Here is a 57,671-nt window from a genome sequence, read left to right on the forward strand (position 1 = left end):
CTCGAGGACTCCGACCCGGTAGCCCTTCTCGGTAAGGCGCAGCGCGCTGACTGAGCCGCCGAATCCTGAACCGACGACGATGACGTCGTAGTCGAACCGGTCGTCGTCCCCGGTGGGAAGGGTGGAGTGCTGCTCGTGGGTCATCAAGTGCCCCCTGGCGGTCGGGTGGAGGGGTGGTTGTCACACGCTCACGTGTCTGTAATGTGAACTAAGACACTTGGCAATGTGACATTGGCTATTGTAATGTTCGACCCTACTGACCAGTAGATGTGGTCTATGTAACACACCAAGCGGAGGCGGGCACAAGCCCCCAACCTCCCACCCCACGCCACCCCCCACGTCGAGCACGGGACCAGGAGGAAGCCCATGGCCGACGAGACTCTCACCGAATCCCCCAACGGCGGCACTGCGTGGCGCAAATTCGCCTACGTCGCCCTGCCCGGACTAGTCGCAGCGGGGGTCCTTGGCGCGGCCACCACCCAAGGACTGCTCGCCGCCTCCTTCGCGGTGTCCGGAGACAACTTCAAGATCTCCGCATCCCACCTGGAAGGCACCGGGTTCGCCCAGTACGGGGACGTCGCAACCTCGGTCGACAAGACCTCCCGCCCAGTAGGACTCTCCATCATCGAAGAAGCCGAACTCTCCGACATGTGCATGTCGGCACTGCTCGACCTGCCCATCGGAAAAGCGACACTCCTCATCCGCGCCGGGGAGAAAACCCCCGTCACCGCGACCAACATGGTCGTCGACGTCGAACAGCTCAACGGCAACGCCCACTTCTCCGCTATCGAGATCGGCCGCGACGCCAGCACCCTGAACAAGGTGTCCGGTCCCCAAGGCGACTCCGGAGCCTTCGCCCTGCAATCCGACACCGTGACCATCAACGACCTCACCATGGTCTCCTGGGCGGTCAGCTCCGGAACCCTGCGGCTGTCTGGACTCAAACTCAACGTGAAGCCCGGCACCCACGAATGCTTCTGATCCGATGACTCAGCATGCACGGACCTCCCACCGCGCGGTGGGGCCGTTCGCAAGGTGGCGCCGCTCCCGACCGCTGTGGGGAGGACTCCTGACGATCCTCGCCGGGGCCGAGATCGTAGCGGCGCCCCTCGCCCCCCTGCCGTTCCTCGTCTACCAGGGAATCGCGGGAATCTCCGGCTACCTCATCGGAGCCGCGCTGGTCGCACTCGGTGTCCTGGCTTGGCTGCACCCCGCGCAACGCGCCTTCTACGGCATCGTGGCGGTCCTCCTCTCCCTGGCCTCCTTCCTCACCTCCAATTTCGGCGGCTTCGTCATCGGCATGCTGCTCGGCATCATCGGCGGTGCACTCATCTTCGCGTGGGAGCCCCACCGTCCCCCCAAACGCCGCCAGCGCGACCGGACCGACACCGAGACAGCCCCCGCGGAGTCCTCTCCTACCGCAGAGACAGAACCAGCTGACGACGAAGACCACGACGAAGACCGCGAACCCGACACCACCACGCCCGACCGCGGCGGGCAGCGCGGCAGCACCACACACGCGCTCGTCGCCGCCCCGCTCGCCCTCACCCTCGTCCTCGCCTCCGCCCCCGCCGACTGGTGGTGGCCGTGGGACCAATGGTTCAACCGCGGAGGAAACGAACAAAGCGAGCCGCAAGACACCCCCGGAACGCCAACCCCCGCCCCCTCGGCGCAGCCAGCAGACCCGCCGGAACCGGGCACAGAGCCCGCCGAGGAAGACCCGGAGAACCCCGAGCCCGGCGACGAAGCGGCCGACGGCGAGGACGACGAGGAGACGGACGACGAAGAGTCCGAACCCGACACCGAATGCGAGATCCGGACTGGCCCCGTCGACGAGGAGGTCACCGAAGAAGAATTCCTTGACGCGGTCGAAGCCTGCCAGCACGCCGCAGAGACCGGAGACCTCCCCGAGGTCCAGACGCTGCAAGCCGACGACCGCTTCCCCGCCTCCCCAACCACCAGCGGCCTCACCGCGGACCGCATCATCATGAGCGGCTCCTACTTTGCCGGAGTCGTGGAATACCCCACGTCCGCCGGCACGGACCGCTACCTCAAACTCGGGATGAGCCGCGCCGACTTCGACAACGCCGTGCTGTGGTGGATGGACGGGGAGGAGAAGGTCTCTATCGACCTGCCCGACATGACCATGCAGGGCGATGTCGTCATGTACGTCACCCGCATGAAAGTGCGGATCCTCGGCATCCCCCTGGTCTTCACCCCTGACTTTCCGCCCCCGCTGCTCTTGCCCTTCATGATCGTCACCGACGTCGACGTGTCCCGCCCAGTCGCGCACAGCAACGTGCTCACCGTGGACAACATCGAAGTCCGCGCCGGGTCGTGATGCCCAGCGCGGCATTCGGAGCCCGCCTCACCAGGCTGCGGCCGGCGGGCAGGCGGGCCTGCCCAGCGGGAACCGCCAGGCAGGCCGCCCGCGCCCTCAACGGGCCAGGTGCACCGACTCCGGGAGCAACTGGCTGGGCGCTCCCACGTAGGAGACGTACAGGGCGTCCCGGGCGCGCGTGCACGCCGTGAAGAGCAGGTGGCGTTCCTCCTGGTAGACCTGCTCCATGGCCACCGGGTCCCCTTCGGCGGCGCTGATGGCGGCCTTGGGCGGCAGCAGCGGTTCGCTCAGCCCCACCAGGGCCACGTAACGGAACTCCTGCCCCTTCAGCCCGTGCAGCGTGCCCACCCGCACCGCATCCACGTCGGCGGAAGAGTTCAGCGGGGCGGTCGCGATCCCGTTCGCATGGAGTTCTTTCGTGATGATGCGCACCACCCACTGGTTGCGTCCGGCGACCGCGATCGACTCGGGCTGGGCGCCCGCCGCCAACTGCGCCTGGAGCCACTCGCTCAGCGCGGTCCACTCCTCCGCGCGGCTCGCGCAGCCCTGCACCACCGGTTCGGGTCCGTGCAGCACGGAGGCGTACCCTTCGGCGGCCGGGCCTGTGCTGCGGCCCAAAATCGGCAGTGCCCAGTCGAGGATCTCCTGGCTGACCCGGTAGCTGGTCCGCAGCCGGTGGCCGCGGCCTCGGACATTGATGCCCAGCGACGCCAGCGAGACCCGGGTGTCGACGAGCCGCTGCGCCGGATCACCGAGGAGGAACAGGTCGTCGGGCCCCTCGGGGACCGCGGCGCGCAGCAGCCGCCAGTGCGCCGGGTGCAGGTCTTGGGATTCGGTGACGACGATGTGCCGGTAACGCGGCCCTTGGGTGCGCAGCGCCCGTGCTGCTTCGTGCGCCACCTGGGGATAGGACCATTCCCCTGCGGCGCGCATGGCCCCGGTGTACCGCTGGATCGCCTCCCAGACGTGGGGCCGGAACTCAGGTGCCAGGTGCAGCATCCGTCCGTTGCGCTCGCAGCGGATGTAGTCGGCCAGCGAGGTGAGGTCCTGGGCCAGGATCACCTGCTGCCATTCGTCGACGAGGAAACGGCCGGAGAACGGCAGGCCGTCGATCCGCGCTGCGGTGCGCCACCGCTCCGCGAGCTCCTCATCGCTGAGGATCTCCGGCGGGATGCCCGTGCTCTCGCTCAGCACCCCGCGGGCCAGGCTGTCCACGGTGACGACCTCGATCCGGCGGCGTACATCCGGAGCGGACACCAACCGGTCCAACTGGGCGCTGAGCGTCTGCGCGAGGGTGCGGCTTCCCGTGGTGAGCAGCACGCTCGGCCGGGCTGCCGGGCCATACTCCACCGCGTCCCGCTCAGCCAGGTACGCGGCACGGTGCAGGGCGAGCACGGTCTTCCCCGTGCCGGGGCCGCCGGTGGCCTGGGCCGAACCGGCGAAATGTGCGGTGGCCAGGCGCTGGTGGTCCGGGTCGAGGCTCAGCCGCCACTCCGCGAAAGGCAGTGCGAGAGCGTCGGCCAGGTCTGCGGGGCCGCGCACCGGAGCCGCGGCCTCGGCGGGCTCGGGCGGCGCAGGCATTTCCACGAGGTCCAGTTCCAGACCGCCAGGAGCCCGGTAGGTGCGGGCATAGGAGATTGCTTCGTCGTGGCGGCGGACCCCCACCAGGCAGTAGGAGCCTTCCTGGGAGGGGGCGACGATACCGGACCAGTCCGGGCTGATCTGCAGTACCCGCACTCGCGGGTCGGAGGCGTCCGTGACAGCCTGCAGGCGCCCGCTGTCACCGGCCAGGTAGGACCGCACCGCGGTCAGGACCGTGTGCTGGACCCCGCTGTCCAAGCGGGAGAAGTCGTTGAGGAACGTCGGGGCGATCGCGAGTTGCGGCACGGGCTGTTTCCCTCCGGTCACCGTGTTTGACGTGGGACATCGCGTGAGGAGAAGACGGGCGGCCACCGCTTCTTCTGGGAATCTGCGCTTCGGGGAATTTCGGCAAACCACCGCGAAGCATGAGAAAACGGGAGCGGGAACACGGCCTCTTACCTTGGTAAAACACCAGGTCAGAGCGGTTAATTCCAGGATTTTCGAATGTATGTCCGAAGATTTTTCGCGGGCGGAGTGCGACCTGCGGGTTTGCGCGGCGCTCTAGTGACCTCAAACACAGTTATGGACTGTCCATAACCGCGGAGTCCGAGGTGTGCTGCCCGCCGAACGCCGCGCAAACCCGCAGACTGCCCTGCACGTCCGCTTCCCGATACCGGCCGTCCCACACCACAAGGAGCGCTGCTCACACCCGGTGCCCACCCGGTGTGGGCGGCCGTCCGTCTCCCGCAGCAGACCGCCGCACCGCTGCAAGCCCCACCCCGCGCCGCGGCCGAAACCGCCCCGTATTTTCGGTCGCGCCCAGACCCGGGCCTCACCCGCGCGATGTCGCGGACCGGATCAGTCGTCGTCCTCGATCACATAGGGGTGCAGAGCAGGGTTCTCCACGTCCGGATACGGGACGAACCAGGAGTGGGCGTCCTGCGCGAGGAACCCCAAAGGGTCGGCAGCAGAGTCCTCCGGGTCCGCGGTGTCCAAGTCCTCCAGGTAGAGCCATTCATGGTCGTGGTGTCGGTAGGCGTGGCTTTCGAACACCGCGAACATCGCGGTGACCTCGTCCGGATCCACCGCGGCAAACGACACCAGCAGTTCTTTAGCGTTCTCCACGAGCAAATACAGCGCCAACGACTCAGCAGTGGACGCGGGGGGCACCCACGGCGAAGCGGTCAACCGGGAGTAGACCACGGACGCGGTGATGAGGAACTTCTTCGCGAAGCTGAGGTCGTAGTGGTGCCGATAGCGGACCGGGAGGTCGTGGAGAACGAACAGGCCTTCGGAGTCGTCAGCCGTCCAGTGCGCCTCGTCCTTGTCGAGGGACTCCGCCTCCTCGTCCAACGTCATGATGTCCAGGAGCAGCTCCTCAGTCAGCACGGACGCCCGATCGATGAGAGCGCCCGCGGCGAGGAACCGGCTGTCCGGATCCTCGGTGGGGGGACCGAAGGATTCGAGCTCGAACGCACGCAACCGGGAACTGAGGGCCAGGAGGCGGCGGCGCTGCGCGGTGACATCCTCAATCGGCAGACCGACCCTGGTAGCCACCGGCTCCTCCTCGGGCCGCCCCTCCAAAGCTTCGGCGAGTTCGGCGTCGCTGACCGTGACTTCGCACTTGCCCACTTGCCAGTCGGCGAGCAGCTCGGTGCGTTCCAGGATCTCGTGGAGCAGAGCTTCCGCGCCGTTCTCCGCGAAACTCAACGCGGGAGCGTCCACCAGCAGTTCGACCACCGCCCCGGTGGAACTGACTTTCAACCGGTGGTCGTAGGGGGTGATCTCCACTCCTTCAGGACCCTCCACCGTCGCCACTCGGTCAAGCCACTCGGAGAGCAGCGCGGCGGCTCCCTGCTGCTGGAGGCCGTCGAGCCCGGTCGCACCGACAGGAAGTGTCAGCTCGGCGGTGATGCGGTATTCCAAAGAAGGCTCCCAACGCGGCTCGATAGACGGAATTAGAGCATGGCCCAAGACCCGCCGCGTACGGTCCCGTACTCTGCTCGGGTCCTCACCAGCCCGCTGACCGGAACGGAGCATATTGACTCTTTCCCCTATCCACAGGGGAGGGGATTTCTCACCCGCGCAAGTTCCGTGAGCGCAGTGCTCCGGAAAGACTTATACCGCTCAACACCCACCAGAAAGCCCGACCCGACACAGAACCGCACCGCGAACCCCGGGCCCGAGCGGGCCCGCCGTGCGGAGAACTGCACCCGAAACCGGTGATGGCCAGGCCTCCCCGCCAGTGCTCGTGGAACGCATCCGCGCCGACCCGGCTGCCGCTGGCTTGCTCGACATCCTCCCAGCGTGGGAACCGAGGGGCTTTCCTCCGGGTGCCCGCGGATACGGGAGCACCCGGAGGAGGTGCAGCATTTACGGTCAGCTCGACGCCACCTCGGGCAGGGCGTCCTGTGATTCCGCCACAACCCCGACACGGCGCAGCAGCGTCGCCGCATGCCGTCCCAGCGGGGTGAGCACACAGCACTCGCCCAGGTCCAGGTCGTAGCGGAAACGCACCAGGCTCAGCGACTCCAGCAACCGAGTCGCGGCTGCAGCGTCACCCTGCCGCTTCTCACCGCAGAGAATGCGGCGGGGGAGCATGCCTCCCTCGGCGGCGTCCAGCCGGTCCAGCCACTGCGCGGGAAGCGGACAGCCCGCCGGAGCGTGGGAAACAGAGTGCTCCCACAGCAGCGGAAGCAGCTCCACCCCCGCCCGCCACACCCGTGCGGCATCGTCGGGCAGGAGCGGATAGGCCGGTCCAGGCAGGACCCACGCATGCTCCCGCACCACCTCGCCAGGGATCCGTTCCCGCTGGTCCACCACCACTTCCAGCATCCGAGCGGTGACTAAGAGGTCCAGCAGCGCGGCTTCCTCGCCCAGCGAAGGTACGCTGCGCCGCCGGGATTCGTCCCGGACCCGCACCCACGAGCCCAGGCTCACGTACGTGTAGCGGCGGTGCCCTTGAGGTGCGGGAAGCGGAATGCGCGACAGGCGCCGCTGGTCGCCCAACCACCCCAAGAATTCTTGGATCCGCAGCACCAGAGGCGCCCCACGGACCGCCCACACCAGTTCCCGAACGTCCATCTCAGCCTCCCCGGACAGTCGAGATGCGTGCCGCGTAGGCAAGGAGAACCACCCGGTGGGTGACGCGGCGAAAGTCACCCTAGGAAGCCCAGCCCTGCGGCAACAGCCCTCACCAGGAACCTGTGGATAACTCCGGGGTCGGCGGCGAGACCGCCCGTCTTGCAGCACGTCCCGGCTCTCCGCGGCGCCCGGGCCTGCCGTGGCAGCGGCACCCCGGCCCGGATCACCGGAGGGGAAGGAACGGGCTGGGATCGCCGTGCCAGCTCACATACAGCGCCTCACGCGCCCGAGTGCAGGCCACGTACAGCAGACTGCGCTGCGCGGCCAGATCGGAGCGGTGCTGGTTTTCATCCAGGTCCGGACTGGTGACGTGGTCCATCAACGGCAGCGCGGTCGCGGTCACCCCGGTCACCGCGACCGCGCGGAACTCCAGACCTTTCACCCCGTGCATGGTGGTGACCCGGACCGCGTCCGCGGAGTCGTCCACGGTGTGCTGCTGCGGGTTGAACCGTGCGGCGGGGATGCCGTGGCGGCGCAGCGCGCTCACCACCTCCGTGACCCCGCGGCGGGTGCGTGCCGTCACACAGATATCCCCGGGAGCGATCCCCTTGGCCAGCCACGAACGGACCTGGCGGGCGAGCGCCACCAGTTCAGCGGCGGCATCCGGCGCCCCGTAGAGCACAGGCGGGGCACCCTGCAGCAGCGACCGGGTCACCCCGGCCGGCTCCGCGGCATCCATGCCCAGCCCGGCATCCTCCCCCTGCATGATCTGCTCAGCCCAGGTCAGGATCTCAGTGGTGGTGCGGTAGTTCATCCGCAACGGGTACGAGCGGCCCACCACGTTGATCCCCAACTGGCGGAAAGACACGGTGTTGTCGTAGATGCGCTGTCGGTTGTCCCCGGCGATGAACATGTCGTTGGGGCCGGGCGCGACCGCGGCCCGCAACGTCCGCCACTGCGCTGGGTGCAGGTCCTGGCCCTCGTCGACGACAACGTTGGTGTACGGCTTCTCCGTGCGTGCGTTGAGGATCCGGGTCGCCTCCGCGTGCAGTTCCAGGGCCGACAGCTGCTTGGTCCGCCGCATCAACGCACGTGCTGTCGCGATGGCGTGCCACACTTCCCGCCGCTCGTCCACGGTCAGCGGCCGGGACCGGCCGCGCCGGGCATCCGGGTCCAGGTAGCCGTCGACGGTGGTGATGTCCTGGGCCATCACGACATGCCGGTACTCCTGGAACACGAAATCAGCCGACCAGGGCAGGGAGTGCTTGCTGACCACGTTGGCGAACAGGCCGCGCGTATCCGACTCCGGGCGCAGGCTGACTTCGGGCCACTCTTCGCGGACGATATCCAGCGCGAGCTTGTCCGCGGTGATGACGTCCACGTCGGCGCGCAGCTCCTCGTCGAGGAGCAGGGCCAGATCCCGCCGCACCGCTTCCACCAGGGCGTTGGTGAAGCTGGTCAGGAGGATCCGGCCGCCCAGCGGCAGGTGTTCCGCCAGGTATTTGACGCGGTGCAAGGCCACCACCGTCTTCCCGGTGCCAGGGCCGCCGTGGACCAGGACCGGGCCGTTGAACACCGGCCGGTAGGCCAGGGTGCGCTGGGTGGGGTGGAGGAAGACCCGCCACGCGTCGAATTCGCGGCCCAGCACCTCTTCAATGTCGGCATCGTCGTCGACCAGCATCACCCGGTGCCGGGTGTTGCGGATAGCGGTGTCGTAGTCGTCCGAGGCAACGGAGCCGCCCGAGAGCGCACGGCGCGGCTGCACCACTTCGCGCATCACCTGGTCGACGGGCATGCCGTCCAGCAGGTGGAGCAGCACCTCGTACTGGTCCTGCGGGATCGCCGGGCTCCAGTCGACGAGTTCCTCACGCGAGGTGAGGGTGCGGCAGAACGCGATGGTTTCGGAGTCCACGCCGAGCTGGCGCAGGGCCTCGTCACTGATGTCGGAGAACAGGGCGGGCCGCGTCGGCGCCGGGGGAGTAGCCGGAGCTGCGGTGTGCTGGGCGAGCGCGGTGGCGTTGCGCCGCTCCAGCGTGCCCATCACCCTGTTGACGTCGTGGCGCTGGTCGGCCGCCCACTGCTCGGCGTTCTCCCGGGGCAGCAGGTGGACCAGCAGGAAGGTCTCTCCGGATTCGGGAGCGAGGAGGACCCCGGTCCACGAGTCGCTGATCCGGAAGGTGCGGATACGGGGATCCTGTCCTTCCGGAAGTTCCCGGATCCGCAGATCCGGGTGGGACAACAGCGCGGGCAGAGGCAGTTCCCGGAACTTGCGGGTGATCGCGGCCAGCCGTTCTCGGGTGGGGCGGTCTAAGCGGTCGTACTGTGGAAGGCACGTCGCGTCGATGGCGAGCCGCGGCATGAGCCTCCCTCCTTACACCCGTGTGCGTCAGTGCGGTGGGGACACCACGGTGATCGTTCCCACCCGAGTACTTTTCTGATCATTAGCAGCAGAGAGTGACAGAAACTGGCAATCGTCTCGGTGAGGACGAAGGGAACTCGGGGCGCTGCAGGGCGGGGACGGGGCACACCGCCAGAGGAGCGGAACATCGGGGCTTTTCTGCGCATCACACCGGTCGTGACTACGGTGGAACAGCAACGCACGACCGACAACGGAGGAATCGCGGTGCGACGCGGCTGGGTGGTGGCGGGGGCCATGCTGCTCCTGTGCGCAGCACTAGCCGCACCGATCGGGTGGCTGCACCTGACCACCGCGGCTGACCGCTACACCCTCGGGGAGGCCCCGGAGCGTCCAGTGGCCTTGGTGCTGGGAGCTGGGGTGACCCCGGAAGGGGAGCCCACCCGGCTGTTGGAGCGCCGGCTGGAGACAGCCGCGGAACTCTACCGCTCAGGCCGGGTCGAAGCTCTGCTGGTGAGCGGGGACAACAGCCAGGAGCACTACAACGAGACCGAGGTGATGTACGACTACCTGGTCGCTGCCGGAGTGCCCGCGGTGAAGATCGCGCGCGACTACGCCGGGTTCAGCACCTGGGAGTCGTGTGTGCGGGCGCGCGCAGTGTTCGGCGTGGAGTCGGTCACTGTCGTCACACAGACCTTCCATCTGCCTCGTGCGGTGGCGCTGTGCCGGGCAGCAGGGCTCGAAGTGGTCGGTGTCGGCGATCCAGCGTGGGAGGATCGTGCCCCGGCCATGCTGTACGGGTACGCGCGGGAGGTTCCTGCTTCCGTCAAAGCGCTGTTCGACATGGCGGTGCAGCCGGAGCCAACGTTCCTCGGGCCCCAGGAGACCGCGGTGGAGGAGGCGCTGGCCGCAGAACGGTCCGACGAGGCGGGATAGTCCAGCCACGCCTGGGCCGGCACCACTGCCGTCGCTCCGGGCTAGGTGCGGGCGAGCTCCCGGAGCGCGGCGCGCACTGAGCCGTGCGCGGCGTGCAGGGCGTGGGCCGCAGTGGGAACGTCCACGCCGGTGAGCAGGCAGACCAGGGCGATCCGCGTGTCTCCGTCGGCGCGGTGGAGCGCTTCAGCGCAGTCCTCTTCGGACAGGCCGGTGGCCTCGGTGAGGATGGTGACCATCCGTCCCCGCAGTTTGGCGTTGGTGGCTACCACTCCGACCATCAGGTTGGAATAGGTGTAGCCGAGGCGGACCATGACCGCGGTGGAGAAAGCGTTGAGGATGAGCTTCTGCGCGGTTCCCGCTTTCATCCGGGTGGAGCCGGCGATGACTTCGGCGCCGGTCGCTACGCCGATGTGCACGTCCACGTCAGCGGCGAGCGCGGAGTGGGGGTCCGCGGTGACCAGGACGGTGCGGGCCCCTGCTTCGCGGGCACGGTCCAGAGCCCCGGCCACGTAGGGGGTGCGGCCGCTCGCTGTCAGGCCTATGGCGAGGTCAGCAGAGGTCACCGTGGCGGCGTCGGCGCGCCCGCTGGAGAAGTCGTCTTCGATGCCTTCGCAGGCGTGGATCAGCGCGGAGGGGCCGCCAGCATGGTGGGCGACCACCCGGTCCCGGGCGATGCCGAAGGTGGGGGGAAGTTCGGCAGCGTCCATGGTGGCAAGGCGGCCCGAGGTGCCGGCCCCGAAGTAGTGGATCCGTCCGCCGTGGCGGAGCACTGACACCCCGAGGTCGACAGCCTTGGCGAGTTCGGGGAGAACCTCCGCTACGGCACGGGGCACGGTCGCATCCTCGGCATTGATCAACCGCAGGATGTCCGCGGTCGGCAGCAGGTCGATGTCTTTGGTGCTGCTGTTGCGCGCCTCTGTGGGGGCGCGCACGATCTCTACCGGTGCGGTGTGCATGTCAATCTCCTTCGCCAGTGGCGACCGTGCTTCGGTCGCCGCCTACCGCTGTCTCATGTCCGTGCTGGTGGGGCCCTCCGCGGTGGAGTACGCGCGCTTAGGACCGGCGCCGCTCCTCTCTGGAGATGCGGAGGCCACGCACCGCCTCGTAGGTGGCTTCCAGCGCTTCCCGGGTGTCGGCGTAGCGCAGTTGGGCAAGGCCGACGAACACGCAGTCGATCACCGTCAACTGGGCGAGACGGCTGGCAGTCGCTCCGGAGCGGAACGTGGTCTCGCGGGCTGCGGTGGTGAGGATGTGGTCGCTGACCTCGCTGATGGGTGAGCGCGGGAAGTTCGTGATGGCGATGGTGGAGGCGCCTTTGCGGCGGGCTTCTGCGAGTGCCCCGACGGTGTCGCTGGTGGAGCCGCTGTGGGAGATGCCGACGGCCACATCCCCGGGGCGCAGCACCGCGGCACTGGTCAGCATGGCGTGGGCGTCGGTCCAGGCGTGGGAGATCATGCCGATCCGGTGCAGCTTCTGCTGGAAGTCAGAAGCGACGAAGGCGCTGGCGCCGACACCGTAGATGTCGATACGGCGGGCTCCGTCGAGGAGCTCGATAACGCGCTGCAGGGTTTCTATGTCGAGTTGGGAGCCGGTGTCTTCTACGGCGCGCGCATCAGCGTAGGCGATTTTCTGGACCACGGTGACGAGCGTGTCGTCCGGGTTGATGTCGCCGGTGAGCTCTTGGACGCTGCCGCGCGCCCCCCGGGCCTGGCCTGCCTCGGATGCCAGGCGGAGCCGCAGTTCCCGGTAGCCGGCGAAGTCGATGGTGCGGCAGAACCGGATGACGGTGGCTTCCGAGGTGTCGCAGTCCCGAGCGAGCTGGGTGATGGAAGAGTTGGCCACCCCTTCGGGATCGTCGATGATCCGCTGGGCAACGCGTTGTTCGGCGGGCGCCAGGGAGGGCAACAACGAGCGGATCTTCAGCACCGTGCTGGGTGTGGCGCCGCCCTCCTTGGGCGGGAGAACACCGTCGTTGTCGCTTCTCTTCGCCATCTGATTCATGTTGGAAAGTTTCTTTCTTTCGAAAGCTCCCGTCAACGGGCGGAAGGGAGCAAAGGCCAATTTTGGTTGCTACATAAGTGTGATCCGGAGTTCGCCCCGGTGGTATCCCAGGCGACGGACCATCGGAGTCGCCTCTACCCGAGGTCGTCCGTCTCAGTGCGAAGAAATCGGGTGGCAGTGACCGGGAGAAAGAAGCGTACGTCCCCGCGGCGGGCGCTGTGACAGATCCCTCGTTGCTGCTCCAAGAAGTGACCACATTCGACCGGCACTGAAAGTGTGTGGTGTATCACTGAGCGTCGCTGGAGGTGGGGCGGGTGTCTATAAGGTGCGGAACATGAACGAAGAAGTCGTCCTCGGGGTGGACGCGGGTGGCACCCACACTCGCTGCCTCCTGGTCGGCCTCGACGGCACCATCCGCGGCCGCGGCCGTGCCGGAGGGGCCAATCAGCGCTCCAGCGCGGACCCCGCGGTGTCCTTCATCAACGCGGTGTCCGCGTCACTCCGCGAGGCCGGGCCGGTCAGCGTGGCAGCAGCGGTATTCGGGGTAGCCGGTGCCGGGGCAGCGGGCCTGGCCACCACGGAGCAGACCGTGCTGCGGGCCTGGCGGACGCTCGGACTCCCCGGACGCCCCGAGGTCGGCGACGACATCGTCGTGGCGTTCGCCGCCGGTACCGCGGAGCCCAGCGGCGCAGTCCTCATCGCCGGGACTGGAGCGGTCGCCGCCACCATCCGGGACGGCCGGATCGAACGCCGCTGCGACGGATACGGCTGGCTGCTGGGCGATGAAGGATCAGCCGTGTGGCTGGGCATCGCCGGCCTGCGCGCGGCACTCGCCGCCTTGGACGGGCGCGGCCGCGCCACGGTCCTCACTGAGCGCCTGGCCGCCGCGCTCCACGTCCCCGCCGGGAGCCGGCAGGCGCTCATCGGAGCCGCCTACTCCATGCTCCCTGCAGAACTCGGCTCGTTAGCCCCCCGAGTGTGCGCCGCGGCTGAAGAAGGAGACGCCGCTGCCGTGGAGATCGTCTCCACCGCGGCTTCCCGGCTGCTGGAAAGCCTGGCCGCGGTCCTCGCCCCGCCGGTGCAGACCCCGGTAGTGCTGGCCGGTTCAGTGCTGCGCGAAGGCCCCGTGGCCGAACGGGTGCGCACCGCGCTCCGCGAACGCTACGGGGTGCGGCCGGTGACTGCGGCCCCGGGCGAGTACGGTGCCGCGGCGCTGGCCCTGCGGCGGACCGGACGTTCCGCCCAGCTCCACGCCCAGTTGCTTGCCCAGGCGCGCTATGCCCCGTCCCCTCCTGCTGGGGGACGGTGACTGGTGCTCCCGGAGCGGTCTTCCTACGGAAACCCCGCGAGAAAAAACCCGTCGGAGGGGGATGCGCACCCCCGGGAAATCGCTAGGGTCAGATGCATGTCGTACAACAACGAGGAGCAGCTCGACCCGGCTGGTTCGACCCAGAAGTTCCAGCGTTTCGTCGCCGAGAACAGAGAGGAGGAGACCGAACCCCGACGGCCGATCCTGCCGTACGTCTTCGTCGGTCTCAGCGTCATTCTGGCAATCGGCATCATCCTCACCGTGGTTTTGACATGGTCATGACCACATGTCGCCCGGCGTCCGCCGTCCCTGGTGGACGCCGGGCGACGAACGGGACGAATCCGTTCGCGGCGATCCGCAGGGCCTGCTAAAGTTACCGACGTCGGAACGCACAAACCGGCGCATCCGGCACGCGCCATTAGCTCAACTGGCAGAGCAGCTGACTCTTAATCAGCGGGTTCGGGGTTCGAGTCCCTGATGGCGCACCACGAAACCCCGGTATCGCGAGCACCGCGGTACCGGGGTGCTGGCTTTTCTGCGCGGTATGCACCCTGCACCGGATCTCCCAGGACCCCCAGGGCAGGCGCCCCTGCTGCTCGTGCTTCTCGTTGTGCGGGCAACCAATGCCGACAACGCTCGCCCTTGCTATGGCCCGCTCCCTGTCCGCTGGGCTGCTCACGGCCCGGCACGGTCGCGATTCCGTATCGATCCGCGGGCACAGCCCTCCCGGGAAGCCCGAGGCCGGGCCATGCGCGCACACCCGCATCCTCTATCGTCCTGTCATCAGATGTGTGTTCTAGACAACATTTCCCCCGGGAGCTCTGCATGGCGCGATCGTCCAGGACTACCCCCGCTTCCCCGTGGCGGATCACCGCGCCGCTCGTGGTGTCCTCCTTCGCCTACGCCACCGCACAGAACACCATCGTTCCGGTGATCCCGCAGGTGCAGGAAGCCACGGGCAGCAGCGCCAGCCAGGTGGCCTGGATGATCACCGGGTTCTTCGTCTCCTCGGCCGGACTCACCGTGCTGACGGGACGCCTTGGCGACCTCTTCGGCCGCAAACGGGTGCTCTGCGCGATCCTCGCTATCTTCGGCGGCGGGGCCGCGATCGCGGCACTCGGTAACTCGCTCGCCCCCATCATCGCGGGCAGAGTCGTCATGGGCGTGGGCGGCGGCGTGTTCCCGCTCGCCTATGCGATCCTCAGCGCACACCTGCCCCGGGATCGTGCCGCGTTCGGCATGGGACTCATCAGCTCCATGTTCGGGGTGGGTGGCGCGCTCGGCCTGCCGCTAGGCGGGCTCGTCGCGGGACACTTCGGCCACAAAGGCCTGTTCTGGGCTACTGCCGCGGTCGCCCTGCTCGCCCTGGCTACCGTGGCGGGCGCCATCCCCTCAGACCGCGGAGAACGGACCGGTACCGTCGACTGGCTGGGAGCGATCCTGCTCACCCTTGCGCTGGGCGGGCCGCTCACCGCTGTCAGCCGGGCCGAAGAATGGGGCTGGGCTGCGCCGTGGACCCTGGGCCTGCTCGCCCTGGGCGCCGTGGCGTTCGCGGTGTTCCTCGTCGTGGAACGCAAGGTCTCCCACCCGCTTGTGGACCTCGACGTGATGCGCCGCCGCAACGTCTGGGCAGCCAACCTGGTCACCCTGCTGGCGACCACTGGCCACGGAGTCATGTTCTTCCTCGTCCCGCAGATCGTGCAGTTGCCGAAGAGCAGCGGAGTGGGACTGGGGGTGGACGTGGACCACTCCGGGCTCTTCCTGCTCCCCGGCGCGGTGCTGCTCATCTTCGCGGGGCCGCTCACCGGGCGGCTGGTCGCCCGGTTCGGCACGCGGCTGCCGCTGGCTCTCGGGGTGGCGCTTGGGTGCGCTGGGCTGGTCATCCTGGCCGCAGGGAGCAGCCAGCCCGTGGCGCTGCTCACCGGCGGAGCGGTCCTCGGCTTGGCGGGCGGCGTCACCTACGCGACGCTTCCCATGCTCATCGCCGACTCCGTGCCCCTCACCGACCTGGGGAGCGCCAACGGAGTCAACACCATCGTGCGCCACGTGTCCATGGCGGTCTCCGCCCAACTGGCGGCGGCCCTCGTGGTCTCCAGCATCCCCGCAAGCTCCCCGTACCCGCAGTGGTGGGCGTTCACAGCCAACTACGGCGCGGCCGCGGTCCTGGCTGCCCTGGCCCTCATCCCCATCGGTCTACTGCGTCCGCGGCAGACCGCCGCGCCCGATCCGGTGGGGGAGCATGATGCGGCGGCACCGACCACTCCTCAGATCAGGTAGAGTTTTCTCAGAGCCCAGGAAACCTGGGCGGGCGCCATTAGCTCAACTGGCAGAGCAGCTGACTCTTAATCAGCGGGTTCGGGGTTCGAGTCCCTGATGGCGCACCATGGAAACCCCGGTGGGACACGCCTTCAGTGGTGGTCCGCCGGGGTTGTGCTTTGTCGGTGAAACACTGTCGTCTCCCGTAGACCACTCGCATACGGGTATGCCAGCCGCACCGGGCGCCTCCTGGCCACGATGGCCTGCGAGGCATGCCGGCGCTGACCTGGCTGGGCAGAATCCGCAGCGCTCCGTCGCCCTCCGCCTACCCAGTGCACAATTCGTGAAATAAGTAGCAAACCGCCACCACTGGTGCGAATATAGAGCGGTATTTGTCGCATCTATCAGTGATCCTCATCACGAAGGCCGCGGGGAGTGGCACAGAGAGGGGCCGCGGTGGGCAACGGTCGGAACACGGCGGAGTCACGCAGCAAAGCGCTGCACGCTCTGGTAGCACAGGGAACCCTCTCCGCGGAGCAGGCCGAAGCAGTGGCGCAGGCGCTACAGGAAGCGGAAGAACCCGACACGCCAGTCCGCTGGGCCGAAATCATCGGCTTCATCGGCGGAGGCCTGGTCTTCGTCGGCATGGTCAGCCTGCTGTACACCTGGGTCGACCTGGAAAAGCTAGGCCAGGCCGTCCTGCTGCTCACCGTGGCAGCCCTCGCGGCCGGCGGCGGCCTCTTCGCGACAGGCGGACGATTCCGCAACCGGGCTGCGCTTCCCCCCACCCGCCGCCGAGTGGGCGGCACCCTATTCGTCATCGCCGCGCTCGCCGTACCCACAGCCTTGACCGTGGCGCTCGAGCCCGTCAACCCCACGACCGCCGCCGCTCTCGGCCTCCTCTACCTGGCACTCGCCGTGCTCGCCTACACGGCAGCACCCACCGCGGTGGGCCTGCTCGTCGCCGGAGGCACCAGCCTGTGGGCCCTGTGGACGATCCTGGCGAAGTTCGACCTGCTCGACACCGATATCCGGCCCTACGCCCTGTCCGTGGTCGCGGTGGGCCTCGTGTGGGGCGTGGTGTCCCTGCGACTGCCCAACCCGCGGACCGGACTCGTCATGGCCGCGATCTTCGCCTTGGGCGGGGCACAGATCCACCTCGGCGACCACCCCGTTCTCGCCTACACGCTGACGGCGGCGATCGCCGTGCTGAGCCTCGTGCTCTACCAGTGGCAGCGGAGATGGGTGTTCCTCGTCACCGGCGTGCTCGGCATCACGATCGCGGCACCGGAAGCGATCTGGGACTGGACCGACGGAGCGGTCAGCGGCGCACTCCTCATGCTCATCGTCGGACTCGTCCTGCTGGCCGCCAGCGGAGTGGGCATCATGCTGCACCGGAAAACCGACAAGCAGCCCGCCCAGCAGGCAGCTGAACCCCCCGCCGGAAACGCAGAAGGCCCCGCCCGGTAACGGGCGGGACCCACCCTGCACTCCGTAGCTTACTGCTTAGTGGTGTGCTCCGGCCGGACGTAGACGACCACCCGCTCCTCGCCCGGGGACTCCGGCGGGTACGTCTCCTGGCCCAGATACTTCTTCGACATCTTGTTGATGAACGAGCGGTTAGGGTCCGGCTCGATCTTCTCGGCCCGCCCGCGGATCTCGATGTAGCGGTGCGGCTCGTCCGGGTCGTGCACGGACAGGGCGATCCGGCTGTCCCGCTTCAGGTTGCGGTACTTCTGCCGGGTCGTGGTCTGGCTGAACTTGATGTACTCGCCGTCCCATTCGAACCACACCGGGTTGGACTGGGGCTCCCCATGCGGGCCGATCGTCGCCACATGAGCAAACGAGCGCTTCGTGAGGATGTCCTCCCGGTCCTCGGGAACTACCGCCGTCTTCGTCATCGTTGTCCCCCTTCCAACCACCGGAGGACCAACCGGTGGCCACGATGCCTATGCTGACTGTGCGATGAAAACGCCGTCCGTGAAATCCCCGTTCGCTGACCTGCGGCGCCGCCTGCCCGGACTCATGCCGCGCGACCGCCACCGCCTGCGCCGCCGGATCGACGGCGCGGAAAAAATCCGCGACCCCGACCGGCGCCGCGCTGTCGCCGCGGAGATCAGCGCCGACATCGACACCTGCGAAGCCAGAGTCGAACGGCGCCGCTCGGCTTTTCCGGCGATCGACTACCCAGCAGAGCTGCCGGTCAGTCAGAAAAAAGACGAGATTCTCGCCGCGATCCGCGACCACCAAGTCGTGATCGTGGCTGGTGAGACCGGTTCCGGGAAGACCACCCAGTTGCCGAAGATCTGCCTGGAACTGGGCCGGGGAGTGCTCGGACAGATCGGCCACACCCAGCCGCGTCGGCTGGCCGCCCGCACCGTCGCTGCCCGCATCGCTGAGGAACTAGGCACGACTCTGGGGGAGTGGGTCGGCTACAAAGTCCGGTTCACCGACGTCTCCAGCGACGACACCCTGGTCAAGTTGATGACTGACGGCATCCTGCTGGCCGAGATCCAGCAGGACCGGATGCTGCGCGCCTACGACACGCTCATCATCGACGAGGCGCACGAGCGCAGCCTCAACATCGACTTCATCCTCGGCTACCTCAAACGGCTGCTGCCCCGCCGCCCCGACCTGAAGGTAATCATCACCTCAGCCACCATCGACCCGGAACGGTTCTCCCGACACTTCGACAACGCGCCCATCGTCGAAGTGTCCGGTCGCACCTACCCGGTCGAAGTGCGGTACCGGCCGCTCACCGCCGAACAGGTGGTAGACGACGAGGACACCGTCGCAGCCACCGACGACCGCGACCAGATCCAAGGCATCTGCGATGCCGTGGACGAACTCTGCGCTGAAGGCCCCGGCGACATCCTCGTCTTCCTGAGCGGGGAACGCGAGATCCGCGACACCGCGGAGGCCTTGGGGAAACACCTGGCCCGCCGCTACCCCGAAGGCAGCCCGCAGGCCGTGGAGATCCTGCCGCTGTATGCGCGGCTGTCCGCAGCCGAACAGCAACGCGTGTTCCAACCGCGCGGCAAACGGCGGATCGTCCTGGCCACCAACGTCGCAGAAACCTCGCTGACCGTGCCCGGAATCCGGTACGTGGTCGACCCGGGCACCGCGCGAATCTCCCGGTACAGCCACCGCACCAAAGTGCAGCGCCTGCCGATCGAACGGATCTCGCAGGCCTCCGCCAACCAGCGCAAGGGACGCTGCGGCCGGGTCGCCGAAGGCATCTGCATCCGGCTGTACTCGGAAGAAGACTTCCTCTCCCGGCCGGAGTTCACCGAACCGGAGATCCTGCGCACCAACCTGGCCTCCGTCATCCTGCAAATGGCCGCGCTCGGCCTCGGGGATGTCGAAGAATTCCCGTTCGTCGACGGCCCCGACCGGCGCCAGGTCAAAGACGGTGTCGCACTCCTCACCGAGCTCGGCGCCCTCCAGCCCGCGAAGGACGGACGGCACCGCCTCACCGCGCTGGGGCGCACCCTGGCCCAGTTGCCCATCGACCCGCGCCTGGGCCGCATGGTGGTGGAAGCCGACCGCAACGGCTGCCTCCACGAGGTCATGGTGATCGCTGCTGCGCTGTCCATCCAAGACCCCCGCGAACGCCCGGTGGAACAGCAGCAGGCCGCAGCCCAGAAGCACGCCCGTTTCGCCGTCCCCGACTCGGACTTCCTGGCCTACCTGAACCTGTGGAACTACCTGAACGAGCGGCAGCAGGAACTGTCCGGCAACCAGTTCCGCAAAATGTGCCGCGAAGAGTTCCTCAACTACCTGCGGGTGCGGGAGTGGCAGGACATCTATGCGCAGCTCCGCCAGATCGTGCAGTCCTTGGGGATGAAGGTCAACACCGCCCCTGCCGACGCCAAGCGCATCCACCTGTCCCTGCTTGCCGGGCTCCTCTCCCACATCGGGCTCAAAGACCCGGAGAAACACGAGTACCTGGGGGCGCGGGGCGCCCGGTTTGCGATCTTTCCCGGCTCGGCGCTGTTCAAGAAACAGCCGCGCTGGGTGATGTCAGCCGAGCTGGTAGAGACGTCGCGGCTGTGGGCGCGCGTCAATGCCCGCATCGAACCCGAATGGGTGGAAGAGCTCGCCGGCCACCTCGTGAAACGCACATACAGCGAACCGCACTGGGAGAAGAAGCGGGGCGCGGTCATGGCGTACGAGCGGGTGACCCTCTACGGCGTGCCGATCGTCACTCAGCGCAAAGTCGACTACGGCCGCATCGACCCGAAGACCGCGCGGGAGCTGTTCATCCGGCACGCCCTCGTCCAAGGGGAATGGGATACCCGCCACGCGTTCTTCCGCCGCAACCAGAAGCTGCTGCAGGAGGTCGAAGAACTCGAGCACCGGGTGCGCCGCCGTGACATCCTCGTCGACGACGACGTCCTCTTCGACTTCTACGACCAGCGGGTCGGCGCTGAAGTGGTCTCCGTCCGGCACTTCGACAGCTGGTGGAAGCGGGTGCGCCAACAGCAGCCGCGCCTGCTCGACTTCGACAAGTCGATGCTCGTCGCTGAGGACGCCGGCGAAGGCATCGAAGAGGCCTACCCGGACTTCTGGCAGCAAGGCGAGCACCGCTTCCGGCTCACCTACCAGTTCGAACCGGGGGACGCGGCCGACGGGGTGACCGTCCACATCCCGTTGAACGTCCTCAACCAGGTCAGCCCGGAAGGGTTCGACTGGCAGATCCCCGGCCTGCGGGAAGAACTGGTGGTGGCCTTGATGCGGTCACTGCCCAAAGCGATCCGGCGCAGCTTCGTTCCCGTGCCCAACTACGCCGCCGACGTGCTGAAACGGCTGAAACCCTACTCTGAGCCGCTGCTGGAAGCGCTGTCGCGGGAGCTCACCGCGATGGGCGGCCCCCGGGTCACCGTGGACGACTGGCAGCTCGACCGGGTCCCCGACTATCTGCGGATGACGTTCCGCGCGGTCGACGACAAAGGCCGCACGCTCGCCGAAGCGAAAGACTTGGAGGAGCTGCGACGCCGGCTGCAGCCCCGGCTTCGCAAAGCGATCTCGGCGGAGGCCGCGAGCATCGAACGCACCGGGCTGACCTCCTGGGACTTCGGTCCGCTGCCCCGGACGTTCGAACGCCGCACTGCCGGGCACATAGTCCGCGGCTATCCGGCCCTCGTGGACGAGGGGACCACCGTTGGGGTGCGCATCTTCGACAATGCGGCAGCCCAGCAGCAGGCCATGGTCGCAGGAACCCGGCGGCTGCTCATGCTCACCGTGCCCTCCCCGGCCAAGTTCCTCCGAGGGCATCTGAGCAACCAGACCACACTGGTGTTCAGTCGCAGCCCGCACGGCTCAGTCGCCGCCCTCTTCGACGACTGCATCGGCTGCGCAGTGGACTCGCTGGTCGCCGAGGCGGGCGGACCGGTGTGGGACCCGGAGTCGTTCGCGAAGCTCCGCGAGCACGTGCGGGTGAACCTGGTGGAGCGGGTCATGGAGCTCCTCCCGGTCGTGGAGAAGATCCTCGCCACGGCACAGCGGGTGGAGAAACAGCTCAAGAGCGTCACGAGCCTGGCAGTCCTGCCGTCCATCACCGACATCCAGAACCAGCTCGGCGCGCTCATCGGCCCCGGGTTCGTCACCGCCGCCGGCTACCAGCGGCTCCGGGATCTGACCCGCTACCTCAAAGCGATCGAGGTGCGCCTGGAGCGGCTGCCCCGCAACCCCCGCCGCGACCAGGTGAACATGGCCAAGATCGAGCAGCTGCGCCAGGCCTACCAGCAACTGCTCGACCGGCTCCCCCCGGGAGTGCCGCCCGGCCCAGCACACGAGAACATCCGCTGGATGCTGGAAGAACTGCGGATCAGCTATTTCGCCCAGGAGGTCGGCACCGCCTACAGCGTCTCCGAGAAACGCGTCCTCAAAGCGATCAGCGAGGTCGAAGCCCGCATGCGCGAAGGGGCACGGTCGTGAGGGCACACCCGGGGCCCGGTAGCCCCTCTACCCCAGGGACCGGAGATGGCGGGGCAACCCCGTCCCAGAGGGCAGCAAGCCCGGTGAACCACGCACGGACCGCTGCGACGGGACGCCCCGGCCTCCACCGTTTCTCGAGGTCCTCCCCCGGCGCCCACCTCGTCTGCTTCCTGCACGCGGGCGGCCTGCCCACCGCCTACCAGCCGTGGGCCGCGGAAGTCGGCGACCGGTTCACCGTGTGGGTCGCCACCGTGGACCACCGCGACTGTGCAGCCGGCACCGCGCCGATGTGGGACGTCTACGCCCAGCGGCAGGCTGACGCCGTGGCCAGCCTGCGGGGACCCCTGACCCTCTACGGGCACAGCCTGGGCGCCCTCTCCGCCTACGAGACCGCACGGGAGCTGCGGCGGAGAGGGCGCGAAATCACCCACCTGGTGGTCAGCGGGAGGGACGCCCCACACCTGAAACCGGAGATCACCTTCCCGGACGACCCGGTGGCCCTCGTGCACGCGGCCGCCGCCTGCTTCGGCGGGATTCCCGAAGAGCTCCTCCACGACGACGAGCTGGCCTACGTGTTCGGCACCGAGATGCGGGCCGGGTTCGCCGCGGCCGACGCCTATGTCTGGCAGCCCGGTCCGCCGCTCGACGTGCGGCTCACGGTGGTTGGCGGCCTCGACGACCCGGTCGTCACCGACGCTGGACTGCGTGCCTGGCAGCAGCACACCACCGGCCCGTTCCGGTTGGAGCGGCTGCCCGGCGGGCACTTCTTCACCGCTGAGGAGCGCCGCCGTCTCCACGCGCTGTTGCCGTGAACCCCCTCCGGAGGTTTCCTACGGTTACGGGCGGCCACTGTCAGTCAAAGAACCGGGGAACTAGAGTGGCGCTGGCCCCGAGAGCCGGGGTTGACGACACTCAGGAGGATCCCCTCGATGACACGACGCCGACTGCTGTGGATCGGCTCCTACACCCCTGACTCCGGTATCGCGGGTCACGCGGCGGGGGTGCAGCGTGTCTGGTTCGACACGGACACCGCAGCCTTGAGCAAAGCGGAACTGGCGGCGCCCGCCAGCGGGCCTTCCTTTGTCGTCCCCGCCACGGACCAGACGATGGTCTACGCCGTCAACGAGCTCGCCGCGGGACGGGTCACCGCCTTCGCAGTCCACGACACCCAGCAGCTCACCGAGGCAGGCAGCGCCATCACCGGCGGCTCCTACCCCTGCCACCTGCTGTACCACCCCGCGGGGCGACACCTGATCGTCGCCAACTACGGGGACGGCAGCGTGAGCGTGCATGCCCTCGACCCGGCCGGCGTCCCCACTGCACCAGTGCAGCGGTTGACCCACACCGGGGCGGGCCCCCGCACCGACCGGCAGGAAGGTCCGCACGCCCACAGCGTCTACGTGGCCCCGGGTGGCACCCACCTGCTGGTCGTCGACCTCGGCACCGACGAACTGCGGTGCTTCCCCTTCGCCCCGGAGGCGGACCAGCCTGCCGGCCCTCAGCACATCGCGGCCCGCCTGGAACCGGGCAGCGGACCGCGCCATCTAGCGATCCACTCCTCCGGGCACCTGTATGTGGCCGGAGAACTGGATTCGCGGGTCTACGTGCTGCGGTTCGACCCTGCCACGGCCCAGGCCGAGATCCTCGACGCGGTGCCCGCCACCGGGGCCGCCGACGACAACTATCCAGCTGAGATCGCGCTTTCTGCGGACGAGCGTCGCCTCTACGTCGCCAACCGGGGAGCGGACACGATCGCCACCTTCGAAGTGTCCGCGGACGGTACGCGGATCCGCCGCCTAGCTGACACCCCCACCGGGGGCGCGTGGCCCCGCCACTTCGCCCTGGTCGACGGCTACCTTGTCGTCGCCAACCAGAACTCTGAGACGTTGACCGTCCTCCCCATCGACGCGGAGAGCGGGATTCCTGGACCGGCGTGTTCCACCCTGGACCTGCCGACGCCGGTGTGCGTCCTGCCTGCCGCGGTCGAATGACCCGTCCACGGTCCGTCTTCGCGCCGTGCGGTGCGCCATACCTCCGTGTGGCCCACCACACGGCGAGGAACGGAAAAGCGGAATTTTTTGGAGGAACCCCATAAGGCCCGATTGTAGAAAGCTGTTCTAGGCCGCATATCTGCTGCTCAAGATCGGGTGGCCACAATGGGCTTGGAGATTTCCTCCAAAACCGTATACGGACCAAGGACTTGGACTATGACTGTCTCCCCATCGTCGTCCCCCCGTTACCGCGGGCTGACAGCGCGCGACCTCGCACTGATCGCGTTGTTCGCCGCACTGCTCGCCGCGATGAGCCTGGTACCCGGAATCCCGGTGGGCAGTGTGCCGATCACTCTCCAGACCTTGATCGTCATGCTCGCCCCCGCCATTCTCGGCGCCAAACGCGGGGTGCTGGCGATCGCCACCTTCCTCGCGCTGGCCCTCGCCGGACTCCCCATCCTGTCTGGAGGCGGGGGAGGACTGGCCTCCTTCGCCGGACCGTCCGGCGGATTCCTCATCAGCTGGATCTTCGTGGCCCTGGTCATCGGGCTGTTGACCGACCGCATGCTGCCCGCATACCGGTTCTGGCCGGGCCTGCTCATCAACCTGGTCGGCGGGATCGGCGTGTGCTACCTGATCGGCGGCCCGTGGATGGCTGTCGTCGCCGGGCTGGACGCCACGGCCGCGCTGATCGCGCTCGCCGCTTTCGTTCCCGGCGACGTCATCAAAGCGGTCGTCGCCACGCTGATCGCGGCCAGCGTGCACCGCGCCTACCCGGTTCCTCCCGCCGGGCACCGGGTCTCCGCTGCAGGACCGCGCTCATGATCCGGATAGAGCATGTGACCCACGCCTACGGCGACCGCGTCGTCGTCGACGACGTCTCCCTTGACCTGCGGGAGCACCGTATCGGGCTGATCGGCGCCAACGGCTCAGGTAAATCAACTCTGGCCCGCATGGTCAACGGCCTGATCGTGCCCGATACGGGTCGGGTCCTGGTCGACGGCCTGGACACGCGCGACCACGTCAAGGAGATCCGGCGCCGGGTCGGCTTCGTCTTCCCCGACGCAGACACCCAGATCATCATGCCGACGGTCGCCGAGGACGTGCGGATCGGACTGCGGGACAGCGGGCTCAGCCGCGACGAGATCGAGGCCCGGGTCGATGAGGCCCTCGCCCGGCACGGACTGCTCGAACATCGCGACCACCCCGCCCACCTGCTGTCCAGCGGGCAGAAGCAGATGCTGGCCCTGGCCTCGGTCCTGGTCACCGAGCCGCAGATCCTCGTCTGCGACGAACCCACCACCCTGCTGGACCTGCGCAACGTGCGGATCATCACGGAGACCCTGCGCACCCTGCCCCAGCAGGTCATCCTGCTCACCCACCACCTCGACACGCTCAGCGGCTTCGACCGGGTGCTGGTCATGGACGCCGGGAAGATCGTGTTCGACGGGGCACCCGAGGACGCCGTCGCCTACTACGTCGCGTTGATGGAGCAGCGGCCGTGAACACTGTCGGGCTCTACGTGCCGGGCACCTCGCTGCCCTACCGGATCCCGGCAGGCGTGAAACTCCTCGCCCTGCTGGGCACGGTCACCGTGCTGGTGGTCCTCGCCGACCCGTGGGTGTCGCTAGGCGCCGTGCTCGCAGTGGTCCTGCTCTACATCCTGTGGGGACTGGCCGCCCACCTGTGGCACGCGTTCCGGCCGGTGCTGCTGTTCCTGGTCGCCATCGCGGTCTTCCACGCTGTCTTCACCGACGTGCACACCGCGGTGCGGGTGTGCTCCCAGCTCACCGCGGTCATCCTGCTGGCCGGACTGGTCACCCGCACGACCCCGGTCAGCGCAATGCTCGACCTGTTCACCAGGCTGGCCCGTCCGCTGCAGCACGTGGGGGTGCGGCCGGAACGGGTGGGACTGGTCCTCGCACTGACCATCCGCTGCATCCCCATGGTGGCGGAGGCGTGGCGGGCCTCCCGCGAAGCGTATGTGGCGCGTGGGCTGCGTGGCGGGGCGCACCGCATGGTGGTCCCGGTCATCGTGAACCTGATCCGCTCTGCTGAAGCGCTCGGATTGGCGTTGAGCGCCCGAGGGCTCGACTAGCAGCCCTCGCCTTGGGTCCTCCTCGCCCCCGACTATGGGGAGCAAAGGTGATGAATTCGGGCAGATTGTGGCAAGGTTGGGGGCACGAGTCCGCGATCGCGGAGTCCGGTCTTCTCGGCGAAGGCGGTCGGCATGCGAGAGCATTCAGCGGCACCCGCCCACTCTGCCCCAGCGCGCAGGGCTTTCCTCCTCACCTTGGCCTTCCTAGCCGCCGTCACCGTGCTCGCGCTGCTCACCCCGCGGCATGCCAGCGGACCGCCCGCGCAGCCGCCCGTCCCGGCACCGGCCCCCACCCCACGGCCGAGCCCGCCCCCCACCGAAACCCCGCAGCCACCGCCGCTGAGCCCCGCCGAATACGACCGCCTCACCCGCGTCATCGACGACTACCTCGCCGGAGAGGACTGCCGGCTCTCCCTCGCCCTCCACGACCTGGCGAGCGGCGCCACCTACTCCTACCGGGCCGGGGAAACCTACACCACAGCGAGCCTGGTCAAGCTCAACATCCTCGTGCTGCTCCTGCTCCGCGCCGAAGATGAAGGCCGGGAACTGTCCGCTGAAGAGGAGCGGCTGGCTGCCGAGATGATCCGCTACAGCGACAACGACGCCACCAACGACCTCTATGCGCGGATCGGCTTCGACGCAGGGTTCGCCCGCGGCAACGAGCGGCTCGGCCTGCACGCCACCAGGCCCAGCGGGCGCGGTGTCTGGGGCGCTACCGAGACCACCGCCGCCGACCAGTTGCGGCTGCTCCGCATCGTCTTCACCGGGGACAGCCCGCTCTCCGAACGCAGCCGCGACTACGCCAGTCAACTGCTCGGCACCGTGGCACCGGAGCAAGCCTGGGGGATCTCCGCGGCGGCAAGCGAAGGCGACACCGTGGAACTGAAGAACGGCTGGGTGCCCCGGAGCAGCGACGGAGACCGGTGGGTGCTCACCAGCGCGGGCCGAGTCGCGGGGGCAGAACACGAATACCTGATCGTCGTGCTCTCCGACCGCCACCGCGACTACGCCGGCGGCATCGCCCGCATCGAACACGTCGTTGCCGAGGTGGCCGCCGCGCTCAGCGACGCAACGAGACAGTGACCCGGCCGAGGAAAAGTGCCGGGACCGCCCCCCTCAGGCCCCGGCACCCCCGTCACGGGGCGGGAGGAAGACCCACGAGATCCGCGATCCGCGCCCGGTGCCGGTCCGCCGTCCCCAGGCTGAGCGACGCGCTCTTGGCGCGCTTCAGGTACAGGTGGACCGGATGCTCCCAGGTGAAGCCGATCCCCCCGTGCAACTGCACTGCTTCCTCCGTGACCTTCACCGCGACCTCGGACACAAAGGCTTGAGCGAGCGCCGCAGCAAGCGGGAGGTCCTCCGAGTCAGCGGCGAGCGCACTCGCCGCATGCCGCACCACGGCTCTGGCTTGGGCGAGCAGTACCCACAGGTCGGCAACCCGATGCTTGAGCGCTTGGAAAGAACCGATCGGGCGGGCGAACTGCACGCGCTCCTTCAGGTAGGCCACGGTCGTGTCGAACGCCCACTCAGCAGTGCCGAGCTGCTCTGCGGCCAACAGGACCGCGCCGGTGAGCAGTGCGGCCTCCACTGCGTCGACCGCCTGCTGGCCGACGGCCACCCTGGTCGCTTCGGCACCGGTGAGGGTCACTTCGGCGAGCGGCCGGGTCTGGTCCAGGCTCACCACAGGACTCAGGGTCGCCTGGTCGGCGGGGAGCAGGTACAGGCCGGGTCCCTCCGCGCCGAGAGCGGGCACGACCAGCACGTCCGCGCTGAGCGCGTCCACCACGCCGGGAACCGTGCCCGTCAACTGGGAGCCGTCCGCGCGGACCTGGGAGGGGAAGCCAGACCCGGGGGCCGTGGGTAGCGGCACTACCAGTGTGGCGCAGCGCTGCCCGGCTGCCAGGTCCGTGAGCAGGGCGCGCACCTGCTCCTCTGCAGTGCCCAGCGCCACCAGGGCACCGGTGGCCAGCACGGCGCTGCCGAGGAACGGGACCGGGGCTACGGCCCGGCCCAGCTCTTCAGCGACGGACGACGCCTCCCGTGCCGTAGCGCCGGCGCCCCCGAGCGTTTCGGGAACGAAGAGGCCGAGGACGTCCAGCTCCGCCAGTTCCTGCCACAGGGCACGGTCGGTGACCTCTGCCGGAGCATGGTGCGAGACACGGTCGAGGACGGACTGCCATGGGCACCGGTGGGCCAGCAGCTCCCGGACGCTGGCGCGCAGCTCCTGCTCGATCTCGCTGTACAGCAGATTCAGCTCGGATTCGCTCAACGGGGCAGGTCCTTCCAGGCGAGGTCTTTGTCGGCCCGGGGTTCCGGGGGCAGTCCCAGGACGCGTTCGGCGATGATGGTGCGCAAGATCTCTGAGGTTCCGCCCTCGATCGAGTTGCCTTTGGCGCGCAGGTAGCGGAAGCCGGGGCCCCGACCCAGCAGGTCCGGTTTCTCCGGGCGGCGGAAGGTCCAGTCGTCGTAGGTGAGTCCTTCCACCCCGCGGAGCTCCAGTTCCAGACCGCTGATGCGCTGGTTGAGTTCAGCGAAGGAGAGTTTGGTCGCCGATCCTTCAGGGCCGGGCTGGCCCGCGGCGAGCTGCTGGCGCAGCCGCTCCTTGGTCAACCGGGCGGCTTCCGCGGCGACCCACAGCCGCAGAAGCTCCTCGTGGAGTCCACGGGTGCGCAGGTCGGGACGGCTCCGCCACAGGTCGCTGACTATGCCGATGAGCCCGCCTTCCCGGGGTTCGGGGCGGCCGCCGATGGAGACCCGCTCGTTCATCAGCGTGGTCTGCGCGACCTTCCACCCTTCCCCGACCCCGCCGAGCCGGAGGCTGTCGGGGATCCGCACCTCGTCCAGGTATACCTCGTTGAATTCGGCTTCCCCGGTCATCTGGCGCAGCGGGCGCACCGTGACCCCCGGGGCGGTCATATCGCAGAGGAAGTAGGTCAGGCCGCGGTGCTTCGGCACGTCCGGGTCGGTGCGGGCCAGCAGGATGGCCCACTGGGCCCGGTGCGCCAGCGAGGTCCACACTTTGTGGCCGTCGATCACCCAGTCTGTTCCGTCGCGGACCGCGCGGGTGCCGACGGCGGCCAGGTCTGATCCGGCTCCGGGCTCGCTGAACAACTGACACCAGACTTCTTCCCCGGTGTAGATCGGTTTGAGGAAGCGGTCACGCTGCTCCGGGGTGCCGAAGGCAGCGATGGTGGGGGCCGCCATGCCCAGGCCGATCACGAGGCCTTCCCGGTCGACGGGGACGAAACCGAAGCGTTCGAACTCCGCGTCGACGACGTTCTGCAACGCGCGGGGAGCGCCGAGCCCGCCCGCGCCTTTGGGGAAGTGCACCCAGGCAAGGCCCGCGTCGTACCGGGCGGCGAGGAACTCGGTCTGGTCGGTGGTGGCGGGGTCGTGTTCCGCGACGAATGCGGCGACGCGGGCGCGTAGTTCCGCGGCATCCGGTGGAGCCTCAGAGGACGGGGTCACGTCACAACCTTCCTGGAGGAGCGGGAGGGGCATTCCGCGCGGGAGGACCAGGGCCGTCCCGGTCCCCCGCGCGGCTCAAAACGGGAGGGGCAGCGGTACTGGCCGCGCGGGGGCGAAGCGGTCCGCGCTGCCGTCCTCCGCGGGCGGAACTAGTCCAGCGGGCCGCCGGCGACGTAGATCACCTGTCCGGAGATGTAGCCGGCTTCTTCACTGGCGAGGAAAGCCACGGTGGCGGCGATGTCCTCAGGCACACCGACCCGGCGCACCGGGATCTGGGCGGCGCGGGCCGCCTTGAATTCTTCGAAGTCCACGCCGATCCGCTGGGCGGTGGCCCGTGTCATGTCGGTGACGATGAATCCGGGAGCGACCGCGTTGGCGGTGACGCCGAATTTCCCGAGTTCGATCGCCAGCGTCTTGGTGAAGCCCTGCAGGCCGGCTTTGGCTGCGGAGTAGTTGGCCTGTCCGCGGTTGCCTAGCGCCGAGCTGCTGGACAGGTTGATGATGCGGCCCCAGCCTTGCTCGGTCATATAGGCCTGGGCTGCCCGCGACATGAGGAACGCACCGCGCAGGTGGACCCGCATCACGGTGTCCCAGTCATCGTCGGTCATCTTGAACAGCAGGTTGTCGCGGATCACCCCGGCGTTGTTCACCAGGATGGTCGGCGGGCCGAGCCGTTCTGCGGTCTCCTTGACCGCGGCTTCAACCTGCTGGGTGTCGCTGACGTCCGCACCGAGGGCGATCGCTTTGCCTCCGGCTTCGGTGATCGCGTCCACCGTGGCCTGCGCGCTCTCCTTGGTGAGGTCGAGTACTGCGACCGCGTGCCCTTCGGCGGCCAGGCGCTGCGCGGTGGCGGCGCCGATTCCACGGGCCGCACCCGTGACGATTGCGACACGAGGGGTCTGGGGCATGGTGTCTCCTCCAATGACAGTCGGTGAACCGGTCCGGACCCGGCCGTCCAGTGCACGGTTGAGGCGATCCTAACCAGTCGTACCGACTGGATGGTATGTCAGGGGTGGTTTCCTGTGCGCCTGCTGTGGGAACGCCCGCAAGGCGGGATGGGATACAGCATTCAGCGGAGCAGGCACCGCCGGCGCGGTGTGGGCCACGGGGTGGAGTCTTCCCAGTTCGTATTAGGTGGTGCCAGGAAAGTTCACTGCTGTCCTGGAAAGTGCGGCAGAATCGCAGCCTTTTTTGTTCGCTCTTCAACAGATAACCGGAGCGAATGTTCTAGGATGCCTTCCGAGAGGCACGTGCACGTGCATACGATCCTTGCATTTGCATAGTCCTCTTACCTGCGAGCGCTCGAGACGACGGCAAGGGGATCGCGGTGACCGGACATTCTTCCCAGAGGTTTGTCAAGAGGACGCCCGGACAGGAAGCGGCGCCAACACCAACTCTTGTCGCGGCAGAGCGCGCTTGGTGGCTTACCCCGCTGCGCAATGGGCTGTCACGGTGGAACTCCTACCCGGGGACAGCCAGCTACGACAGCCTGCTGTGGAGCTTGGCCCCGGATTACGGTGCCGTGAAGCTCGCCCGCGAACTCGCTATGGCAGCCCTGCGTGAGTGGGGAATGGTCCGGTACGCCAGCGACGTCGAGCTCGTGGTCTCCGAACTCGTCACCAATGCGCTGCGACACGCCGTCCCCCGGATCGGGAAAGAGCAGGAGAACATCATCCAGCTCAGCGTGATGCGCCGCGGAGCAGAATTCATCTGCGCGGTCCGCGATAGCAGCGACTTAATACCGCAGCGCAGAGAACCGGACTTTATGGCAGAAACTGGGCGAGGGCTCCAGCTCATCTCCTGTTTCAGCCGCCGCTGGGGCGTGGTCCCGACCGTGGCGGGCGGCAAGTTCGTCTGGGCGCTTTTCGGGTGACCCAGGGGAGTGAGCCGGAGAAACCGCAGCCTTCCGGTCCGTGGGGCTTTTTCAGGTGATTGCGGCATAGAACCACGGAAAACCCGGACTCTTAGGCGATATCGTGTAACCATTAGAACAACGTGGTACGGGAGAGAGTCCCGCGGGAATGGGTTTTTGACGAGCCACTGGGTGGGGAGGAAGCAGCGGTGAATGTGGCTCAGCCAGAGCCGGGGAGCGGCCCGACAGTACGGCGCATGCTGCTCGGTTCCCAGCTCCGCCGGCTGCGGGAAGCCAAAGGGATCTCCCGAGCTGACGCCGCGTACAAAATCCGCGGTTCCGAATCCAAGATCAGCCGCATCGAGCTGGGCCGCGTCGGTTTCAAAACCCGTGACGTCGAGGACCTGCTGACGTTCTACGGAGTGGAGGACGAGGCGGTTCGCGACTCATTCCTCAAGCTGGCGCGCGAAGCCAACGAGCCTGGCTGGTGGCAGCAGTACGGCGACTCCCTGCCGAGCTGGTTCCAGTCCTACGTGGGCATGGAGGAAGCCGCCACCCAACTGCGGGTCTATGAGACCCAGTTCGTCCCAGGGCTTTTGCAGACCGAGGACTACGCCCGCGCGGTGGTGACCCGCGGCGGTAGGAAGAAGCTGGACGATGCGGCCCGGCACCGGATCGCCACACGCATGCGCCGGCAGGAGCGCATCCGGAAGAACCACAATGTCAAGCTGTGGGTGATCATCGATGAGCCCGCGGTGCGGCGACCAGTGGGCACGCCTGAGGTGATGCGCGCCCAGTTGGAGCACCTGTACGACCTCAGCATGGCCCCCAACATCACGCTGCAGATCGTCCCCTTCCACCAGGGCGTGTTCGCGGCGGAGACCGGGTCGTTCACGATCCTGCGCTACCCGGAGTACGACCTGCCCGACGTGGTCTACGTGGAGCAGTTGACGAGCTGTCTCTTCCAGGAGAAGCGCGCTGACGTCGAGCAGTACACCATGACTCTGGAGTGGCTGGCGGTGGTTGCGGAGCGCCCGGACCAGACACGCAAGATGCTCCAGAAGATGATCAAGGAGCTCGAGGAGTAAAGCGGTCCGTACGCCCGGGGCCGCGGGAGGCATGACCGCGTCCCGCGGGCCAGCAAGCTGAGCTGTCCTCGGGCGGGGACCGCAGCGCCGTGTGCAGCCCGCCCGCGCGGACCGATTGCGCCGCGGGTGCGCCGGCAGGCTGTGCTGCAGGTCAAGCGCAGAACAGCAAAAGCCCCGGCGCTTTCACGCCGGGGCCGATGCCCGTCGTCTAGCCGAGCAGGTTGTCGAAGTCACCGTCCTTGATGCCCAGGATCAGGGCGTTGATCTCGGCTTGGGTGTAAATCAGGGCGGGGCCGTCGGGGAAGCGGGAGTTGCGCACGGCAATAGAGCCGTCGGCCAGCCTGGCCATCTCCACACAGTTGCCGATCGAGTTGCTGCGGCGGCTCTTCTGCCAGGTGACATCGCCCAGTTCAGCGGCGGAAATGCCATTGTAAGCGTTCACTGCACGCTCCCTCTGTCAGCGTTCGTGCGGGAATACACCCGTTCGTATGCACCGCCAAATGCACGTGCACGCGCATTGGATTTCGTTCAGGATAGCGCATGAGTATGAGAGTTCTCCGAGAAATCGCTGAGATGATGGCGCCTCCCGCCGGGAGGAAAGAGCGGATGCGTGCCCGAAATTTTCGGATTTTAGGCGTGTAAAGCTGACAAAAGGGATGAAAGATTGGGTGGCTGTGGCGCGATCGTTATCTTTCCGGAAAAGGGGCGGGAGGGCGCGGAAGGCAGCAGCGGAACAAGGGTCAGGAGCAGCCCAAGGCGGAGACCAGAGCGTCGAGGTTGGCCCGCATCACCGAGAGGTAATCGGTACCTGGGGAGTCGTCGGTGAGGCTTTCGAGGGGGTCCAGGAGCGCGATCTCAGCCCCGGTCTCTGACGCAATCGTCTCAGCGATCGCGGGGTCGGCGAGCGGAGAAGTGAACACCGTGGTGACGCCGTGCTCGTCGATTTCGCGCACGACCGCAGCGATCCGGGCGGGGGAGGGGTCCTCGTGGTGGGAGTCGATCCCCGTAACGCTGATCTGCTCCAAGTCGTGCATCTCAGCCAGGTAGCCGAAGGCGGCGTGGGTGACCACGATCTCGCGCCGGGCGCAGGTGTCCAGGCTTTCGGTGTAGGCGGCGCTCAGGTCGCTCAACTCTCCGGCGACCGTCTCATGGTTTTCCTGGTAGGCCGCTGCATGGTCGGGGTCGATGTCGCTCAGCCGGTCGGCGAGCGCTGCGGAGACCTCGGCTAACCGCTCCGGGTCCAGCCACAGGTGCGGGTCCTTTCCACCGTGGCTGTGGGAGTCGGCTCCGCTGTGCTGCTCCTCGGCATGGCCGTCGTGCTCGTGGTCTGCGCTGGATACCGGAAGCAGGTCCACCACGTCCGCTGGGTCCAGGAAGCGGTCTGCGGCGTGCTGGTCCACTGCGTCGTCGACTGCAGGCTGCAACCCCCGGATGTGGAGGACGAGGTCGGCGTCGGCGACCGTACCGATCTGGCGCGGGCTCAGCTCTACTTCGTGCGGGTCGGCTCCGGCCTCGGTGAGGTTGGTGACCGTGACAGCGTCGCCGCCGACCTGGGAGGCCAGCCACTCTAGGGGGTAGACGCTGGTGACGATGTGGACCCCGGAGCCGCTCGCGCTGCCGCTTCCGCACGCGGTGAGGCTGGCGAGCAGTGTCCCCGCGACCCCTGCCGTGAGCACTTTTGTCGGTATCCCAGAATGCATGAAAACATTGTCGTGAAAGTGAAAATCATTGTCAATCTCGGGGTTTGTCTGCTTTGCCGGGACTACTGCAGCTCGGCGAACCGCTCCACGTCCTCGGTCCTCCCGGCGACGATGATGATGTCCCCCTTCTGCGGGACGGTGTCCGCGGTGGCATAGGTGAACGACCCGCCATGCCGCTTGATCGACACCACGGTGATGCCGTGGCTGGACCGCACCCCACTCTCCCCGAGCCTGCGGCCGACGATCTCCATCGGAGCCCGGGTCTTCCCCAACGCGAAGTTCTCTTCAATCTCCACGTAGTCGAGCATCCGCCCCGACAGCAGGTGGGCTACCCGCTCTCCCATGTCGTGCTCGGGCAAGACGACGTGGTGGGCGCCGATCTGCTGGAGGATGCGGCCGTGGCGCCGACTGACGGCCTTCGCCCAGATATGGGGCACCCCCATGTCCACCAGCAAGGACGTGGTGAGAATGCTCTCCTCGAGATGGCTGCCGATCGCCACCACTGCCCGGGAGAACTCGTGCGCGCCGATCTGGCGCAGCGTCTCGTCGTCCGTGGTGTCAGCGACCACGGTGTGCGTGAGGATGTCGGCATAGGACTGCACGCGGCGGGGATTGTTGTCCACGCCCAGCACTTCCCAGCCGTGAGACACCAGTGCCTCGGACAATGAACCACCGAACCGGCCAAGACCGATGACAAGCACCCGCCGGTCGTCTGCTGAACTGCGTGGCACTACCGCTCCTCGTGGTGTCAGCCGATGACAGGACGGCCCTCAGGCAGGTCGTAGCGCCGAGTGCGCTCCCGCAGCGCGAGGGCAGACGCAAAAGTAATCGGACCGAGCCGTCCCGCGAACATCAGTATGACCAACAGGACCTGGCCGTGCTGGGGCAGTCCGGCAGCGACCCCCGTCGACAGGCCGACCACCCCGAAAGCCGAGACCACGTCGAACAGGACCTCCTGGGAAGAGAAAGGGGAGACCGCGGTCAAATAGACCGTCGCAAGAGCGATCACCGTCATCGACAGGAACGTGAGGCTCAGCGCCTGGCGGATCGCCCCGGCAGACAGCCTGCGGCCGAACGCGTGCACCTGCGGGTGGCCCCGGATCTCCGCCCACACCACGAGCCAGATCACCGCGAACGTGCTGACCTTGATCCCGCCGGCGGTCCCCGCGCTTCCCCCGCCCACGAACATCAGCATGATCGTGACGAGGAGGGTGTGGGACTCCATCGCGTCCACCGGCACCACGTTGAACCCGCCGCTGCGCGGCATCACCCCGTGGAACGCGCCGTCGAGCAGCTTGTGCGGCCAGGGAAGCGGCCCCAGGGTCGCGGGGTTCCCCCACTCCAAGGCGGTCACCACGACCATGCCACCGACAAAGAGGAGGAGCGACGTCCACACCGTCATCTTCGTGTGCAGGCTCCACCGCCGCGGGGTGCGCAGATGCTTGCGCAGCTCCAAAAGGACCGGGAACCCCAGGCCGCCGAGCACTGTGGCCGCCATGATGGGGACTAAGACCAGCGGGTCCCCCGCAAACCGGGTGAGGCTGTCGGGGTAGAGGGACAGGCCAGCGTTGTTGAAGGCCGACACAGAGTGGAAGACACCGCTGTAGACCGCCTCCGGCAACGGCAGCCCGTGGCCTAGCCACATCCGGGGGATGAGGAGAAGCGCGAGGACAGCCTCGCAGATCACGCTGGTCGCAGCAATACGCCACACGACTTCGCGGGTGCCACCCACGTTCAGCGTGCGCTGCTCGCTCTGCACCGACAACTGCATGCGCAGCCCGAAGCGGCGGATCACCACCATCCCCAGGAGCGAGGCCAGGGTCATGATGCCGATGCCGCCGACCTGGATCAGCCCGAGGATGACCAGTTGCCCGAAGAACGACCAGTCGTGAGCAGGATCGGTGATGCTCAGCCCGGCCACACACAGCGCACTGGTCGCGGTGAACAGGGCTTCCACGGGGGAGACCTGGGTCTGCTGCGCTACCGGGAGCAGGAGCAGCCCGGTACCGAGCAGGATCACCGCGCCGAACAGGGACGCCAGGATCCGGGCGGGCTTGCCCCACAGGATGCGGGAAGCACGGGGGAAGAGCACCCCGAACGGGAGGCGGTGCGACAGGCGTACCGCCTTGCTGCGCAGACCCCGTAGTCGTTCCCCCATCCTTGGCCTGCCGTTTCCACCTCAGTGATTGCCGACTATGGCCGGTCCGTGACGTTCCAACCTAGCGCTGCGCCTCCAGTGGGGCGAGCCGACGTGCGCTTGCGCAGGGGAGAGGAGCCCTCTTGGGCTAGCACGGCCGTCGTCATTGCGGGGAAACCGCCTGGCGCAGCTTCCGGTAGTGGGCGTTGCGCACGGCCAGCACCACGGCCCCCAGCACGGTGGCCAGCAGCGAGGCCAACAGCACCCCGGCTTTCGCGTGCACCAGCGCCTCCGGATAGTCGGGGAAAGACAGGTCGGTAATCAGCAGGGAGACGGTGAACCCGATCCCCGCCAGCAGGGCCATGCCGGTGATGTCGATCCAACGCAGCGCCGGGCTCAGTTCCGCGGCAGTGAGTTTGGTGGTCACCCAGGAGCCGCCGGCGATACCCACTGTTTTCCCGACGACGAGACCGGCGATGATGCCGAGCGCGGCCGTGTCGTCGAGTACCGCGCCGAGCCCGCCCGCAAAAACGACGCCTGCGGACATCACCGCGAACACCGGAAGCACCAGCCCGGACGACCACGGGCCGAGAAGGTGGGCGAGACGGTGGCTGGGGGACTCTTTTTCTCCGGCGAGCGGCACCGTGCGCATGAGCAGCCCCATGGCGACCCCGGCGATCGTGGCGTGCACTCCGCTGGCGTGGACGAGGGCCCAGATCACGCCGGCGAGCGGAAGGTAGACCACCCAGTTGGGCAGGGCCGCGGAGTTGAGGCGGGCCGCCACGCCCCGCCCGCGCTGCAGGTAGCCGAAGACCGCGAGCAGCATCCCCGCACCGATCAGGGGCAGGAAGGAGAGGGAAGCGGTGTAGAAGACCGCGATGACGATGATTGCACCGAGGTCGTCCACGATGGCCAAGGTGAGCAGGAATGTGCGGAGCGGGGAGGGCAGGTGGCGGCCGACCACCGCCAGGATCGCGACCGCGAAGGCGATGTCGGTGGCCATCGGGATTCCCCACCCGGGGAGGCGGGCCGGATCACCCGCGTTGAAGGCCGCGTAGATCAGGGCAGGAACCGCCATCCCGCACACGGCAGCGACGATAGGGAGCATCGCCCGGCGGGGGTTGCGCAGCTCTCCGTGGACGAACTCTTGTTTGAGCTCGTTGCCGACGACGAAGAAGAAGATGGCGAGCAGACCGTCGGCAACCCACGCTTCGACGGTGAGGTGCAGGTGGAGTGCTTCCGGTCCGAAGGAGAAGCTCCGCAGGGCCTCATAGACGTGCCCGAACGGGGAATTGGCCCAGATCAGCGCGGTAAGCGCGCCTCCGATGAGGAGAAAGCCGCCCACCACGTCGGAGCGGAGCAGTTGAGCAAGCGAGTGCAGCCCGCTGCGGGCCGGACGCGTGGGCATGGCTGTCCCCCCAAGGTTGATTGACCACCACGCCGACCAGACTTCCCGGCACACCCATGCCGAGGCTACAGCCGTGCTGCCTCGGGCTGGGACGGAACTATGCCAGGACTGTGGCCGGGCTGTCCAGAATGATGCCGGTCTGGCCCGCAGGCTGTGGACCGTCCCCCCGGAAATACGAGGTCTTCAAAGTCCGGGGTGTGCGCCGCAGCGGAGCCGGGCTGCTCCGGCTGTCCCTGTCCGAGCGTGCCATTGTGCGAGCCTTTCCGGTGGGTGCGCTGCTGCGGCGGGGCGCTGCGCTCGGGCAGCAGGGGCTCAGGCGCGGCAGGCGTTCTCGTGGTGGGCGTGCCCCACCGGCTCCACTTGGATGGTGGAGTGGTCGATGGAGAAGTGCGTCGACAGGCAGTCGTGGAGCCGGGCCAGGAGGCGTCCGCTGTCGGCCAGAGCGGAATCCTCGACTACGACGTGGGCGGAGAGCACCGGCATGCCCGAGGTGATGGTCCACGCGTGAAGGTCGTGGACGTCGACCACATTGGGGTGGGTCTGCAAGTGGCGGCGGACTTCGCTGAGGTCGAGGCCGCGGGGGGTTGCTTCCAACAGAATGCGAAGGGCCTCGTTGAGCAGATGCCAGGCTCGCGGCGCGATGAACAGGGCGATAGCGATCGACACCACAGAGTCCGCCCAGTGCCACCCGGTGAGCCAGATGATGAGGGCGGTGACGACGACACCCGCTGAGGAGAGGAGGTCGCCCAGCACTTCCAGGTAGGCACCGCGCAAGTTCAGGCTCTCGGCCTGGCCGCGTCGCAGCAGCCCGAGGGCGATGAGATTGGCGAGGAGGCCGACGGTCGAGAAAACCACCATCGTGGAGGCGCTCACCGGTTGGGGGTCCAGGAGTCGGCGGACAGCCTCGTAGCCGATGAAGCCGCAGAGCGCGAACAAGAGGAGGGCGTTGAGCGCGGCCGCGAGGATTTCCGCCCGTTTCAGACCGAACGTGCGTTCGTCGGTGGACGGCTGGTTGGCGATCCAGATCGCGAACAGCGCCACCAAGATCCCGAAGGCGTCGACCGCCATGTGCCCGGCATCACCGAGCAGTGCCAGGCTGCCCGCAGCGAGGCCCCCGACGACCTGGAACGCCATGACGCTGAGGGTCAGCGCGAGGACCAGCAGGAGACGCCCGCGGTGGGCGCCCGCGGCGGTGTGATGGTGGTGGTGACCCATACCTTCCCTTTCGTTCCGGTCTGGTGGGGCCGAAGCGGCAGCGATAGTTCAGCCATCACTGTTTATACAGTCTGCACTGTCTATACAGTAAAGAGTGTAATATGGTGATTATGCTGACATCCGACCAGCGTCTCTCCGCGATCCGGCGCCTGGGACGGGCGCTCGCCGATCCCACGCGATGTCGCCTGCTGCTGGTCCTGCTCGACGGTCCCGCATACCCTGCACAACTCGCCGAGCAACTAGGACTCACCCGGCAGAACGTCTCCAACCACCTGTCGTGCCTGCGGGAATGCGGACTAGTCCGGGCAAGCTCCCAAGGAAGGCAGACCCGCTACTCCCTGGTGGACGACTCCCTGCGCCACGCCCTCGAAGATCTGCTGCGCGTGGTCTGGGGCGTCGCCGTCGCCCACGTCCCCCCAGGCGAGACGGTTCCCGTGCCGATCGACTAGGCCTGTGCGGAGCCTTCCCCCGCGGACAGGATCTCCTGCCACTGGCGGGCCCGGGTGTCCTCATCCAGCAAGGCACAGTCCCCGCACTTGCTGCCGCCCGGTGCCCGGTAGTACAAGCAGCACGAGCGGCGCACAAAAAACCGGTGCGGCCGCCCCGCGTCGGGTTGGACGAGCCGCCCCAAACCCGCCAGCGGCGGCCGTTCGAGAAGCGCTGCGGCAACAGCAGCGGCACGGTCCGCCCACTCTGGACGGTGCAGCGAGATCATCATCACAGCGCCGCCGACCGCCGCGGCCACATTGCCCCACAGCAGGCGAGGGGAGATCCGGGTCCTGTCGCGCACGGCCGCACCGAGCGGAACCAAGTGGCGTTCGAGCAGAGTCCCCGCCAACGCTTGAGCGACCTCCGCCGCTGCTGCCGGAGCAGCCGCGAAACGGTAGGGGCCGGACAACCACGAGGTGACCTGCTCGGTGTTCGGCTCCCACAGCAGCGAGGCCGGTGGGATGTCCACCACTACCCCGGCACAGGCCGCGGCCAGCGCTGGGGAGACGAGACGGGCAGCGAAACCCAAGTGGGTCACTGAAGCGGCCACCCGCGGTTCCACCGGACCGAACCGGTCCGCCACCCACGCCATCCGGGCCGCCACCACGTCAGGGCAGTCATACAGTTCGGCAAAAGAGCGCAAGCCGGCGGGGGCTGCATCCGCGGTAAGGAGACGCAGGTCGAAGTAGCCGCCCAGCGCGGCCAGTGCGGCGAGCACCTCCTGTTCCCGCGCCTGTGCGGCCGACTGCTCTCCGGGGGACACCCTCACTCACCTCTCCCAGCCGGCTGACGTGCTCGGAGAAGACCGTAGCAGCGCCGCATACAGCGCCTCTGCCCCGCGGACGAGACTGCGCAGCGTCTCCACGTCCAACGTCTGCAACGCCTCGGACATGCGCTTATGGCTCGCACCCCACATGTCATTCACGAGGGCTCGGCCCTCCTCGGTGAGATCCACCCGGCGCACCCGCCGGTCCGCGGGATCCTCGCGGCGGAACACCAAAGAGCGCGCCGCCAGCCGGTCCACGATTCCCGTGAGTGTGGCAACACTCACACCGACCCGTTCGGCCAATTCGTGGGTCGGCGTGTTGCCGTCGATGGCCAAAGCCACCAGAACTTTGAGCTGCTGGATCGTCAACGTGGTGCTCAGCAGCGGCAACGAACGGTCCCGCAGAAACAACTTGAGCTGACGTATTTCTAAGTCCCGCAGCCGGTCAATCAACTCGCGTTTAGTGTCTGACGCGCCGCTGTCCATTCAGGTTCCCGCTTCCAGCCCTGATCGGCTCCCGATCAATCCCTGACATATCCCCGATTTGTATCACTCTGGCATGATTTTCAATGCCACGCGAAGTATCGTGGAACCGCGTGCCCGGCTACAGCCCCCGCGTGCCTCCGTACAGCGGCGCGGGACGGATCATCAACGACCGCTCATCCCAGCGGTGTTCCCATCCGACGTGAAACCATCCTGGTTGAGGAGCCCCTACTCATGTCTCACTTGGCCAAGCTCAGCCTTGGCAACCGGGCGCTGATCCTGCTGATCACCCTCAGCGCACTGATCTTCGGTGCGATCTCAGCAGGGTCCATGAAGCGCGAACTCATGCCGTCATTCGACGTGCCCATGGCCGTCGTCGGCGCCCAGTACCAAGGAGCCTCGCCGCAAGTCGTCGAGAACGACGTCACCCAAGTCCTGGAACAGGCGGTCAAAGGCGTCCCCGGGGTGACGAGCTACACCTCCACCTCGAGTACCGGAACCGCCCAGATCATTGCGGAGTTCGACTACGGCGACTCCACCGACGACGTCGTCCGCTCCCTGCAAAAAGCCGTCGACCAGGTCGAACCGTTCCTGCCGGAGGACGTCGACCCCTACGTCATGGCTTTCGGCATGGACGACATCCCGGTGGTCATGCTCGCCGTCGGAACCAGCGACGACGACGCCCAGAAACTCGCCGAACCCATCGAAGACCTGCTCGTCCCCGAACTGGAGTCCATCAGCGGGGTGCGCGCCGTCCAAGTCACCGGGATCCGCGAGTCCACCGTGGTCGTCACCCCCGACGAGGACAAGCTGGAGAAGGCCGGCTACACCGTCGCCGACCTCACTACCGCGCTGCAAGCCAGTGGACGCCTTCTACCCGGTGGGCAGATCACTGAAGACGACCGCACGCTCACCGTCACCACCGGCGGCCGGTTGGAGTCGCTCGAGGACGTGGAGAACATCTGGCTGACGCCCAGCGGCGCAGCCGCAGCAGCGATCCCCGGCATGCCGGGAGCCCGGGCCCCGGAACCCGTGCAGCTCTCCGAGGTCGCCGACGTTGAACTGGTGCTCGACGAAGCCACCAGCATCACCCGGACCAACGGCGAACCGAGCCTCGGCATCCTGGTCACCAAGACCCCCGACGGCAACACCGTCGAAGTCTCCGAAAAGGTTCAGGAGCGCGCCACCGACATCGCCGACCAGCTCGGTGACGACATCAGCATCACCGTGGTGTTCGACCAGGCGCCGTTCATCAACGACTCCATCGCCGCCATGGCGGAGGAAGGCCTCCTGGGCCTCGGATTCGCGGTCCTCATCATCCTGGTCTTCCTGCTGTCGGTCCGCTCCACCATCGTCACCGCGGTCTCCATCCCGGTGTCGCTCCTCATCGCGATCCTGGGCATGTGGAGCTTCGACTACACGCTCAACCTGCTCACCCTGGGCGGGTTGACCGTGGCCGTGGGGCGTGTGGTGGACGACTCCATCGTCGTCCTGGAGAACATCAAACGCCACCTGAGCTACGGCGAAGACAAGCACACCGCCGTGCTCACCGGGGTGCGCGAGGTGGCGGTGGCCATCACCTCGGCCACGCTGACCACCATCGCGGTGTTCCTGCCCATCGGATTCGTCAGCGGAGAAGTAGGCGAACTGTTCCGGCCGTTCGCGGTGACCGTCAGCATCGCGCTCGCTGCGTCCCTGCTGGTCTCCCTCACGATCATTCCGGTCCTCGCCTACTGGTTCATGAAGCCCAAAGTCGTTCCGCCCGAGGAGCTGGAACGCATCAAGGCAGAGGAGTACCAGCGGGAACTGCGCTCCCCGCTGCAGCGCAGCTACCTGCCGGTGATCCGCTGGGCCACCAAGTACCGCTGGACCACGCTGCTGGCCGCCGGCGTGATCTTCCTCGGCACGCTGGGGATGACCCCGTTCATCAAGACGAACTTCCTGGAAGACCAGGGACAGAACACGGTCAGCGTCGTCCAGGAGCTTCCGGTGGGCACCTCCCTGGAGGCTGCCGACGCCGAAGCAGCCAAAGTCGAAGAAGCATTGGAGAAAGTCGCCTGGATCGAGTCCTACCAGGCGACCTTCGGCGGCGGGGGGATGTTCGGCGGCCTGTTCGGCGGCGCGGACAGCATCACCTACACCATCACCACCAACCCCGACGGGGACCAGCTCGCCTACCGCGAGCAGCTGCGCGAGATCCTCGAGGAGATCGACACCGAGGCGGAAGCCCGGATCGACGCCACCGGCGGCTTCGGCTCCGTGCTGGAAGTGGTCGTCAAAGCCGACGACGCCGAGACACTCGCCGAAGCGACCGAACTCGTCGAGGAGACTGTCCGCGACATCCCCGGGGCGGCTGACGTGCGCAGCAGCATCGCTGCCGTCCAGCCCGCCTTCGAAATCCACGTCGACGGCGAGAAAGCCGCGAAGAAGGGACTCACCGAAGGCCAGATCGGCCAGGCGGTGACCGCTGCCTTCCAAGGCACCAAGGTCGGCACGGTGACCGTGGAGGACGTCCAGCACGACATGGTGCTGCGCGTGGACGAGGCCCCTGCCACCGTCAAGGAACTCGAAAACCTGCGGATCACCACTCCCACCGGCAGCGAGGTCAAACTCTCCTCGGTCGCCGAAGTGGAAGAAGTGCTCCAGGCGCCCGAGCTGAGCCGCAGCGACGGCTTCCGCTCCGCCACGGTCACGGCTACGCCCACCGCCGACGACCTCGGCCGGGTCACCAGCGAACTGTATGTGGCGCTGGCCGACCTCGACCTGCCTGACGGAGCGACCGCGGAAATCGGCGGGGTCAGCGAAGACCAGAACGAGGCGTTCGCCCAGATGGGTGTCGCCATGCTGGTCGCGGTCGTGATCGTCTACCTGATCATGGTGGCGACCTTCAAGAGCCTGCGCCAGCCGCTGGTGCTGCTCGTCTCCATCCCGTTCGCGGCCACCGGGGCGCTGGGCCTCCTCTTGGTGACCGGAACCCCGCTGAGCCTGCCCGCGCTCATCGGCATGCTCATGCTCATCGGCATCGTGGTCACCAACGCGATCGTGCTCATCGACCTGGTCAACCAGTACCGTGCCAAGGGGATGGAGCTGCGGGAGGCCGTTGTCGAAGGCTCGCGGCACCGGCTGCGGCCAGTGCTCATGACCGCGCTCGCCACGATCGGCGCGCTCACCCCCATGGCTTTGGGGATCACCGGTGGCGGGGCGTTCATCTCCCAGCCGCTGGCGATCGTGGTCATCGGCGGACTGATCAGCTCCACGCTGCTCACCCTGATCCTGGTCCCCGTGCTCTACACCATGACCGAAGCGGCCAAGGAGCGCAGGCTCGCACGTCGGAAGGCCCGCCGGGAGGCGGAGCTCGCCGCGGCCCGGGCCGCAGCGGGACAGTCGGAGCCCGCTCCGGCCGAAGCGAAGGAGGACGCCACGAACTGACCTGTCGGGGCGTTGTCCCACCGCCGTGACACTCTGGGGCCGTCGCATGACCGCGGCGGCCCCACGCCTATTCCCGGCCACCACTCTGCAAGGCGTGCCGAGAAGTACGGGCATGCCGCGGGAAGCCTTGTCACCAGCCACGCGCCGCGCGCAGCCCTTTTGCCCGCTGCTGCCGTCCTGCGCTACCGCGTCCGCACCCCGCGGCCGGGTGCGCTGGTCAGCGGTCCGTGGGGGAGGTCTTCGCGGTGCTATCCCAGACCACTTCGAACCAGACGGTGCGCCCTAGCCCGTCGGCGCGGGACTCGACCCCCCACTTGGCAGCGAGGGCTTCCACGAGATCCAAGCCGCGGCCGTACTCGCTCACGTCATAGGGGTCTCGGTGCTGCGGACGGGGGAGCTGCGTACCGCCCAAGTCTCGGACTTCCACTCGAGCCCAGCCTTCAGCGGCGTGGACTACCACCTCGAATTTTCCGCCAGGGGATCCCGAGGAACTGTGGCGTACCGCGTTCGTGGCGATCTCGCTCGTCAGCAGCGTGACCGTGGAGAGCTCGGGACAGTCGCCGAGCTGGCGTGCCACGAACCGGCGGGCGTGTCTGATCTGGCTCGCCAGGCCAGGAAAGCGGCGTCGGATAGGAAAACCGCGCGCGTTGGAGTGGGGAAGAGAGCGCTCGTGCATAGGCTTCGCCGGTGCTTCGGAGGGCAGGGGGACAACAGGACCGGTACGTTGGCGGGGCACCAGGGAAGACGACCGGATCGTGGACCGCACTGTCGGGACGTCGTACATGTGATCACTCCCCGGGCACGGGGTGCCCCGTGCCATCGTGAGGGCCGCGAGACTGCGCTAGTGGGGCGGTGCCACGGTGGGGGTCGTCCATGCCCGGCAGGGTCACGGCGCGAGCGTGGCCATCCCAAGCGGCCCCGCGGTGTCAGGGTGAGCGTCAAGTAGGTCTGGACTTCTCTTCGCAAAAAGGATACGTGGAGCAATCGCCACGAAACACTGTGGGGGTGCACAAAAAGGAATTGGCAGAAAACTCCATGTGACCGCTGGCGCAAGAAGAGAATTGCGAAGCACGCAGAACCCTCCTCACCGCAGGCGATGCCAGCAAAATTGGGGTGCGGTTCACGGCAGATTCACGAATTCGACCAGCGTTTCCGGGACGGTGGTCTCAGACCGGTGATCCCTTCCCCGCCACACCCACCGCGCGCCTCTCCGCGCCATTGGGGGAGGGCCGCTTTTCGCCCACGACCAGGAGGACATGTGACCGAAAACGTCCCCCGCCGACTGCTGCCGCTCCTCGGCGTCCGTGGCGGACGCTCCCGGGTGACCTGCCGGTTCCGCTGCGGTGACGCCTGCTACCACGAAGCGCCGAACACCAGCAGCAACCCCTACTTCGGAGACATCTACACCGCGGTGCTGTCCCGCCGTGGCATGCTGCAGGCTGGCGCGGTCAGCATCGGAATCTCCGCCCTGGCAGTGAGCGAAGCCGACCCGGCACTCGCGGGACCCGGGCACGCCCACGGCCACCACGGCGGACCGCACCCCCACCCCCACTCCCGCCTCGACTTCACCCCGGTGCGGCCCAACACCGACGACACCGTCACCGTGCCCCGCAACTACGCCCACCGGGTAGTCGTGCGGTGGGGCGACCCGGTAGTCCCCGGCGCACCCGAATTCGACTTCGCCAACCAGAGCGCAGAAGCCCAAGAAAAACAATTCGGCTACAACTGCGACTACGTCAGCTTCTTCCCCATTGACTCGCGGCGAGCCCTGCTCTGGGTGAACCACGAATACACCAACGAAAACCTCATGTTCGCCGGATACACCGACGGCTCTACCGCCGACCTGGAGCAGATCAAGATCTCCATGGCCGCACACGGCGGATCCGTCGTCGAAATCGAACGGGTCGGCACCACTGGGGAATGGCGTCTCGTCACCAAAGGACGGCGCCCCTACAATCGCCGCATCACCGCCACCACCCCCATGAAACTCACGGGGCCCGCGGCCGGGCACCCGCTGCTGCGCACCGCAGCCGACCCGTCAGGAACCAGAGTCCTGGGCATGCTCAACAACTGCGGTGGCGGCATCACCCCCTGGGGCACGGTGCTGACCGCCGAAGAAAACTTCAACCAGTACTTCGTCGGCGGAGAAGGCGCACCCGAAGAAACCAAACCCGCTCTGCGCCGCTACGGCATCGCCACCTCCGGCGACACCCGCCGCGGCAACCGGAGGTTCGACCGGGTCGACGAACGCTTCGACCTGTCCAAACACCCCAACGAAGCCAACCGGTTCGGCTACATCGTCGAAATCGACCCGTTCCACCCCCACGAGCAGCCGCGGAAACGCACCATGCTCGGCCGGTTCAAACACGAAGCCGCCACCATCCGGCTCACCAAAGACCGGCGGGTCGCCGTCTACATGGGCGACGACGAACGATTCGACTACATCTACAAGTTCGTCAGCGACAAGAAGTACCGTCCAGGATCCCGCCGCCACAATGACACCCTGCTCGACTCAGGAACCCTGTACGTGGCCCGGTTCACCGGAAACAGCCCTGCCGACCAGATCGACGGCTCGGGACGCCTGCCCGACGACGGCGCATTCGACGGCACCGGCGAGTGGATCCCGCTGTGCGATGCACAACGCAGCTACGTCGACGGGTTCACCGTCGCAGAAGTCCTCATCCACACTCGGCTCGCCGCTGACGCGGTCGGCGCCACCAAGATGGACCGGCCAGAAGACATCGAAGCCAGCCCTGCCACCGGCAAGGTGTACTGCGCCCTCACCAACAACTCTGCCCGCCGCCCCGACCAAGTCGACGAAGCCAACCCGCGCGCCGCCAACAAATACGGCCACATCCTGGAAATCACCGAACACCGCAACGACTCCGGGGCCACCACCTTCACCTGGACCGTGGTACTCGTCTGCGGCAACCCCGAAGACCCGGACACCTACTACGCCGGATACGACAAGTCCAAAGTCGCCGCGATCTCCTCACCCGACAACATCGCCTTCGACAAGAGCGGGAACCTGTGGATCGCCACCGACGGACAGCCCGGCACCCTCGGCGTCAACGACGCCCTCCACGTGATGCCCGTAAAAGGCCGCCACCGCGGGGAACTCAAAACCTTCGCTACCGTCCCCGTCGGCGCGGAATGCTGCGGCCCGTTCATCACCCCCGACGACAAGACCGTCTTCATCGCACCCCAGCACCCCGGGGAAGACGGCACCGTGGAAAACCCCACCAGCACCTGGCCTGACGGGGACTTCCCCCGCCCCTCCGTCGTCGCGATCTGGCACACCCGAGGCAAGAAAGTGGGCTCAGCCTAACCACGTTCCCCCGGGCCGCGCCCCGCATCCGGTGCCGCGGCCCCCGCAGGGGGCGGGGCCCACCCGAAGCCGCCCCGCCCCCCTGCGGGAAACACCACCGGCCCGCCAACCCCTGCCGCCTCGCCCGCCGCCCCAGGGACACCACCCCTGGCTCCCGGACGCACTACCCCGCAGGCCCCGCCTCGGTCAAGCCCACCCCAAACACTCCTCGAAAGGCCCCAACCCTGCGGGAACGGGGTATCCAGCACAACCCCGACATGGCAGGATCGTCCCCATGGTGCATAGAGGCGACATTCCCCGAAACGACGTTCCCCCCGCCGGCGTCTACCGCGCGGACCCGGAACGCTACAACGGCCGCATGCCCTACCGCAGGACCGGGCGCAGCGGACTTGACCTGCCCGCCATCTCCCTCGGCCTCTGGCACAACTTCGGCGACAACCGCCCGCTGGAAACCCAGCGCGCCATCCTGCGCCGCGCCTTCGACCTGGGCGTGACCCACTTCGACCTGGCCAACAACTACGGACCGCCGCCCGGCGCCGCCGAACTCAACTTCGGCCGCATCCTGCGGGAAGACTTCCGTCCCTACCGCGACGAACTCGTGATCTCCACCAAAGCCGGATGGGACATGTGGCCCGGCCCCTACGGCAGCGGCAGCTCCCGCAAATACCTCCTGGCCAGCCTCGACCAGTCCCTGGCCCGCCTAGGACTCGACCACGTCGACATCTTCTACAGCCACCGCTACGACCCCTCCACCCCCCTAGAGGAGACCATGGCGGCCCTCGACGCCGCAGTGCGCTCCGGCAAAGCCCTCTACGTAGGCATCTCCTCCTACTCTCCCCAGCACACCGTCGAAGCCGCGACCATCCTGCGGCAGATGGGCACCCCGCTGCTCATCCACCAACCCTCCTACTCCATGGTCAACCGGTGGATCGAAGACGACGGCCTCCTCGACACGCTGGAAGCCGAAGGAGTCGGCTGCATCGCCTTCTCCCCGCTAGCGCAAGGCATGCTCACCGACAAATACCTCAACGGCATCCCCGCCAACTCGCGGGCCGCCGCAGGCACCTCGCTCTCCCCGGACTGGCTCACCGAAGCCAACCTCGCCCGCATCCGCGCCCTCAACGACATTGCGGCCCGACGCGGCCAAAGCCTGGCCCAAATGGCGATCTCCTGGGTGCTGCGCGACCCCCGAGTCACCTCGGCACTCATCGGGGTGAGCAGCGTGCAGCAACTCGAGGAGAACATTGCCGCAGTGCACGCCCCGGAATTCACCGACGCGGAACTCGCCGAAATCGACCGGCACGCCACCGACCTCGGCGTCAACCTGTGGCAGAGGTCAAGCCGGCCCCGCACGTGACCGGACACCCGGCCGGCCAGGCCCGCCGGAACCCAGCGACCAAGGAGACACCATGCCCCCATCGGGCCCCGCCACCAGCGCGCCGCGGCCCCCCGCACCGCCCTCCGCCCGCTGGCCAGCCGGGCTCCGCCACCCCCGCATCCTGGTGGGAGCCGGGCTACTGATCCTGCTCACCCTGCTCGCCTGGCTCGGCCCGCTCGCCGCACCATGGGGCTTCACCGAACGCGACTACACAAGCTTCCTGCAACCACCCTCCGCACGCCACTGGTTCGGAACCGACGGCAGCGGCCGAGACCTGTACGTCATCACCCTGGTCGGCCTCCGCAAATCCCTCCTCATCGGACTGCTCGTCGCCGTCCTCACCACCGCGCTCGCCGCCGTAGTCGGCGCCATCACCGGATACTTCCCCGGCCTCCCCGACCGCCTCCTCACCTGGCTCACCGACCTCGCCCTCGTCGTACCACCCCTCCTCGTCCTCGCTGTCCTCTTCCCCATCGTCGACAAAGGCGGCTGGGTAGCCCTGATCCTGCTGCTCGCCGCGTTCGGCTGGATGGTCACCGCCCGCATGGTCCGCGCCGCCACCCGCTCCCTGCGGCACCACGAATACATCCGCGCCGCCCGCTACCTGGGTGCCTCCCCCACCACGATCATCATCCGCCACCTGCTGCCCAACCTGTCCGGCCTGCTCGTCGCAGACGTCACCGTCAACGTCAGCGCCGCGATCCTCGCCGAGACCGGACTGTCCTACGTCGGACTCGGCGTCCAACCCCCCGACGTGTCCCTCGGCACCCTGATCGCCCACGGCACCCGGTACGCCACCACCCACCCGTGGATGTTCGGCTTCTGCACGGGGCTGCTCGTCCTCCTCGTCACCGCCGTGCACCTCCTCGGCGAAGGACTCCGCGACGCCCTCACCCGCGGCATCCCCGTCCACCGCGCCTGACCACGCCCCGTCCCCGCCAGCCGTCCACCACCTAGGATGCACACCGTGACTGGAACCGAGACTCACCCCGGGCCGGCGTCCTCCCCCCACACCACCAGACCGCACCCCGCAGTCGAACCCGTGCTGTGCGTCGACAACCTCCACGTCACCTTCCCCGCCACACCGCACAGCCAGCCCGTCCCCGCGGTACGCGGCCTCAGCTACCAGCTCCACCGCGGAGAAATCCTCGGTATCGTCGGCGAGTCCGGGTCCGGAAAAACAGCGGCCCTCCTCGCCGTGCTCGGCCTCCTCCCCGACCGCACGCGCATCACCGGATCCATCCGACTCCACGGGCGAGAACTCCTCGGCCTCACCGAACGGGAACTCGCCGCGATCCGCGGAGCCACTGTCGCCACCGTGTCCCAAGACCCGCTAGCCGCCCTCACCCCCGTCCACACCGTCGGCTTCCACCTGGCAGAAGCCCTCCGCCTCCACCAGCCCCGACTCTCCCGCGCCCAAGTCAAAGACCGCATAGTCGCCCTCCTCCGCCGGGTCGGCATCCCCGACGCGGAACGCCTCCCCGACGCCTACCCCCACGAACTCTCCGGCGGAATGCGTCAACGCGTCATGATCGCCATGGCGATCGCCAACAACCCCGACGTCATCCTCTGCGACGAACCCACCACAGCACTCGACCCCACCGTCCAAATCCAGATCCTCGACCTCCTCGCCACCATCCGCCGCGATACCGGCGCTGCCATCGTCCTCGTCACCCACGATCTCGGCGTTGTCGCGGAAATCGCCGACCGCGTTCTCGTCATGTACGCCGGACAGCCCGTAGAAACGGGAACCGTGGCAGAGGTGTACCGGCATCCCCGCACGCCCTACACCATGGGCCTCCTCGCCGCCCTGCCCCGCGTCGACACCACCGACCCCGCGCCTCCCGCGCCCATCAGCGGCACCGCGCCCCCACCCACCGCCCCGCCCCGCGGGTGCCCCTTCGCACCGCGCTGCCCCATCGCACTCCCCGCATGCACGGCTGAACCCCCCGCCCTGCAACCGGTGGACCCCACCGCACCCGCCGGCCACCGTGCAGCCTGCCACCGCCTTGCCGACATCACCGCCCACCAGTGGACCGCGGCCGACCTCTACCCCCAGCCCGCACCCGCGTCCCCGACCCGGCCGCCCCGAGACCAGCGGTCCACCGTGCTCGCTGTCGACAGCCTCGTCAAACACCACCCGCTGTACCGGGGCAGCCTTTTCCGCCGCCGGGCCGGGGCGATCCACGCCCTCGACGGGGTCAGCTTCGACCTCCGCGAACACGAAACCCTGGCCCTCGTCGGCGAGTCAGGAGCAGGAAAATCCACCCTTCTCACGGAAATCCTCGAACTCGCCCGCCCCGCCCACGGCCGGATCACCGTCCTCGGCCACGACACGGCCACCCTCACCCCGCAACAGCGGTTCGCGCTCCGCCGCGACCTCCAAGTGGTCTTCCAAGACTCCTCGTCCGCCCTCGACCCGCGGATGACCGTCGCCCAAATCGTGGCGGAACCCTTGCAGATCCACCGCTACCCGCGCCGCGACATCCCCCACCGCGTGCGCGAAGTCCTCTCCCTCGTCGGCCTCGACAGCTCCTTCACCCAGCGCCGCCCCGCCCAGCTTTCCGGTGGCGAACGCCAACGAGTCGGCATCGCCCGAGCCCTCGCCCTCAACCCGAAACTGCTGCTGCTGGACGAACCCGTATCAGCGCTCGACGTCTCCGTGCAGGCAGGCATCCTCGCCCTGCTCACAGAACTCCAAGCCCGCCTGGGACTGTCCTGCCTGCTCGTCACCCACGACCTGGCGGTCGTCCGCCACGTCGCCGACCGGGTCGCCGTCATGCACCTGGGGGTGATCGTCGAAATCGGCGCCACCGAACCGGTCCTCACCGCGCCCCGCCACCCCTACACCCAGGCGCTCCTGTCTGCCCTTCCCGTCCCCGACCCGGACGCGGCACACCGCAACCGCACCGTGCTCTCCGGAGACCTGCCCAGCCCTGCCGACCCGCCGGTGGGCTGCCGGTTCCAGACCCGCTGCCCCAAATTCCGCACCCTCACCGACGCGGAGCGGCGTATCTGCACCAGCCAGCCGCCCCCGCTGCGGCCACTCGGCGACACCGACCACCAGGTCGCCTGCCACCACGGTTAACCGCCAAGACGCGATCCAGGGGAAGGCCGCAGCGCCCGCCCCAACTGCCACCCGGCTACCGCACCGGCCAGCGACAACACCGTGGTGACCAGGAAGCCACCCCAGTCGGTAGCAGGCTGGAGCCCCGCAAGCACAGCATTAGCGACAAGAGCAGCCACCGGCCCGCCCAGGGACGCCACAGCATCCCGGCCCCAACGGTCCCGGTGCGGACCACGGTGCGCCAGCGCCGCCACCGCGGCAGCGAGCAGCGCGCACAAGAAACCGGAAGAGCCGTACCACAGCACCACCCCGTCGAACGAGGACAACTGTTCAACCGAGGCAGTGTGCACGATCACGCCCGCCGCCACCGTGGTGCAGACCAGCCACGCCACCACACCGACCAGCCAACAGACCACCATGACCACACATCTCCTTCAGGAACAGGCTTCGTAGGGGATATAGGAGCGGACGCCGTCCGTGGGAGCGCCCAGATATTCGGCGCCGGTGACGTGCAACGATTCGTCACCCCACGTGCCGCCCAACCCCAGGCTCACCCCGAGCTTGACGCTGCCGCTCACCTCGTGGATGTTGTCGGAGCTGCCGTAATGCACCCGCGACGTGCGCCCCTCGGTGAAAAGCCACCGTTCGAACGGACCCGCATCGTCCGCCAGCTCGGTGGGGGCCAGAGCATCCCACGTCAGCGGAAGCACCCGGCCGTAGGCGAGCCAGCCCATCCACTCCTCGGCCATGGCGCGCTCCGCCGCGGTCTCCACTGCCAGCTCGGTAGTGGTCACCGTGACCCGGTCCCCGCTCGCCGCGACCTGGGTCAGCGTGAGCTGCGTGATCTGCCCCGCGCGGTCTCTCGTGACCGTCAAGGTGCCTGAGCGCTCCCCGCTCGGTGTCCAGCCACCGACCACCCAGTCCGCGCCGATGCTCGCCGTACCGCCGAGCGAATACGTGGTGGAGACACTGCCATCCCGTCGGTCCGTGGACTGGCTGAGCGCCGCCGTCACCCCGATCGCGCCCTCCACTTGGAGCTTCGGGTTGATCCCCCACTCCTCAACGCCACCGTGGCCTCCGTCTCCGCCCTTCTGGCGTTCGTTGCCGAAACCAGCCCCGGCGGAGCTGTCCACACCGAGCTCGCCTTCCCACCCCTCCCGCACAATGTCCGGCTCGGGAATGTCAGGACCCCACACCAACTCAGCCACCCACCCGGCGAGCGGGCTGACGCTTCTGGTGAAGTCGATCCGCTGCCGGGTCCGCAGGTCGTCCATGAACTGTGCGGCCTCTTCCGGGCTGCTGAACACCCAGGTGCTGCCGTTAGGCAGGCTCAAACCGGCCCCCACGTTGATCTCCGCGCCGAGCTGGAACGCTTTCGTCACGTTGAGACTGGCGCCCGCCCCCAGCGAAGCCTCCAGTTTCTCGGTGTCCACCAGCGTCACATGGGTTTCCCCGGTGGAGAACGACTCTTGGATGAACGAGAACTGGGTGCCGAAGGTGATCACCACCTCAACCTGGTATCCCGCAATGTCCGTCTGCCGACTGAGCAGGCAGCGCTCGGGTTCGTACTCGGCGTCAGCAGCCTCCTCGACACTCCCGGACAGTCCGTCACAGTCATCGAGCTGCAGGATCACGCAGACAGCACGGGCAGCTCCGTCAGCGACCGGCTGGGGGAGCACGAACGCCACCACGACGGCCACGGCGGCGCAGACAAGCACCAGAACGGCGACGTATTCGACAAAAGCGCCACCGCGGTCACTTCGAGGCCAGCAGCACATGGCAGCGCACTGTAGGAAACAGTGCACCGGGGCGGATAGCAGCCCAGGCCCTAATTTCCCGTGGGCCCGCAGGCCCACCGCCCGGGGAGCGGTCAGCGGAAGACCGCGGCAACCTCAGCAGCCAATTCCAGATAGGCCAGGTGGGTGGCGGGACGCAGCCGGGCAAGGTCAACCGGCCCGCCCTCCTCCAAATGGGGGTCCTCGGGGATGCGCAGCACACGCCGGCAGCGGTCCGAAAAATGCCGCTCCAACTGGTCGAGGTCGATACTGGGGGACTTCGCCACCCGGGACAGCACGGTGACACAGGAGCGGGCAAGCGCCGCATACCCGTTGGTTTCCAACCAGTCCACCGTGGCCAAGGCGGAACGTGCCCCGTCCACCGAAGTGGGGCAGACCACGATGACCTGGTCGGCCAGGTCCAAAATCGCCCGCATCGCGGGATGCAGCATGCCAGTGCCGCAGTCGGTGATGCAGATGGAGTAGAAGCGCTCCACAATCCGGGCGAGATGACGGTAGTCGCCGTCGCTCAGAGCCGGATACCCCTCCGGATCAGTCCCCGAAGCGAGAAACTCCAACCGGGACGGCGCCTGCCCCGTAAAAGCGCGCACATCCGAGTACCTTTTCACGGTTTCCCGGCGAGCCAGCAGGTCACGGGCATGGCGCTGCGGGCGCAGGGGAGTGGGCAGCCGGTCCAGCAGCGTGCCCCCATGGGGGGCAGCATCCACCGCGATCACCCGGTCACCACGCTCTTCAGCGAGCACAGCACCGAGTCCGACCGCTGTCGTGGTCTTGCCGACCCCGCCCTTCATGCTGAGTACGACGATCCGGTGGTGGTCGCTCACCGCAGGACCGCGCACAAGGGCGCACAACTCCCGGCGGTGCCGCTCCGCCCGGGACTCACCCGGATTGATGAGGCCCCGGCTCACGGTGAACAAGGCACGCCGCCACCCTTCGCGGGGCGGACGCCGCACAGGGCGCAGCAGCGACTCAGAAGTCAGATCCGCGGACGTTCCCGGGCGCGGCACATCCGCGGGATGCTGGCGGGCGTGGGCGTACCGGTGGCCGTCGGCTGGCTCCGGTCGGGATGAAAAAGCAGGAGGCACGGTGCAGCGCTTTCTGCCACCGCGGCTCACGGCCGCGAACCTTAGTTAAGGGAACGCGCTCGCATTTTACGCATTCCGATCGTTGAAGCACAGATCTGCAGTGGCCGTAAGAGTTGGGCCCTCGGTCCTAGCCGCCCTCGGGATCCCCGGGAATTACTTAGGACCAGCCGGGAAGGAATTGATGCCTGGGGCTCTAGCTGCCCGACCATTTTCCTGCCTACGATCTCGCCGTTCCACGAACCTGTGCCGCAGGCAGGATTGGGCCGTTCCGATAACGCGAGGTGATCGCACCGTGCGCTTGAGACCGCCGCCTCCGCAAGAGGACACCGGCGCTGGATATGTAGAGTACGGCGGGGTCGTGGCGCTGATCGCGGTGATTGCCACCGTGCTCTTTTTTGCGTGGGGAGGAATTGCGGCCACGGTCCGCGACGGAGCAACCGGGGCAGTGTGCCGGATCCTTGATTCAGCGGACTGCGAGACCGAGACAGCGGGACACACGACGTCCGGAAGTGAGGCGCCGCTCTACTCAACGGTTCAAGCCAACGGTCCCGGCGCGGGCATCACCCCGCTCCAGGATTCCCCGCCACAGGACTGCGCCCCCGGCGGACTGGGGGTAGACCACGACCGCCGGGACACGGCTCGGGACGCCCGGAGGGCGGACAACGACCGCGAGCGGCGCAACGGCAGTCCAGAGGAAACCACAGGCACCTGCGGGCCTTCCCCCCACCAGCCCAGCGGTTTAGGCGACCCAGTACCGGGCGAACAGGCCCCGGTCCCTGAGCCTCCCGCCTGGGAGCCAGTCGATGAAGGAGCCGGGGAATGGGGGTCGGAAGACTCCCTCGCCAGCCAAGCAAAGGCGCGCTTGATGCGCGCACTGGCGGAGAGCGCCGCCAATGCGATGGCCGGAAAGTGGCCGAACGCCTCCCGCAACCTGCTGCATTTCCTTAGCAACAGCGGCGAACCCTTGGAACAGGACGTGGACCAGATGCTGAATGACGTCCCACAATTCCGTGATGAGGTCGACACCACGCTAGAGAACCTCGCGGCTACCGCTATCGCCCAGGCCCAAGCCGAAGGGGTTGACGGTCCCGTCACTTTTCCTGTCAACACCGCGTGGACAGGTTTCTACATCTCCCCCTCGTACTCGCGAGACTGGTTCTTTGCGCTGGGGGGAATCCAGTACAACGTCACAGGACAGATCACCGTCTATCCTCCGAGTGAACCCGGCGGTGAATGGCGTTACGAGAGCAGGACCCGGGTCAATATCCGCGACCAGTACAACTGGGATGGCGGAAAAAGCACCCAGATCGGACCCTTTACCGTGAGCGACGAGACTTTGGCTGAGATGCACCGGGTCGGGATTGCCCGGGAGTACCTGGCCTACGGGCAGTCCCAGGAAGAGATTCGGGAAGGAACCTTCTGATGAAACGCACGGTCCTGCAGGCGACGCTTGCCGCCTGCGTCGTGCTCGCCGCCACCGCCTGCGGAAGTGACGAGGGCAGCGGAGCAACGGACAGGGGAGGGCAGGTGGAGCAGAGCCCGACCAGTACCCCGGAGGCCTCCGCGGAGGCGTTCCACGAGTTCTCCGGAGTGCATCTGCCTGACGGAGCCGAAAACCCGGAGATCACGGTGGAACTCGACGACCGGGGAAGCCCGGTCTACTGGGTCTCCTTCGGCGGCCCGCGAGCCGCAGCTGACCAGCTCTGCGAACAGGTCGGCAACTACCTGATCCAAGCGCGAGGAGTGAGCGACGAACAGGCAGAAACGTTGCGTATCCCCGAATCCGACCTTGCAGCCGCCAACGAACCCGTCTGGGGATGCTCTGCCGTCATCCAGTCCACCGGAGCCGACATCGAAGCCGTGGTCTTGCCGATGGACGACGACACTGCCCGGGTCTACCTGCGCGCCGAGGCGTTCCGCACATGAGGGGAGGCCCCGTGGCCGCTCGTGGTGTCTTCCGCTCAGCCCTCCTGTTGCCGCTCTCCGCGCTGCTGCTGGCCACGGCCTGTGCCGGGGAGGGCGGTGAACTCCCGGAAGTAACCGGGGATTTCGGGAGCGAGCCCCGCGTCGTGTTCACTGGGCCGCTCCCCGCAGAACCGCAATACCAGACCATCCTGCCCGGCAAAGGACTGCCAGCAGGCAAGGATGCGCTGCTCGTGGTGCGGATGGCGCAGTACGTGTGGAACGGCTCCCAGGGGGTCGGCGAACCGGTCTTCTCCAACTTCTCGGACGGGGCGGACGTGCTGCTCACCGTCGACGACCTCGGTGCAGGCGAACTTTTCGACGATGCCGGACCAGGATGGGAGCAAGGCAGCCGGACCGTGCTGTCCCTGCCGGAGGATCCGTCGGCAGGCCAGGAGACTGCAGCGGCCACCGCTTATGTCATCGACGTCGTCGACCACTATGTGGCAGGCGAAACAGTTCCCGGAGAGCAGGAGGAAACCACCGAGCCGCCACTGGGAATCGACGTCTCCAACCACCGGCATCCGCGGGTCGTATCGCCGACTACCCCTCCCCCGGAACAACTGGAGAAAATCACCTTGATCGAAGGTGAAGGTGATCCGGTCCAGGAAGGCGACCGGGTGGTGATCCAGTTCGCGGGAGTGGCCTGGCACAGCGGCGAAGTGTTCGACAGCACGTGGGAGTGGAACGGCCGTCCCAGCGCCTACACCGTCGGTATCGGCCAGCTCATCCCCGGATTAGATGAGGCTCTTCCCGGCACTCCCACCGGGAGTCGGATCCTTGTCGTGGTCCCACCGCAGCTCGCCTTCGGCAGCAGAGGAAACCCGGAGATCGGCATCCCTGAAGAAGAGACCGTCATCTACACCATCGACATTCTGGGCCGCCACTGAACAGGTTGCTCCGCAAGATGCGGGAAACCCGCCCGGCTGACGCTGCAGAGGGGTGGGGCGGTGAACTACCCCTCTGCTTCCCAAGGCAGCTCTCCACTGCTGAATTCGTAGCAGGGGGCCTCGTGCATGGGCACCGGCTCCGGATAGGTGACGCCTCCGTCAGTGCTTTCAGCACAGCGCCACGGATAGTAGGCTCCGCTGTCCGGGTCGAACCGGTGGAAGAATTTCACGTATCTT

General features: G+C 67.7%; 49 protein-coding genes and 2 tRNA genes (1 of these 51 running past the window's edge). 27 read left to right on the plus strand and 24 right to left on the minus strand.

Annotation, left to right across the window (positions count from 1 at the left end):
* Window positions 1-144, minus strand: a 144-nt coding sequence (locus TF1_RS15860) for an FAD-binding protein (protein WP_156482497.1), incomplete at its 3' end; no start/stop codon positions are given.
* 222 nt (window positions 145-366) lie between these two features.
* Here TF1_RS15860 and TF1_RS09220 point away from each other — a divergent pair.
* Both TF1_RS09220 and TF1_RS09225 read left to right on the plus strand, forming a co-directional pair.
* A complete protein-coding gene (locus TF1_RS09220; RefSeq protein ID WP_016189089.1) occupies window positions 367-981 on the plus strand; it encodes a DUF6230 family protein in 615 nt (204 codons plus the stop codon).
* Window positions 982-985: 4 nt separating this feature from the next.
* Entirely contained in the window at window positions 986-2,341 is a 1,356-nt protein-coding gene (locus tag TF1_RS09225; protein ID WP_011292753.1) for a DUF6114 domain-containing protein, read from the plus strand.
* 96 nt (window positions 2,342-2,437) lie between these two features.
* Here TF1_RS09225 and TF1_RS09230 read toward each other — a convergent pair whose 3' ends face one another.
* The 4 genes from TF1_RS09230 to TF1_RS09245 form a co-directional block, all read right to left on the minus strand.
* The gene (locus tag TF1_RS09230; RefSeq protein WP_061783819.1) at window positions 2,438-4,228 is read right to left on the minus strand and encodes a 3'-5' exonuclease; all 1,791 of its coding nucleotides are present in this window, start codon (window positions 4,226-4,228) and stop codon (window positions 2,438-2,440) included.
* A 552-nt stretch (window positions 4,229-4,780) separates the two neighbouring features.
* On the minus strand, window positions 4,781-5,848 hold the full coding sequence (locus TF1_RS09235; protein ID WP_016189086.1) for a hypothetical protein: 1,068 nt from the start codon (window positions 5,846-5,848) through the stop codon (window positions 4,781-4,783).
* Between the two features lie 453 nt (window positions 5,849-6,301).
* On the minus strand, window positions 6,302-7,006 hold the full coding sequence (locus TF1_RS09240; RefSeq protein ID WP_016189085.1) for a hypothetical protein: 705 nt from the start codon (window positions 7,004-7,006) through the stop codon (window positions 6,302-6,304).
* 223 nt (window positions 7,007-7,229) lie between these two features.
* A complete protein-coding gene (locus TF1_RS09245; RefSeq protein WP_011292749.1) occupies window positions 7,230-9,365 on the minus strand; it encodes a 3'-5' exonuclease in 2,136 nt (711 codons plus the stop codon).
* Between the two features lie 294 nt (window positions 9,366-9,659).
* On the opposite strand from TF1_RS09245, the gene TF1_RS09250 reads away from it, so the two are divergent.
* A complete protein-coding gene (locus tag TF1_RS09250) occupies window positions 9,660-10,298 on the plus strand; it encodes a SanA/YdcF family protein (protein WP_255266163.1) in 639 nt (212 codons plus the stop codon).
* A 41-nt stretch (window positions 10,299-10,339) separates the two neighbouring features.
* Here TF1_RS09250 and murQ read toward each other — a convergent pair whose 3' ends face one another.
* Together murQ and TF1_RS09260 are read right to left on the minus strand one after the other, a co-directional pair.
* Window positions 10,340-11,254 (minus strand): N-acetylmuramic acid 6-phosphate etherase, encoded by a 915-nt coding sequence (murQ, locus tag TF1_RS09255; RefSeq protein ID WP_011292747.1) that lies wholly within the window; start codon window positions 11,252-11,254, stop codon window positions 10,340-10,342.
* A 97-nt stretch (window positions 11,255-11,351) separates the two neighbouring features.
* Complete coding sequence (locus tag TF1_RS09260) at window positions 11,352-12,290, minus strand: MurR/RpiR family transcriptional regulator (RefSeq protein WP_016189083.1); 939 nt, start codon at window positions 12,288-12,290, stop codon at window positions 11,352-11,354.
* 343 nt (window positions 12,291-12,633) lie between these two features.
* On the opposite strand from TF1_RS09260, the gene TF1_RS09265 reads away from it, so the two are divergent.
* The 6 genes from TF1_RS09265 to TF1_RS09290 all read left to right on the plus strand — a co-directional run bounded on the left by TF1_RS09265 (window position 12,634) and on the right by TF1_RS09290 (window position 17,334).
* Entirely contained in the window at window positions 12,634-13,608 is a 975-nt protein-coding gene (locus TF1_RS09265) for an N-acetylglucosamine kinase (protein WP_011292745.1), read from the plus strand.
* 96 nt (window positions 13,609-13,704) lie between these two features.
* Window positions 13,705-13,890: a hypothetical protein gene (locus TF1_RS09270; protein WP_011292744.1), complete on the plus strand. Its 186-nt coding sequence runs from the start codon at window positions 13,705-13,707 to the stop codon at window positions 13,888-13,890.
* Between the two features lie 130 nt (window positions 13,891-14,020).
* Window positions 14,021-14,096: transfer RNA gene (locus tag TF1_RS09275), tRNA-Lys, on the plus strand.
* Window positions 14,097-14,433: 337 nt separating this feature from the next.
* Window positions 14,434-15,885, plus strand: a complete 1,452-nt coding sequence (locus tag TF1_RS09280) for an MFS transporter (protein WP_011292743.1) — start codon at window positions 14,434-14,436, stop codon at window positions 15,883-15,885.
* 31 nt (window positions 15,886-15,916) lie between these two features.
* Window positions 15,917-15,992: transfer RNA gene (locus TF1_RS09285), tRNA-Lys, on the plus strand.
* Between the two features lie 328 nt (window positions 15,993-16,320).
* Window positions 16,321-17,334 carry a hypothetical protein gene (locus tag TF1_RS09290; protein WP_011292742.1) on the plus strand — a complete coding sequence of 338 codons (1,014 nt, stop codon included), beginning with the start codon at window positions 16,321-16,323 and terminating at the stop codon, window positions 17,332-17,334.
* A gap of 29 nt (window positions 17,335-17,363) precedes the next feature.
* Here TF1_RS09290 and TF1_RS09295 read toward each other — a convergent pair whose 3' ends face one another.
* Complete coding sequence (locus TF1_RS09295) at window positions 17,364-17,765, minus strand: PPOX class F420-dependent oxidoreductase (RefSeq protein ID WP_011292741.1); 402 nt, start codon at window positions 17,763-17,765, stop codon at window positions 17,364-17,366.
* Window positions 17,766-17,829: 64 nt separating this feature from the next.
* On the opposite strand from TF1_RS09295, the gene hrpA reads away from it, so the two are divergent.
* The 7 genes from hrpA to TF1_RS09330 all read left to right on the plus strand — a co-directional run bounded on the left by hrpA (window position 17,830) and on the right by TF1_RS09330 (window position 26,976).
* The gene (hrpA, locus tag TF1_RS09300; RefSeq protein ID WP_011292740.1) at window positions 17,830-21,804 is read left to right on the plus strand and encodes an ATP-dependent RNA helicase HrpA; all 3,975 of its coding nucleotides are present in this window, start codon (window positions 17,830-17,832) and stop codon (window positions 21,802-21,804) included.
* 83 nt (window positions 21,805-21,887) lie between these two features.
* Entirely contained in the window at window positions 21,888-22,616 is a 729-nt protein-coding gene (locus tag TF1_RS09305) for a thioesterase II family protein (RefSeq protein ID WP_011292739.1), read from the plus strand.
* Window positions 22,617-22,733: 117 nt separating this feature from the next.
* Window positions 22,734-23,795 (plus strand): lactonase family protein, encoded by a 1,062-nt coding sequence (locus TF1_RS09310; RefSeq protein WP_011292738.1) that lies wholly within the window; start codon window positions 22,734-22,736, stop codon window positions 23,793-23,795.
* A gap of 216 nt (window positions 23,796-24,011) precedes the next feature.
* Window positions 24,012-24,620 carry a biotin transporter BioY gene (locus tag TF1_RS09315; protein ID WP_016189080.1) on the plus strand — a complete coding sequence of 203 codons (609 nt, stop codon included), beginning with the start codon at window positions 24,012-24,014 and terminating at the stop codon, window positions 24,618-24,620.
* Complete coding sequence (locus tag TF1_RS09320) at window positions 24,617-25,300, plus strand: energy-coupling factor ABC transporter ATP-binding protein (RefSeq protein WP_011292736.1); 684 nt, start codon at window positions 24,617-24,619, stop codon at window positions 25,298-25,300. The genes TF1_RS09315 and TF1_RS09320 overlap by 4 nt, the downstream gene beginning before the upstream one ends.
* Entirely contained in the window at window positions 25,297-25,893 is a 597-nt protein-coding gene (locus TF1_RS09325) for an energy-coupling factor transporter transmembrane component T family protein (protein WP_011292735.1), read from the plus strand. Before TF1_RS09320 ends, TF1_RS09325 begins: the two co-directional genes overlap by 4 nt.
* Before the next feature lie 132 nt (window positions 25,894-26,025).
* Window positions 26,026-26,976 carry a serine hydrolase gene (locus tag TF1_RS09330; protein WP_011292734.1) on the plus strand — a complete coding sequence of 317 codons (951 nt, stop codon included), beginning with the start codon at window positions 26,026-26,028 and terminating at the stop codon, window positions 26,974-26,976.
* A gap of 52 nt (window positions 26,977-27,028) precedes the next feature.
* On the opposite strand, the gene TF1_RS09335 is transcribed toward TF1_RS09330, so the two are convergent.
* The 3 genes from TF1_RS09335 to TF1_RS09345 all read right to left on the minus strand — a co-directional run bounded on the left by TF1_RS09335 (window position 27,029) and on the right by TF1_RS09345 (window position 30,269).
* Complete coding sequence (locus tag TF1_RS09335; protein ID WP_011292733.1) at window positions 27,029-28,162, minus strand: acyl-CoA dehydrogenase family protein; 1,134 nt, start codon at window positions 28,160-28,162, stop codon at window positions 27,029-27,031.
* The gene (locus TF1_RS09340; RefSeq protein WP_051122479.1) at window positions 28,159-29,394 is read right to left on the minus strand and encodes an acyl-CoA dehydrogenase family protein; all 1,236 of its coding nucleotides are present in this window, start codon (window positions 29,392-29,394) and stop codon (window positions 28,159-28,161) included. The genes TF1_RS09335 and TF1_RS09340 overlap by 4 nt, the downstream gene beginning before the upstream one ends.
* A 116-nt stretch (window positions 29,395-29,510) precedes the next feature.
* Complete coding sequence (locus TF1_RS09345; protein WP_011292731.1) at window positions 29,511-30,269, minus strand: beta-ketoacyl-ACP reductase; 759 nt, start codon at window positions 30,267-30,269, stop codon at window positions 29,511-29,513.
* Window positions 30,270-30,688: 419 nt separating this feature from the next.
* Here TF1_RS09345 and TF1_RS09350 point away from each other — a divergent pair, with 419 nt between their 5' ends.
* Both TF1_RS09350 and TF1_RS09355 read left to right on the plus strand, forming a co-directional pair.
* Window positions 30,689-31,234, plus strand: coding sequence for an ATP-binding protein (locus tag TF1_RS09350; protein ID WP_011292730.1), 546 nt, complete (start codon window positions 30,689-30,691; stop codon window positions 31,232-31,234).
* 236 nt (window positions 31,235-31,470) lie between these two features.
* Entirely contained in the window at window positions 31,471-32,301 is an 831-nt protein-coding gene (locus TF1_RS09355) for a helix-turn-helix domain-containing protein (protein WP_016189075.1), read from the plus strand.
* A gap of 208 nt (window positions 32,302-32,509) precedes the next feature.
* Here the strand turns inward: TF1_RS09355 and TF1_RS09360 are convergent, their stop codons facing one another.
* From TF1_RS09360 to TF1_RS09385, 6 genes are all read right to left on the minus strand, one after another.
* The gene (locus TF1_RS09360; RefSeq protein WP_011292728.1) at window positions 32,510-32,743 is read right to left on the minus strand and encodes a DUF397 domain-containing protein; all 234 of its coding nucleotides are present in this window, start codon (window positions 32,741-32,743) and stop codon (window positions 32,510-32,512) included.
* Window positions 32,744-33,041: 298 nt separating this feature from the next.
* Window positions 33,042-33,977, minus strand: coding sequence for a zinc ABC transporter substrate-binding protein (locus TF1_RS09365; protein WP_011292727.1), 936 nt, complete (start codon window positions 33,975-33,977; stop codon window positions 33,042-33,044).
* A gap of 86 nt (window positions 33,978-34,063) precedes the next feature.
* On the minus strand, window positions 34,064-34,732 hold the full coding sequence (locus TF1_RS09370) for a potassium channel family protein (RefSeq protein ID WP_011292726.1): 669 nt from the start codon (window positions 34,730-34,732) through the stop codon (window positions 34,064-34,066).
* Between the two features lie 17 nt (window positions 34,733-34,749).
* Window positions 34,750-36,159: a TrkH family potassium uptake protein gene (locus tag TF1_RS09375; RefSeq protein ID WP_011292725.1), complete on the minus strand. Its 1,410-nt coding sequence runs from the start codon at window positions 36,157-36,159 to the stop codon at window positions 34,750-34,752.
* A gap of 142 nt (window positions 36,160-36,301) precedes the next feature.
* The gene (nhaA, locus tag TF1_RS09380) at window positions 36,302-37,546 is read right to left on the minus strand and encodes a Na+/H+ antiporter NhaA (protein ID WP_011292724.1); all 1,245 of its coding nucleotides are present in this window, start codon (window positions 37,544-37,546) and stop codon (window positions 36,302-36,304) included.
* Between the two features lie 312 nt (window positions 37,547-37,858).
* Window positions 37,859-38,761, minus strand: a complete 903-nt coding sequence (locus TF1_RS09385) for a cation diffusion facilitator family transporter (protein ID WP_011292723.1) — start codon at window positions 38,759-38,761, stop codon at window positions 37,859-37,861.
* Between the two features lie 101 nt (window positions 38,762-38,862).
* On the opposite strand from TF1_RS09385, the gene cmtR reads away from it, so the two are divergent.
* The gene (gene cmtR / locus TF1_RS09390) at window positions 38,863-39,210 is read left to right on the plus strand and encodes a Cd(II)/Pb(II)-sensing metalloregulatory transcriptional regulator CmtR (protein WP_011292722.1); all 348 of its coding nucleotides are present in this window, start codon (window positions 38,863-38,865) and stop codon (window positions 39,208-39,210) included.
* Here the strand turns inward: cmtR and TF1_RS09395 are convergent.
* A complete protein-coding gene (locus TF1_RS09395; protein WP_041428143.1) occupies window positions 39,207-40,019 on the minus strand; it encodes a (2Fe-2S)-binding protein in 813 nt (270 codons plus the stop codon). The two genes, cmtR and TF1_RS09395, sit on opposite strands and share 4 nt — an antisense overlap.
* On the minus strand, window positions 40,020-40,502 hold the full coding sequence (locus TF1_RS09400) for a MarR family winged helix-turn-helix transcriptional regulator (protein ID WP_011292720.1): 483 nt from the start codon (window positions 40,500-40,502) through the stop codon (window positions 40,020-40,022). It abuts the gene before it with no gap.
* Between the two features lie 231 nt (window positions 40,503-40,733).
* Between TF1_RS09400 and TF1_RS09405 the strand changes: the two genes are divergently transcribed.
* Window positions 40,734-43,928 (plus strand): efflux RND transporter permease subunit, encoded by a 3,195-nt coding sequence (locus TF1_RS09405; RefSeq protein WP_011292719.1) that lies wholly within the window; start codon window positions 40,734-40,736, stop codon window positions 43,926-43,928.
* Between the two features lie 217 nt (window positions 43,929-44,145).
* On the opposite strand, the gene TF1_RS09410 is transcribed toward TF1_RS09405, so the two are convergent.
* Window positions 44,146-44,604, minus strand: coding sequence for an ATP-binding protein (locus TF1_RS09410; RefSeq protein WP_038044049.1), 459 nt, complete (start codon window positions 44,602-44,604; stop codon window positions 44,146-44,148).
* Between the two features lie 582 nt (window positions 44,605-45,186).
* Between TF1_RS09410 and TF1_RS09415 the strand changes: the two genes are divergently transcribed.
* The 4 genes from TF1_RS09415 (at window position 45,187) to TF1_RS09430 (ending at window position 51,722) form a co-directional block, all read left to right on the plus strand.
* Entirely contained in the window at window positions 45,187-47,256 is a 2,070-nt protein-coding gene (locus TF1_RS09415) for a PhoX family protein (protein WP_011292717.1), read from the plus strand.
* A gap of 274 nt (window positions 47,257-47,530) precedes the next feature.
* Window positions 47,531-48,613, plus strand: coding sequence for an L-glyceraldehyde 3-phosphate reductase (gene mgrA / locus TF1_RS09420; protein WP_011292716.1), 1,083 nt, complete (start codon window positions 47,531-47,533; stop codon window positions 48,611-48,613).
* A gap of 52 nt (window positions 48,614-48,665) precedes the next feature.
* The gene (locus TF1_RS09425) at window positions 48,666-49,556 is read left to right on the plus strand and encodes an ABC transporter permease (protein ID WP_011292715.1); all 891 of its coding nucleotides are present in this window, start codon (window positions 48,666-48,668) and stop codon (window positions 49,554-49,556) included.
* 36 nt (window positions 49,557-49,592) lie between these two features.
* The gene (locus TF1_RS09430; RefSeq protein WP_081430428.1) at window positions 49,593-51,722 is read left to right on the plus strand and encodes a dipeptide ABC transporter ATP-binding protein; all 2,130 of its coding nucleotides are present in this window, start codon (window positions 49,593-49,595) and stop codon (window positions 51,720-51,722) included.
* Here the strand turns inward: TF1_RS09430 and TF1_RS09435 are convergent.
* The 3 genes from TF1_RS09435 to TF1_RS09445 all read right to left on the minus strand — a co-directional run bounded on the left by TF1_RS09435 (window position 51,719) and on the right by TF1_RS09445 (window position 54,405).
* Window positions 51,719-52,120, minus strand: coding sequence for a hypothetical protein (locus TF1_RS09435; protein WP_011292713.1), 402 nt, complete (start codon window positions 52,118-52,120; stop codon window positions 51,719-51,721). The two genes, TF1_RS09430 and TF1_RS09435, sit on opposite strands and share 4 nt — an antisense overlap.
* A gap of 15 nt (window positions 52,121-52,135) precedes the next feature.
* Window positions 52,136-53,419, minus strand: coding sequence for a hypothetical protein (locus tag TF1_RS09440; protein WP_041428142.1), 1,284 nt, complete (start codon window positions 53,417-53,419; stop codon window positions 52,136-52,138).
* 152 nt (window positions 53,420-53,571) lie between these two features.
* Window positions 53,572-54,405 (minus strand): MinD/ParA family ATP-binding protein, encoded by an 834-nt coding sequence (locus tag TF1_RS09445; RefSeq protein WP_255266164.1) that lies wholly within the window; start codon window positions 54,403-54,405, stop codon window positions 53,572-53,574.
* A gap of 469 nt (window positions 54,406-54,874) precedes the next feature.
* Between TF1_RS09445 and TF1_RS09450 the strand changes: the two genes are divergently transcribed.
* From TF1_RS09450 to TF1_RS09460, 3 genes are read left to right on the plus strand one after another with little or no spacing between them, the layout of a single operon-like run.
* Complete coding sequence (locus TF1_RS09450) at window positions 54,875-56,005, plus strand: hypothetical protein (RefSeq protein ID WP_146088122.1); 1,131 nt, start codon at window positions 54,875-54,877, stop codon at window positions 56,003-56,005.
* Window positions 56,005-56,508, plus strand: coding sequence for a hypothetical protein (locus tag TF1_RS09455; RefSeq protein ID WP_011292709.1), 504 nt, complete (start codon window positions 56,005-56,007; stop codon window positions 56,506-56,508). The genes TF1_RS09450 and TF1_RS09455 overlap by 1 nt, the downstream gene beginning before the upstream one ends.
* Before the next feature lie 11 nt (window positions 56,509-56,519).
* On the plus strand, window positions 56,520-57,434 hold the full coding sequence (locus tag TF1_RS09460; protein ID WP_155983551.1) for an FKBP-type peptidyl-prolyl cis-trans isomerase: 915 nt from the start codon (window positions 56,520-56,522) through the stop codon (window positions 57,432-57,434).
* 65 nt (window positions 57,435-57,499) lie between these two features.
* Here TF1_RS09460 and TF1_RS09465 read toward each other — a convergent pair whose 3' ends face one another.
* Window positions 57,500-57,671, minus strand: partial view of a hypothetical protein gene (locus TF1_RS09465; RefSeq protein ID WP_011292707.1) — the 3' portion only. The gene runs 605 nt beyond the window's last position; the window shows 172 of its 777 coding nt (coding positions 606-777); the start codon falls outside the window, past its right edge; the stop codon is at window positions 57,500-57,502.

This window comes from Thermobifida fusca NBRC 14071 = JCM 3263 (genome assembly GCF_001592045.1).
Taxonomy (GTDB): domain Bacteria; phylum Actinomycetota; class Actinomycetes; order Streptosporangiales; family Streptosporangiaceae; genus Thermobifida; species Thermobifida fusca.

What these genes read in the sequence shown, in the direction of transcription:
- TF1_RS09220 (WP_016189089.1), top strand. Translation starts at nt 367, where the DNA reads ATGGCCGACGAGACTCTCACCGAATCCCCCAACGGCGGCACTGCGTGG.
- TF1_RS09225 (WP_011292753.1), top strand. Translation starts at nt 986, where the DNA reads ATGACTCAGCATGCACGGACCTCCCACCGCGCGGTGGGGCCGTTCGCA.
- TF1_RS09240 (WP_016189085.1), bottom strand. Translation starts at nt 7,006, where the DNA reads ATGGACGTTCGGGAACTGGTGTGGGCGGTCCGTGGGGCGCCTCTGGTG.
- TF1_RS09245 (WP_011292749.1), bottom strand. Translation starts at nt 9,365, where the DNA reads ATGCCGCGGCTCGCCATCGACGCGACGTGCCTTCCACAGTACGACCGC.
- TF1_RS09250 (WP_255266163.1), top strand. Translation starts at nt 9,660, where the DNA reads ATGCTGCTCCTGTGCGCAGCACTAGCCGCACCGATCGGGTGGCTGCAC.
- murQ (WP_011292747.1), bottom strand. Translation starts at nt 11,254, where the DNA reads ATGCACACCGCACCGGTAGAGATCGTGCGCGCCCCCACAGAGGCGCGC.
- TF1_RS09260 (WP_016189083.1), bottom strand. Translation starts at nt 12,290, where the DNA reads ATGGCGAAGAGAAGCGACAACGACGGTGTTCTCCCGCCCAAGGAGGGC.
- TF1_RS09265 (WP_011292745.1), top strand. Translation starts at nt 12,634, where the DNA reads ATGAACGAAGAAGTCGTCCTCGGGGTGGACGCGGGTGGCACCCACACT.
- TF1_RS09270 (WP_011292744.1), top strand. Translation starts at nt 13,705, where the DNA reads ATGTCGTACAACAACGAGGAGCAGCTCGACCCGGCTGGTTCGACCCAG.
- TF1_RS09280 (WP_011292743.1), top strand. Translation starts at nt 14,434, where the DNA reads ATGGCGCGATCGTCCAGGACTACCCCCGCTTCCCCGTGGCGGATCACC.
- TF1_RS09295 (WP_011292741.1), bottom strand. Translation starts at nt 17,765, where the DNA reads ATGACGAAGACGGCGGTAGTTCCCGAGGACCGGGAGGACATCCTCACG.
- hrpA (WP_011292740.1), top strand. Translation starts at nt 17,830, where the DNA reads ATGAAAACGCCGTCCGTGAAATCCCCGTTCGCTGACCTGCGGCGCCGC.
- TF1_RS09310 (WP_011292738.1), top strand. Translation starts at nt 22,734, where the DNA reads ATGACACGACGCCGACTGCTGTGGATCGGCTCCTACACCCCTGACTCC.
- TF1_RS09315 (WP_016189080.1), top strand. Translation starts at nt 24,012, where the DNA reads ATGACTGTCTCCCCATCGTCGTCCCCCCGTTACCGCGGGCTGACAGCG.
- TF1_RS09320 (WP_011292736.1), top strand. Translation starts at nt 24,617, where the DNA reads ATGATCCGGATAGAGCATGTGACCCACGCCTACGGCGACCGCGTCGTC.
- TF1_RS09330 (WP_011292734.1), top strand. Translation starts at nt 26,026, where the DNA reads ATGCGAGAGCATTCAGCGGCACCCGCCCACTCTGCCCCAGCGCGCAGG.
- TF1_RS09340 (WP_051122479.1), bottom strand. Translation starts at nt 29,394, where the DNA reads ATGCCCCTCCCGCTCCTCCAGGAAGGTTGTGACGTGACCCCGTCCTCT.
- TF1_RS09345 (WP_011292731.1), bottom strand. Translation starts at nt 30,269, where the DNA reads ATGCCCCAGACCCCTCGTGTCGCAATCGTCACGGGTGCGGCCCGTGGA.
- TF1_RS09355 (WP_016189075.1), top strand. Translation starts at nt 31,471, where the DNA reads ATGCTGCTCGGTTCCCAGCTCCGCCGGCTGCGGGAAGCCAAAGGGATC.
- TF1_RS09375 (WP_011292725.1), bottom strand. Translation starts at nt 36,159, where the DNA reads ATGGGGGAACGACTACGGGGTCTGCGCAGCAAGGCGGTACGCCTGTCG.
- nhaA (WP_011292724.1), bottom strand. Translation starts at nt 37,546, where the DNA reads ATGCCCACGCGTCCGGCCCGCAGCGGGCTGCACTCGCTTGCTCAACTG.
- TF1_RS09385 (WP_011292723.1), bottom strand. Translation starts at nt 38,761, where the DNA reads ATGGGTCACCACCACCATCACACCGCCGCGGGCGCCCACCGCGGGCGT.
- cmtR (WP_011292722.1), top strand. Translation starts at nt 38,863, where the DNA reads ATGGTGATTATGCTGACATCCGACCAGCGTCTCTCCGCGATCCGGCGC.
- TF1_RS09400 (WP_011292720.1), bottom strand. Translation starts at nt 40,502, where the DNA reads ATGGACAGCGGCGCGTCAGACACTAAACGCGAGTTGATTGACCGGCTG.
- TF1_RS09405 (WP_011292719.1), top strand. Translation starts at nt 40,734, where the DNA reads ATGTCTCACTTGGCCAAGCTCAGCCTTGGCAACCGGGCGCTGATCCTG.
- TF1_RS09410 (WP_038044049.1), bottom strand. Translation starts at nt 44,604, where the DNA reads ATGCACGAGCGCTCTCTTCCCCACTCCAACGCGCGCGGTTTTCCTATC.
- mgrA (WP_011292716.1), top strand. Translation starts at nt 47,531, where the DNA reads ATGGTGCATAGAGGCGACATTCCCCGAAACGACGTTCCCCCCGCCGGC.
- TF1_RS09425 (WP_011292715.1), top strand. Translation starts at nt 48,666, where the DNA reads ATGCCCCCATCGGGCCCCGCCACCAGCGCGCCGCGGCCCCCCGCACCG.
- TF1_RS09430 (WP_081430428.1), top strand. Translation starts at nt 49,593, where the DNA reads ATGCACACCGTGACTGGAACCGAGACTCACCCCGGGCCGGCGTCCTCC.
- TF1_RS09435 (WP_011292713.1), bottom strand. Translation starts at nt 52,120, where the DNA reads ATGGTGGTCTGTTGGCTGGTCGGTGTGGTGGCGTGGCTGGTCTGCACC.
- TF1_RS09455 (WP_011292709.1), top strand. Translation starts at nt 56,005, where the DNA reads ATGAAACGCACGGTCCTGCAGGCGACGCTTGCCGCCTGCGTCGTGCTC.